The organism is Pseudoalteromonas sp. GW168-MNA-CIBAN-0100, assembly GCF_040309225.1.
In the GTDB taxonomy this organism is placed as follows: domain Bacteria; phylum Pseudomonadota; class Gammaproteobacteria; order Enterobacterales; family Alteromonadaceae; genus Pseudoalteromonas; species Pseudoalteromonas arctica.
In genome coordinates this window covers 1-57671 of sequence record NZ_JBEOOL010000023.1, presented here as the reverse complement: position 1 = coordinate 57671, position 57671 = coordinate 1, and the positions used below count along the sequence as shown (strand labels likewise).

Sequence of the window (57671 nt, the reverse complement as noted above, 5' to 3'; positions counted from 1 at the left end):
AACGCACTGTATAAATGTGTTTTTACAGTGTGGTCGCTAATGTTAAGTTTATCAGCGATTGTATTGTTACTCGCCCCCTGTGCAATTAAATGAATAACAGACTTTTCTCGTTTTGTTAAATGATCGTAATCGTCCTGCTTTAATTCAATGTCGTCGTGTAAGCTATTAAACGACGATGCCACGGCTAAAATATCGTTAAAAGCTTTTGAAATCACTTTACGCGTAAACCAAAGCTCGCCAGTATTAACACGAAGTAACCCTTTAAAAATATCTTCTGGTGGATCAGATTTATAAAAAACACCATTAAAATGGTTAAGCAATAAGTTTTGCTCGCACACATCTTCTTTATCAACATTAAAGATGACAACGCTATAGTGTTTAGCTAAACAAATAAGGTCAGTCGGAATAAGGTCTTGCCATTTGCTTTTAGCACCATCTATTAAAAACAAATCATAATTTGTGCGCTGCTCAGCTTTAGGAATAACTTCGTCCATTTTAATATCACCAAACAAAGCTTGTAATGTTCTTAAAATAGCGGTGTAGTTGTGTGAATGAAAAGATGACTGAAACGTTGTTTTTACAAATACTGAATTTTTATGGGGCATAAATTTCGTCCTTGAAACATTTACACTACATTACCTAAATCAAATACAACTTACAATGAGATTTTGGTATTAAAATAAAGCTACCGCTTCTCACCCTAAAACAGATAAAAACCTTTTAAATCAATACATAACCTACATTACCTTTGTTTTTACAATTACTTTTGTAAGATAAATAACAGATCGGATTAGTAGTTTAGTAATTTATAAAATCGAGTCGTTACGCCATTAGTCCAACCAAAACCCTGCTGTACTTGATATTCACCACCACTGGCTAAAACCGCTGGTGTGCACACATTGTATTTTTCGAGTAAGCACTTATTTACTGCAAAATTTTGCTCAACCATATTTACCCAATTTTGCATTATATGTGTACTCAATTGAGTAATACCGTAGTTATTAAGCCCTTTTACCGCAAGCCATTGGAGTGGAGCCCAACCATTTGGACTATCCCACTGCTGAGGCGTTTGAGTAATAGTTGTAACAATACCACCCTTTTTTAAAAATTCATTGGCTAATATTGTAGCTACCTTGATTGCTTGCTCATTACTGGCTAAATTAACAAATAAAGCAGTAGTTGCCGCTGCACTAAGTATTGGAGATTGAGCCGTTGTACGGCAGTTATAATCAACAAAAAAACCGGTTGGTTCATTCCAAAGGTAAGCATTAATAAGCGCCTTGCGATTGCTGGCAAGTAATTGGTAATGCTCTGCTTGTTCACTATTGCCGAGCAATTGAAAGAATTTGCTTAATTGATTCTCTAAGTTATACATAAGGCAGTTTAAATCTATAGGAACAATATCAGTTGTTTGAATAGAGCTTAGTAAATTAGACTCACCAAGCCAACGAGAACTAAAGTCCCAACCCGACTCACATGCAGCGCGAATATTACGATAAAAATCAGATTTTTTCTCCTTCGCCAACCCTTCCGCTAGCGCTAAATCTTCACGCAATGACTCTGCTCTTGGCTCACTTACATCGTCCCAATAACGATTTAAAACACCACCACAAGGCATTCTTACTACCCGCTTTGAGCCCAATAAATCACTCGAAAGCAACTGCGCGTCTTGCATCCAAAATATATATTCTTTTTCAAGTGCTGCAACACACATAGCAAGCCATTGCGTATTGAGTGATTTGCTATGCGTATGTTCCCATAATAACTCGACCATGAGTGCTAAAACCGGTGGCTGCGAGCGTGATAAATAATAGCGACGGTTACCATTTGGAATACAACCATAATCGTTAATTAAATCGACAAAGTTAAGTAGCATATCTTCAACTACATCACCTTTATCTGCATCGATTAAGCCCAATGCTGTAAAATAACTATCCCAATAGTAAATCTCTTGAAAGCGCCCGCCAGGCACAATATAGCTGTGCTTTAGTGCTAGTAATGAATCTTGCTTCGGGGTATCCGCCTCTCTTCTAAGGCCACTCCATAACGAGTCTATATAATGTTTAACCGATGACGTATCAGCCTCAGTGCCCATTGCTAGCACTGGGGAAGTAATAAAGTGTGCGTTTACAAACTCACTAAGCTGCGTATTAGTTAAAGGCGCTAATTGTTCATAGCTTTTACATGCACTTTGCCAATTAACACGCGCAATTGCATCTGCGAATGTTTTACAGTCGCTAAATACATGCTGCATTTGAACATCTTTAAATAATTGGCTGTCAAAAAAACTCATAACTTTCCTTACTGTTAAGCTGTCGTTGCGTGTTGTGAGATAGCGTCGGTTCGTTTTTTGAAAAAAATCACGCTAATAAAAATCAAACTAATGGGAACCAAAGAAAGGTAAAACGCATGCTGGCCACTAAAGTGCTCAAATACATAACCAGTTATTATTGAGCCTGTTGTTCCACCAAGTGCTGAAAAAACTACAATTAAGCCAGTCATAGCGGCATGACGATGTTTTTCAAGAGCGCTGAGCATAACTGAGTTAAGTACCGGATAAATAGGCGCCATGAAAAAACCAATTAACGGTAAAATAAATGCAGCAAGTGGTGCATCAAATAAGCTAATTACTGTATTTTCAGTAACATTCTCAGTAAGCGGTAGGGTAATAAGTATGAGGCCGGCCATCGCAATTAAACAACTGCTCAATACAACAAACCAGTGAATGTGTTTAAGTACTTGCCCTGCTACTAAGCGCCCAAATGCAAGTGCCGCAGCAAAAATACTGGCCAGCTGAATACTAATAGCTATAGGAAGTTTTAAAACTTCATTATTGAATGTGGGTAGCCAAGTACCTACGCCCTGCTCAATTAATACGTATAAAAAAGCACTAATTATAAATATGAGTACCAACGGTTGATATGTTAGCTTAAGCATGGCGATAAAATCGAACCAACAGGAGCGTTTAGTTTTACTTATAATGGCGGGCTTTATAGGCGCAGCAATTACGCTCGCTATAACGATTAGGGCCAGAGCTGCTAGCAAGTAATAAACGTTGAGCCACGCGGTTGAATCGTTTGGATCTATAAAAGCAGTAAAAATCCAATAGCCACTTAACACACCAACCATGAAAATGCCCTCAATGGTGTTTAACAATGAAGAGTGGCTATTTGCATCATCTGTCACTTGGCCGATAATAGAGTAAACCGACACTTTAACCACAGCAAAGCCACAACCAATGGCGGCAAATAAAATTTTAAACGCATAAAAGTCACTAATTAAAGCCGTACTTACACAAGCAAGGGCAACAACAGTAAGTGCCCCAAGCATAGCCAGTTTATAGCCTAGGCGAGGAATAAACGAAGCCACTACAAATGACATTATCGCAATGGATAAATCTTTAAACCCCTCAAGCACTGAAGCTTCTGTTTTACTTACCCCAAGGGTATTTATTGCCTGCAAAATAACGGTGCCCACGCTATTTAACAAAATAGCGAAAATAAAGTAACTTGCTGCAATTGCCAGTGTGACTTTTGTTTTACTCATAATTGCCCTCGCTTTACAGCGTTATTTAAACGCTATAACGACCTTTATTGTATGCCCATAACGAGTGCATACACAGTGTGTGTTTATATCAGTGAGGTTTGAGTTTAGTTTAGAATAGCCCTCAATGCAATCGTTTGCATTTTAAATTTAACATTAACTCAACATGATTTATAAACTATCTTTTACTTGATTGGCGGGTAATCAGTTCAATATCAATTACTTGTGATTCAACTTTTTCACCAGCTAGTTGCTGCATCAACTTTTGAACTAATAGCGTGGCTGCGTACTGTGTGTTTTGTCGGATAGTTGATAATGAAGGGTGGCTAATGTCGGCCATAGCAATATCATCAAAACCTACTAGAGCGACATCATTAGGAATGCTTACATAACGCTCTTTTAAGGCTTTCATGGCACCTAAGGCAACCATATCACTACATGCAACTATAGCATCAAAATAAAGGCCTTTTTCACGCAGTAATTGGTTAATTGATTGATACGCTGAGCTACTTGTAATATCAATAGATACAACATGTTGCTCTAATTTATGGGATGCTAATGCGGCAGAGTACCCTCTATGACGCTCACTAATTTCACCATGTTCTGGGTCGCCTAAAAATACAATGTTTTTAGCTCCGTGCTCTATTAAATGCGTTGTTGCTTGCAAGCCTCCCAAGTAATTGTCACTTCCTACAATGGGGTAGTTGCTAGGTGTTTTAGGGTCTCCCCATACCACCAGCGGAATACCTGCGTTAGCTGCATTTTCTATATTGGTTTGGTTTTTACCTTGACCTACAACAATAATACCGTCTGCACGGCGGCTATTAATAAAATAATTAGCCCAATCGTCTTGCGCCATGATTGAATTAGATAGTAAAAGCTCTAACCCTTGCTGATTAAGTGCAAGATTAATTTCGCTCACTACTTTAAGTAAAAACGGATCGCTAATCGACTGCTCTGTTTGTTCGTCAAGGTTAATTATAACCGCAACTACATTGGTTTTTTGTGTCCGCAACCGACTTGCAGCCGTATTAAGACTAAAATTATGCTCTTTAGCTAAGCGCTGAAGTTTATCGCGGGTTTCTTGCTTAATTAGCGGATTATCATTAAGCGCACGCGAAACTGTAGAGGTAGACACGCCTGCTAGTTTCGCTAAATCAGTTAATTTAATTTTTTTGTTATTCATGATCTTCCTAAATAGTCGCTTACCACTGATCAATACAATTATCTAACTCGCTGACAATATAGCATTATTATTTTTTGCTGGCGCGAACAACGACCCAAAAAGTGTTTAACATATAAATAAGCTCAATAAATAAACTATATAAATTCATAAATAATTTACAAATAAATATTGCAAACGTTTGCATTTATCTCTAAGGTTTCAATATACACAGCCTATTTACAATGCTTTTTAGTAAAAAGACTGCAGTAATACACTGTTTAATACACTAAAAACGGGATCACACACATGAAAATCAGTAAAGCAAAAAGTACACTAGCGTGTGCCATTACTTTAGCGCTTAGCACTCAATGCGCATTTGCTGCAGAGCAAGCACAAGAAAAACAAAAAGTTGAGCGTATTGTAGTATCAGGAACACCCACAGGTGTTGGAATAAGAAAAATAGATGCTAGCTATGCGGTAACTAATATCGATAGTGAACAAATTATTAAATTGTCTCCAAAAAGCACCGCTGACTTATTTAAAGCAATACCTGGAGTTTGGGTAGAAAGCTCAGGTGGTGAGTCAGGTGCGAATGTATTTGTTCGTGGTTTTCCTGGCGGTGGGGATGCCCCATTTTTAACGCTAAGTATTGAAGGTTCACCAATTTACCCAGCATCAACCTTATCGTTTTTAGAGAACTCATCAATGTTTCGTGTTGATGAAACCATTGAGACAGTAGAAGCCCTGCGTGGTGGACCTAATCCTGTTTTATCTAACGGACAACCAGGATTAACAACCAATTTTAGATTAAAACGTGGTGGCGAAGAAACAGAAGGCTTATTTAAATACACAACTTCTGATTACGACTTACAGCGAGTTGATGCTGTGATGAGTGGTGAAATTACTGACGATTTATACTTTATGGTTGGCGGTTACGTAAAAAGCTCACCGGGTATTCGTGATGCGGGCTTTACTTCTGAAAAGGGGAGCCAATTTACAATCAACATTACTAAAGATTTAGATAACGGTGAGCTTAACTTTTATACCCGCCAAACAGACGATCACGGTGCATGGTACTTACCAACACCCCTTAATGTTGATGGTATTGACGCAGAATATACGCAACTTGGTACGCTAAATCGTCAAGCAACAATATTTACAGGCCCCGATGCACAAGCACTTGATATTGACCTAGGTGATGGCAGAGGGTGGGACGGCCATGTTTCGGGCGGTAGTATTAAGCTAGAGCTAAAAGGTGGTTGGCATTTTTCAGATCGCTTTAACATTACCAAAGGCGATGCAAATACCTACGGTTTAGTACCTAGTGGCTCAGCAACAACGGTTGGAGCAGTTGCTGATAACGGCCAAACTGCATTTGGAGCAGTTACAAACACTGAATACGCAAGCGATACCCCAGTCCAACAACTTGGTCGATGGGTAGTACTTAAAGAAATCAGCTCATTTACTAATGATTTAGCTTTTTCGAAAAAATTTGGCGACCTATCAACAACCTTTGGATATTACACTGCAAGTACTTCAGCAAAAGATTGGTGGAGCTTAGGTAACACTGCATACCATGTACTTGAATCAGGTGGCGAAGCATTGGCTGGGATTGAATGTAATCAAAACACCGATGGTTGTGATTTTAACTACGACATAAGCTCAACAGGTGATGCGCGCACTAACGCGTTTTATGTCACCGGTGAATACAAATTTGCTGATGCGTTTACACTTGATGTTGGCGTACGTCAAGAAAACCACGAAGTAGAATACAGTGTAGATGAGGGCCTTGACGGTATTATTACTAAAACCGTTAGCTATGATGAAAGTAAAACATCGTGGACTACAGGGTTAAACTATTCAATTAATGATGATATGGGTGTGTTTGCCCGTGTTAACCGTGGTTATAAAATGCCTTACTTTGATGACTTTAGAGATAACTTTGATGCTTACGAAGGCGGCGAAAAGCTTATTAAAGAAATAACTCAAGGCGAGCTTGGCTATAAGTTAATTACTGAATCAACCGACTTTTATGCAACCGTATTTGTAAATGAAGTTAAAGGCGACACATTTGTAAGACGACCTGGCGTACCAGCAGAAATTTTAACAAACGAAGCATACGGTATAGAGCTTGATTACAACTTTAATCATGATTCTGGTTTTTCTGTTAATTTAAATACGACATTACAAGATGCTGAAATTACAGAGAGCCCAACAAACGATGGTAACCAGTCGCAGCGCCAACCAAAATGGCAAGTACGTATAACGCCAAGTTACGATTTTGAGCTACAAGGTATGTATGCAACTTTATACGGTACGCTTTCAGCGGTTGATGATCGCTTTGGCAATAACGAAAACACTGTAACACTCGACGGCTACGAAAAAGTTGATTTAGGTTTAATATTAGAACCAATGGAGGGCATCAAGCTTCAAGTAGCAATAGATAACTTAACGGATGAGCAAGGCATTACAGAAGGTGATCCACGTAATGCTGATGCACCAAATGGTCGTTACATTATGCCTCGTACAACGCGCTTTAGTGTAAGTTACGCGTTTTAAATAAAATACAATATAAAGGGAGCATTCGCTCCCTTTCACTTTAATTAACCTAAACAAATGAATTTAAAGGCTACTCAATATTCGCTTTTAATTTATTTAACGCATCAACCGAAAAACCTCGATCATAAAAATATAAAATTTCGCCGCTGCTATTTATAAGTACCACACGAGAGTTATTTGGGCTTTGATTACCTGTAAACTTTTGAACTGTCTCGCCATCTTTATAAATAGTGATTACCCCACCCCATAATTCTTTAGGGATGCCTTTGCGCATACCGCTGTCTATAAATGTGCTAAACATACGTGGTGCCATGCCGGCAATGGTTGGTAGTTCGTATGTAGGGAGCGTTACGCCCGCCATATCTAAACCAATTAACCAACGGTCTATATCAAACTGGCTGTCTTGCTTGTACCCAATGAGCAGTAGTGTTTTATCTGCTTTAAAATCGCTGGGTATAGTCACCATGCTTTGCTCTAAACTTTCGCCGCTAATGCTTGGGAACTGCTTACCTGTTAACTGCTGGTTTGGATACTGTGTTGTACACGCACTAAGTAATAAAAATGCAAAAGCACTTAATGTTAATTTGATCATAATAAACCTAATATTTATAAATTTCATACCGATACGTTTAGTATGGCTGCTGAGATCTAAAAATGCTGATTAGTTATATAATTTTTAAATTTAGACGCAGTCATGGGTTTACCATACTTCCAGCCTTGTCCGTAATGCACACCCGCTGTTTTTAAAATTGCTTCTTGCTCAGTGGTTTCAATCCCTTCTGCTACACAGGTATAATTAAACTTATGCACAAGTTCCATAATATTTGGGATCATAGAGGCTTTTAAGCCCTCAGTTGCTATATCTTGAACAAACGTACGATCAATTTTAAGTTGATGAAAGCTCAAATTTTGTAAGTTTCTTAAATTCGAATAACCCGTACCAAAGTCATCTAATGATAAGTTAAACCCCGATTCAACCAAGGTTCTAAAATGAGCATGCGCGATGCTTGTATCAAGGTATTCGTCTTCAGTTATCTCTAAACAAATAATAAAGCGTGAATTGGTAAGCTCTCTAATTTGGGGCAGCAACGACACGTTACCCAGCTCTACATCACACGGAAATATATTAAGCGACACTTTGAAGCCTTTAGGCAATACCTCTATAGAGGTTAGCTCTTTGATTGTGGTGGCAATCATTGCCTCAGTAAAAGTCCAGGTTAAATTATTTTTTCTAATAACCGGAATAAACTCATCTGGAAATAAAGCACCGTACTTATCTTCAAAACGTGCAAGTACCTCGCAACCAATCAGCTTGCCACTTTGCAAACAAATAATGGGCTGGTAAGTCCAATAAAATGATCCCTTTTTAAGCCCTTTACGAATTCGCTGATTAGTAGAGCGTCGTGCAGCAATTCTCGCATCAACTATTAACGCACTCGATATGCCCGCTAAACAGGTTAAAATTAACGAAATTATTAATAATAAGTGATTATTAGAAAAAAACAGACTCCAAGGCAAGTGCACTACTACACAATATTGACTACTTGTAGAACTGCAAACTGAGTTAGTTTCGTAAGGAAAGAAAACGCTGTTTTTTACCTGCTGGTACAGCCCCTCTTTACCTGCTAAATGATGCAAAGTATTTGGTGTTTTATAAATAACTTCCCAATCTGGCGCAGTAATTCCGATGTTGGTAAAGGGCGTGCTCTGCATAATTAAATTATAGTCCCCTTGTCTGACTATAATTACCTCCATAGGGCGCTCACTAAATAATAATAGATAAAGCTCTGGCTCAAAACGAACCCTCACCTTCTCATCATCTCGAATAAAGTCAGGCTGTTTGTCGTTAATTGGTTTACTTAATAAGCCTGCGCCAGTAGTACAAACTAGCTGGTTATCTTTAAAAAAGCCTATATCAATTACATATTTTGCGTCAAATAAAGCGCGGCGCATCTCAAGAAGAGTTGTATTATCACACTGTTTAAACGCAAGCTTATTTAATGGGGTAAGAATTCGACGCCTCTCTGCAATTGCACCTTCTACATGACCGAGAATATATTCAGCATCATACTTTGTTTGTGCTGTTAACTGCTGCGCTGCAAAATTGAGCAAGATAAAACAGCCAGTTACAAAAACTAACCCTCCGGTTAAAATGGCTATAATAGATTTTTGTTGGTACTTTTTCATAGCATCTCGAAGTTGTTAATTTATATCACTACTTTATTAGATGATTGCATAAGTCGCATTAAATTCAAACAGATAGATTCAAGAATTATTGAATGAATTTTGAACCAATTGAGTAATTTTAGCACTTAGCGTTAAATGCTGATTACTTTCAAAGTGAAGCCCATCACCGGCTGTTACATTAATAAATGTATTAAAATCAATAAAAGTACATTTATTATTAGCCGCAACGCTTTTAAATGCACTAGTGAGCTTTGTTGCTTTTGTATCTGCACCTTCGTAAATACGCGAATACTGCTCAGTGATTCTTATTTTAGGTGGGCTAGCAATAATAATTTTAGGGGGTTTTAAAGTACTACCTTGCTGATAATAAATATGTATTGAGTTAATTAAATCATTTAAGCCACCAGCTATTAAACTAGGTGTTAAATTAAAACGTTTTTTAAGATCGTTTGTACCAAGGGCAATAATAATAAAGGCGAGCTCATGCTTATCCAAGTAAGGCTTTAGATAACTAACACCATTAAGCACGCCATCAAACGGTGGATTATGCACTAACGTGCGGTTAGGCTGCCCTGCCTCTATTACGTTAAAGCCACACCCTAAGTTTTTATTTAATAACGATGTCCAACGGGTATTTTCATCAAAGCGTTTTCCCGTTACAGGGTTTAAAGCCCACGTATTAGAATCACCAAAGCAGAGAATATTTTTTGTCATGTTAATTATTAAAATGGATTGAGTGTATAACCCTGCTGTTGCAGCTGGGCATGTGCTGTCATCGCCGAAAGTGACATTTGCACACCTTCAATTAGTTGTTCTGGTGCTACTTTATGATGCGTAGCCGATTGCCCACATACATAAACCACGGTGTTATTGGCCAACAATTGCTTTATTAAACTTTGATTTTTGTTATCTGCTTTAAAACGTTCTTTATATTCACTATTAGCCAATACATCAACGCTAGCACTACCATGTACCACTAACGCTAATTGAATGTTATCTGGCTTTACACCGTGTGCTACATGCATATTAATAAAACGTGCAAGTGAGTTCATTGAATTGTTCTGCTCACCTTTTTTAGCGCCATCACCAACATCAAAGGCTATTTTGAATACCGTAGAGTCATTAATCTGAACATGCTCCGGTACACTATAAAAGCAACCAAAGTCTTTAATAAGGTTTTCACCCGCTTGCGAAAATGGGCTTATAAGTAAAAGCAATAATAGGTATTTCATAAACAATCCTGTGTTTTAAATAAGTTAACCTATTTATAAAACTAACAGAAGCAAAGAAGAAAGGGCAGCTTATCATGCTGCCGATTGAGTGTTTTTATGATGGTGGTTAATAAACTGCATACCTAAATAGCTAAATGTTCGTTTAAACATCTCTACAAAAATATCAGGCGCTTCAAGCGATGATGCGTTTGATAACAACGAAAAATCTTTATTACGTAAAGCCCGTAACTTCGGCTTCAAGGTTTCGTCATCCATGTAATCTGTGATCCTATCTATAAAAGACTTCATTTGTACCGTAGTGTTATACCAATAAACAGGAGACGCGAACACCCAATGGTCGTACTTTAAAACTGCTTCAAATAGCGCGTAAAAGTCATTATTTTTATAGTTTTTGTCATAACAATACGGCGCAATTTTATAATCATCCAGACAAATTACGCGCACATCATTTTGCTCGGCAAAGCTATTAACATGGGCTGTGGTATTGCCGTTTTTTCGTGCGCTTGAATAAATAATAACAGTATTACGCTCAAGTTTTTGTTGCATTTAGTTAGCTCCTTTTTTAATGTGGTAGAAGCTTAAAACCTCAAGTTATATTGAGGTCAACTGAAGGATTAAAATTATGCCACTAGGACAAAAAAAATTAACCGAAGCTAACCTAACCGTTGGCTATGTAGCAAAAAGAAGTGGTGTAAAAGTATCTACTCTTCACTTTTACGAAACTAAGTTTTTAATTAAGAGCTGGCGAAATAATGGTAATCAGCGACGTTATAAACCTGATGTATTACGCCGTGTAGCTGTAATAAAAGCAGCTCAAGCGATGGGAATTACGCTCGATGAGATTAAAAACACCTTAGCGACCCTACCCGACAACCGCACACCAACAAAACAAGACTGGTCAGCACTTTCAAAACATTGGCAAGCGCAACTTGATGAGCGAATTGCGCATATGCAACGCCTGCGCGACAAAGTAGACGGTTGTATAGGATGTGGTTGCTTATCACTTAAAAGTTGCCCAATTTACAATAAAGATGATCATTTAGGCGAAAATAAAAGCGGCGCTGTGCTTTTAAATACATAGTCTTTGCCTGTATAAAAAGTTCTCCACTTTTGTATAACAAAATAAATACCCCTCTTAGGCGTTGGGTCAACAACGCCTTAAATATAAAGGCTAACTACGCCTCATTATTGAGTTATTAAAGAAGGTTTTTTTAGTCCGTTTATTGGTAATACGTTACTTTGCTAACAAAATAGCCTCAGGTACTACAAAAACTCTCTATTCATTAATATAGAGTCATGAAGTTTCTTGTTTAGTTGGATCGCTAGATGATTTAAAAAACAATTTAAAATTTAGGGGAAGGGCTATACTCGAATGGTTTCTTTAATATATGTAAAAAGTATATTCAATGTGGGTAGGAGCATTGCTAACTGGTTAATTTTTAAGTATTCTTGTGCGCCTAAAAAGGAAGTAAATATTCAAGGAACAAACTGTTGGAACCAACTAATCACACCCCTGAAAACAATACAAAACCACCTGTAGTTACTCAAAAATTTTCGCAAGCCCTTAAAACGGTCGATCACAAAGAACTAAAAAGTACTGGTTTTTGGCTAAATCAATTTTTTATGGTTATTTCTACTATATTCGGCGTGTATTTAGCTGCTCAAAGCGGCTTAGAACAAGCGCTTAAATTTGACTCATTTAGTAAAATGGAAGATAACTACTATTTGCGCACCTCCTTATTTGACGAAGTTGCTGATAATGCAAACAGTATGGAAGAGTATGCTAATTTACTTGCAAAAAGCCCATCAATAAAAGAAATTGAGTATTTTAAACCAACACTCGAAAAGTACATTTGGCAAACGATGCAGTACTCTCCAACTACACTCGAAACCCCAAGTGAATTACTAACGCAAATACGTCGATTTTACTCAAGAGCTAAATTTTTAATAGACGCTGTAGCTAATAAAAGGATTTCCGCTAGACAAGCAGCTGAAGAATTAAAAGAGATTACTAATTTAATTAAAACTCAAACACTCCCTGCATTAAAAAATAGCGCTAAACAATTAAAAATGGAATTACAGCAGAATGATATTTCTGTTGGTTCGTTAAAGGAACTTACAAATGCCAACTAAAAGCTGTCCACATTGTAAAGATCATCCACTAGAAGTAACCAATTATCAGGGTGAAGAAATAGATATTTGCCGTGAATGTGGTGGCTTATGGTTCGAAAAAAATGAAGTGAATCGCATGATTTCCGAGATAAATGACGGCCCAGAAGGTGATAAATTTGAAACTCACTTTGGTGAGCCATTAGGCGTTTCTGAGCTTGACTGCCCTGATTGTAAAAAAAGTTTAGAACGTTTTCACTTACTGGAAGCTTTTCATACCGAAATTGATGTTTGTAGACACTGCGATGGCACCTGGATTGATAAAGACGAACTTGAAAGTGTTGAAAAAAGCCCTGAAATAAAGGTGAGTTTAGGCGAGCTAAATCAAAAAGTGAGTTGGAAAACCTACTTGTTTCAATTTTTAACGCAAATGCCTGTTGAATATAATATTAAGCCACAAAAGACTCCTTGGGTAACTCGCGGTCTTATTGTTTTAAATACATTGATTTTTGCACTTTATTTTTTAAACCCGAGCTCATTCAGCTATGTCATTGATAACTTTGCCATGACACCTGCAGATTTAAGCAAAGGTAATGAGCTATGGACTGTATTAACTTGCGTATTTTTACATGGCTCTATAATGCATTTAGTCGGCAATATGTACTTTTTATACATCGTTGGCGATAACCTAGAAGATGTTTTAGGCCATAAACGCTTTTTGTTATGGTATTTAGCCTGTGGACTACTCGCATCGTTTGCAAGCTACATTGTAAGCCCAATGTCTACAATTCCAGGCGTGGGTGCAAGTGGCGCTATAGCCGGTTTATTTGGCATGTATTTAATGTGGTTCAGACACGCAAGCCTTACTTTTATGTTTATAATTTATCAGAAGAAACTTTCTGCGGTATGGTTCTTCGCTATTTGGTTAGGATTTAACATTTTTGGTGCAGTAACAGGCCCCGATGGCATTGATTATGGTGCGCATATTGGTGGCTTTATAGCTGGATTAATTATTGGTTATATTTTAAAAAGTAAAATATTAGAGCAAAACCCTATTATTCGTCTGCTAAATCAAAAAGAAGCGCAACTTAAACGTTAATTAATTTAATAAAGTCATCAATAATAAATTGGTGACTTTATTAAATCTCACTACATAAACTTATAACTTACAGCGAGTATATACGGTAAAAAAATGTCCTGTGTTTTTAATCGGTATATCGTATGTTATTGGCTCTTCAGTAAGCTCGCACTCTAAATTACTTAAGTTATCAGCAAATAAGCCTTGATGCTCTGTAAAAAGAGTATTTAGAACCCATAAAACTGAATCATCAGTATTTTTATTTTTTATATGAATACTTTGCATTAAAGAGCTATTAAAAAACATGTTTGAAGGCTTTGAACTGCGTATTTTTTTATTATTAAAATAGAAGTAACCATTACTGTCACTTATAGCTTCATCAACATAAGTATCGCCATAAATTAGCTCTCTTGTCACTGTAACGCCTTGTTGAGGCTCACCATTGCTTAATAATCTGCCTTTAATAGACAACGACAACGTAACGTCTTGCTTGTTAAAAAAGCCAAACATATCTGCATATCCTTGCATTGGTATTAATAAAAATAGAATAAGTGTTAACGTCACGCCTGCTGTTCTTGTCTTGATCATAAAAATCCCTCTTGTATTTGTATTTTTAGCCTAACAACAAAAGCCAACTTGTAACATATTTTAAATCGCTATTCTTAGGATTATGCCTATATAGATTTAGCTGATTTACTGGCGATATTAAAAATAACTACAATAATAAAGTCTAAATATTTATACATTGCTATAAGCGAGGTAAGCTGACCTTAAAGTATGGAGATTAAGGTGGGGTCTAACTTATTGCCTTTACATTACACTTTTACGAAACAAAAGGACTTATACATAGTTGAATAAATAGCGTTAATCAACACAGTTATAAACCCGATCCACTACGCCGAATATCTGTAATAAAAGCTGCTCAAGCTATAGGGATTACACTAGACGAAGTTAAAAATACACATGTAGCGGCGGAGCGTTCCCGTTGATAGCTTTTTTATACTGTGGCTGCTTATCACTTAGAAGCTGTCATCTTTATATAAAGATAAAAATTTTGGGGATGAGAAAAATGGAGGAATATTATTAAATAAACGAATTAATATTAACTAGAATGTAATAAAACGTTAAAAATAACTAAAAATTAAAAAATAGGTATATATTTTAATTTATAAATTATAAAAACTCTTAATCACTGCATTAATGATATTAAATAGTTACAAAAAATAAAGCCTTTTAGAAAAAAATACTAAAAGGCTAAAGCAATTATTTTTTACCAATTAGTTCTTTAACAATCGCATTCATTTCTAGTGGCATTTGCGCCAGTATTGAATCATTGTCATTCGCTAAAACTAAATCTTTTTCAATATAAGATACAACTTCTAAATCTTTAACATTAATTACGCCACCAAAAGCTGTAACGCGTCTAACGCCTGGAACTGGAATCCCACCAGTACTATCTACGTGTAAAACAATCACATTTTCAAAAGAAAAGTTTTTATCATTAATAACACCTGAACTCTTAAGTGCTTTAGTTAATTTTTCCATTGAATACTGTAAGTCAGTAGCAATTTTTTCTCCATAGTGATTTATTTTATAATCACCTTTGCTTGCACCGCGGCGAATGCTTTCACCTAAAGTCCAAGAAAGATTTCCCACCACACTATATAACTGCTGAGCTGAAATAACTGAAGTACCATATTGACCGGCAACACCAGCGGTTATAGCCAAGCCAACTTCACTGCTATTACCAGGCACGCCATGCAATGAAACCGGAAAGATTAAAGCAGGGTTGTTAGTAGATAGGTTGATTGGTTGTTCATATTTATCATTAACTTTTAATTCAGTTGACATACAACCAGTCAAAATTAATGTACTTGTAAGTGTAACCGTAGTTAATACTTTTTTTAAAAATGTATTCATTTCCATCCTTTTTAATGTTTATTGTTATTCCCGCGCAGAATTATACAAATTATTTCAAAAAAAACAACATTAAAATAACAATCCAAGACTAATTCAATTGTTGAAAAAAAGGCAATTAATAAAATAAAAGAACATATAAACCCTATTCATAATTTAAAAAAATAATAGTAAAAATTAAATTCATGAGTAGGAAGCGACCTTTACAGAGCTAGGTCTTTATATGCTTAATTCTAAAGTTATACTATTTTGTGCTAGCTTAATTAAACTAGACAGCCACTCTAATTATATAAACTAAACTGCGCCATAAAAGGTACTCAAGGGATCCCACACGTTAATTGCATAAATAAACGTTTCGCTTTGTATTTCCAATTAAGTGTTTTTTTTCGCTCGGGCTCAGGCGTCCACCGTAACCATGGTTTGGTGATTTCGGGTTGTGGCTCGTCGCTGTACCAATCTATTTTGTATGCCTCAGCATAGAGCTCATCATAGATTTCTGTTTGTTGTGCAAAGCTCATGTCACGCCAGTAAACCTCAGGGCGATTGTTGTGCTTATCAAACTCAGCGGTAATTGAATCTAGGTGCCTGTAACCCTCATATTCAGGTATATCAGGTAATGGCTTTGTGTTATCCATAAAGCGAACTAAACGCTCCCAAAACAGTAAACAATAAATCGGGTTTTGTGCTAACTCTGTCACTACAATCGTCATTTTTGTTTGTGGGTAGTTATCTATATCTTTATGGGAGAGTCTTGGAAAAAATGCCCGCGAGCCCGACTGCGAGGTGCTTTCGTTTATTAATGAGCATTGCATATCTCGCCAATCAAAGCAGCAATTACCAAATTCATCGCGCTCGTCACAACCAGGAATATCAAAGGTGTAACCGACTTTACCTGTTTGACGGTCAAAATACGCTAACTTAGGAGGCGCCATCCTATCCCAGAGAGGTTGAAGGTTTAAAAATGTAAGGTTAAAGCCGAGCACTAAATACAGAAACCACCATGAGAAGGGTTCGTCAGAAAAAGGAGCTACTAATAAAAAAAGTGCAACGACTAAGCTACCACAAAACCCCAAAAACATGGGACCAAATATAAGTGCTCTCATGGGGTCATTACCGCATGAATGGACTTGAAAGCGCTGGGGTTGTGCCTTTAGGCCTAACTTATCGATATATAGCCAATCATAAAGAATACATAATCCACCAAATTGCTTTGTAAGACTTTTACTTGTTTTAGCATTAAAATATTTATTAAAAATTGTTTTTTTAGCCAGCGGGCCACCTAAGTACTTATAATTAAGCATATTACTCCTTTAACAAACTCAAACTATGTATAGCTCAAGCTCAAACTTCCTTTAAGTTATAAAATGCCTTTTATAAACGCTTAAGGTATTCCCATAAACAGCTGTAGCGCTAAACGCTTTGCTTTGTATTTCCATGTCAGTTTTTCGATACGCTCAGCCTCACCTTTAAAATGCAGCCAAGGTTTGGTTATTTCTTCGTTAGGCTTTCCCTTCAGCCAATCAAAATCATAAGCTTCATCTTTTAATTTTCGCCAAATTTCTTGTTGTTGCGAAAATGAAAAGTCGAGCCAAAAACCTACAGGTCTATTATTTTGAATATCAAACTCAGCTGTCCGTGGGTCTAAATGCCGGTGTTCTTCATATTCAGGTACATCAGGTAAAGGTTTAGTTAAATCCATGAAACGTACATTACTTTCCCAATACAGGTAACAATATGCTGGTGTTTCTCCATTATCCGCCACCGTACCTAGCATTTTAGTCTTTGGATACTTTTCTAAATCAATATGGCTAATACTCGGGAAGTAACTTAAAACTCCCGGACGCGTAGATGCAATATTAAGTCGACAAACTATTTCATCCCAACTAAAGCAGCAATTACCTAATTCATCACGCTGTTCACAGTCTGGTATATTGAAAGTAAAACCCACTGTCTGCTTTAATCTATCAAAGTATATTATTTTTTTAGATGTAAACCTAAATGTAACTGGTAATACATTCAAGAAAAATAAATTCCAACTAAATGTAAGTAACGGTACCCACCATTGATAAGGTTCGTCCGAGTAGGTAGCAACAACACAAGAAATGACAAATAGCAAACTTAAAGTAAACCCGATTGCCATTGGTCCAAAGAAGAGCGTTTTTATAGGATCGTTGCCACACTTAAAAGACCGATATCTTTGCGGTTGGGTTTCAACTAAATGCATGTCAGTATCTATCCAATTATACAAATAGCACAAGCCTTTAAACTTTTTATATCGTTCTTTGATTTTATGAGGGTAAAAAAAACGATTAAATCGCGTTTTTTTAGGCATGATATCAACGGCTAGGTAGTCATTATTTTGCATTACTTTCCTTATGCAATTGCTAATTCAAGTGAGGCATTTTCAATTGGCTTTTCAAACGCATCAAAATCTACAGGTAAGGTTAAATCTTCGTTGTATATAAGTGTTGATGTTATTTCAACATCAAACACACTAATGTTCGGTGATTCAACTTCAAACTCATAGGTGGCTGTATTTAAGCTCAGGCTATTTTTATCAAATTCAGCTAAATACTCTTTAGTGCCTTCAACCCAAGTCGCTTTTTTATAAACATTCAACGTTGTTGGATGCCGCCATGAGTATTTTACATCTAAAAGCAACTCAGATTTACCCACTATGAACATTGGCAATTCAACTTTCACTGTATAATATGATGTGGATTGAAAGAAGCTAGGTTCATTAATAGTCACTTTAGGCGAAAACAATACGCTTTGGATATATTTAAAATATTGGTTTGGATCTGAGAAAGTATTGTAAATGGCCCCCTCTTCACCAGCAAATACACCTCGCTTATTTTTGGCAAACGGACCAAACTTTGCCCATATTTCCAGCTTACTATCCGTTAACCATACTGATAATAGATAAAAGGCAATTGAACCTATAAATAACGCCCAGCCCCAAGGACCTAACGTGGCAAAGTAAATTGTGTGTATCCCTAATCCTATACTGAAGCCGGCGGCTGCAAACATAGCAACACCTGCATCTGTATCTGTTTTACTTATCAATTGTATTCCGTCGTATAATTGTATTAACCCCATTAAAGAACCCATTGCACCAGAAAAGCTTCTCAAAATACTTAATTCAGCTGCAAACCCTAATAAACGTGTATTGTTAGACCCTGTTATAATTTTTTTTATATTTGTCTGTTTACCAAAGGTTTCCCAAACAGTACCAACTGCTGCTAAAGTTCCCCCTATTAATGCTAAATGCTTAGCTCCTTCATAAAGATCGCCTTTTTTAAACTCTTTTTCATAATCACCATAAGCAACATAACTGCTATAATTAAACTAGACAGCCACTCTAATTGTGTTTTTAAAGTTGATTTGTGCATAAGGCAAAACAGCGATTCACACTAACCGCTGTTTTTTACATCACCATACTTTATGTCTGTTTACTTGGCAGTCATCAGGGTCTAAAAAGATAATTAAACTAGACAGCCACTCTAATTAAACTAGACAGCCACTCTAATTGTTCAAGCTAAACTGTGCCATAAAATCTACTTTTTAGGTTAAAAACTTACCTTTCCTTATCTATTTCTTTTATTTAATTCATTAAATAAAACATTACCGCTGTTAAACCTAAATTACATGCACGAAAATAACTGCATGATGCAGTTGTGATTTATTATTAAATAGTTTGACTGAGCAGTTTAAGTTTATGCGAGTAGTTTTTGGCAGTTACTGATGTTCGCTCGCCGTTTTCTGTTTAAATTTTCACAGTAACCGGCTTGTGAGGATGGTCTCCCAACTGCACCATGAAATACACGTGTAAATTGGGTTGTGAGTTTTAACCAGTTTTCTGGCGATATATTCACTCTTTCTAGTAAAGGCAAATGTGTACTTTCAATATACCCTCGCTTATCTTCTCGTATACAACGTCCTGTTAATTCAACAAGTTCAAGGTACGATTTAAGCTCAAACGGGAGTCCTTTTGGCATGATTTGACGTGACATGCCTGCAAAGCGGAGCAGTTTTTTTGGTTGTTTACCCTCTTTTGCGTATGTTAGTCGCTTTTGAACGCTGGTATGGTCTGACTCTTCTGGAGTGTTAGCCATTTTAGCTCTAATTGGGTTTAAATCGACATACGCCATACAGGCGGCAAGGGATGCTTCATCTAGTAATGCTTGTGACGTAAAACGTCCTTCCCAAAATCTACCTGTACAGTTATCTTCTTTATTTGCTCTGCGAGCAATGCTTTCATTTAATAACCGCATAAACCAACTTATGCTGGATAACCTTTCTCGGTATTGCTGTACTGTTTGATTAAAAAATATGAGTTCTATTTTGCTTAGCTTTTCGCCCTGGATGTATTTTTGTGTAATCAATGTACCTTTATAAAGCTTATGCCAACGAATAACAATGGCTTTGTCATTCAGTCTATTGGCTTTTTTATCATCAACATACAGTACTAAATGTGTATGATTACTCATTACGGCATAAGCACACACATCAATACAAAATACCTTCGCTAATTCAAGTAGCTTATCTTCAACCCAGCCTCGTCGATGTTCGTAAGACTTACCTGTAAAGTGGTCTTCACCACACAGAAAGGCACGTCGAACACACCGTGAAATACAATGATAATATTTCGTATCAACCAAACTTACTTGACGCTTTCTTGCAATAGCCACAAGCCACCTGCCTATTTATTGTACTTGCTAAAATTTAGTCACTAAATTAAAAAAGCGCAAATTTAGGATGGATGTCTAGTTTATTTATGTCTAGTTTATTTATGTCTAGTTTATTTATGATTGTTAAAGAACTACTGTTAGTTAACCGATTTGAAATCCTGGTTCTTCATGGAAAATAGAAAGCTGTTTTTAATATGTTTTCCACAGTTTACAAATCAACCATCAAAAATGAAGTGAATTTTTGCCACAAGGTTTTCCCAAACTTAATTTCACTCTCGGGCTTAATGTTATCTGTGTATTTCCATGGAAATTTAAAAATATCTGGCGGTGTTAGCTTTTTAATAGGTTTTCCCGCCAATAAGTTATCAAGCTGCTCTTCATCATTAAATTCTTTTCTAAGCTCATCATCAGCTTGATTCATTTTCTTTAAAAATGACTTATCAACGCGATACCAAAAGTACTTAGGGCGACCATTGGCTTTATCAAATTCAGCAGTGGTTTTATCAAACTCTCGGTAATATTCAAATTGTGGGATGTCTGCTAATGGCTGAGTAACATCCATAAAGTTTTGTAATAATTCCCAATGTTGAAAACTGCAAGCTATCTCATTGTTGTAAGCAACATCATAACGCTGATCTTCTTTATAATGAAGAAGCGTAAGCCCTCTATGTGGAAATCCACTTTTGGGATTATGTGTAGCTTTGTAATGAGCATTAAATTCTTCAAAGCTTAAATAAGCAAAGCTCTTTGCATCGCTTTTGGGTACTTTAACTACACCTGTTTTACGTTCGAAAATAACTGCTAATTTAAAATTAGATCTAAAATATGGCCATATTACCCAGTTTGAAATTTTTGAAAAACACCAAACAGATAACAACACAGTGTAACTATCAAATGCTTCAGCAATATCTCCAAGCAAAAAACTAGTAATAGGAAAAGCTAGCAAAAGAAACAGTATTGATATGTGGAATATCCCCCAAGCGAAAGTTAAAGTGTCTATGAGACTTACAGGGTTAGAAGCCAAAGGTAATTCCAATCGGCTCTCATTTTGACTAAGAATACTTCGATGCTGGTTTGCTGCACCACTTATATTCAATTTATATTCTAATCTTTGAGAGTTATCAAAGCAGTGCCCAAACACATCACCTCTAGGAAATAACGCTTGCTTACTTTGGTAACGGCAATACATAGAGTCACGCTCATCAGTCGCTATTCCATTCCTGAATTTTGGGTTTTGCTTACCTCTGTAAGCTGTGTCAGCATATTGCTCAAGCATATTCTATTTCCTTTATTATCTATGCCCTATCTGACATTTAATCCGCGCACCACTTTGAAAGAGTTTCCGAATTAACAATAAACCTAGGTCCTCTTACTAAACAAGAAAACTGTGTTACTAAATTTGCATTTAAGACTGATAATTTATGTTTTACGAATGCGCTACTTTCATTTGATCTGGTAAATGCAAAACTAAAATGGGTGTGTTTTTTTTCTGCAGAGAACTAAATACTCTGCTACTTCTTCATTAATACTCTTCAGTAACTCCGGATCAGTATCGGCATAACCCGGCCGTTGAAAGTTATATTCAAGGTGATAGTTATATATATAACTTGAATTAATATCGGTTAGAAATAGCGATTTACTTTCGCCAGGGTAGCCTCGATAAAAGTTGATGTTAAAGTTAATTTTTCTTGTTCCACCTTGAGATGGTAACAGATCACCTATTGGTATTTTAAGGACTGATATATGGGTAACCTCAGACTCAAGTTCAGCAATTGGTTCAATATTCACATATTTGCAAACTCTATATGAATCACCATGTCGCAACGACTCATTTTTTGTAAGAATAAAGCTAACTTCTTTATCTTCAGTGATATCCATTAAATTAATAATTAAAAAATTCAACCCTTCTCTAACAAGATTTTGATTAATACAGATATCAAGCTCTGTATTATTTACTTTTATTAAGCATGGTTTTTTTAAATTTTCTCTAAAAGTATTTTCATTTCCAATATTGACTAAAATAATAATAACAAACAAAAAAACAGTTATAATTAATATCCACATAGCTATACCCCTATCAATAACTGCCGTATTGAAACCAATATATTCCCTATTAAAGCAGATACATCCATTCTTTTATTCCGCTGTTTAGCGGTAAATTGAAGCCAAGGACAAACTAGATCGTATATATCAAGCATTTTTTGGGATAATTTATACTGCTCATCATAAAACCGGTTATTAATCAGCTCTCTTTCAATATCTCTTTGTTGATCGTATGAAAAGTCACACCAAAACCGCTCTGGTCGTTTATTTTTTATATCAAACTCTCTAGTAGATTGATCGTTTTTTCTATAGAGTTCCAAATCTGGCGAGTCGGGTAATGGTAAAGTTAAATCTAAATAACGCTGATACCTTGCCCATTGCTTAATTACATCATCAACGGTGCCATGATATTCACTTAACGCATGAATATGTACCCAAGGTACGTCATTGTATTGATCAATATTTTCATGAATAAGTACTAGGCTTGCTATTTTACCGACTCCTTGAGTTTTTGTTAAAAAACGTACGTTGAGTGAAAATTCACCTACGGGGAATGCAGCATTAGCAAACTCATCTTTAAAAGGAGGCTCATTGTTTGTCTGTTCTGTAAAGTTGATTGTATTATTCAACCTATCTAAATAAACCAAATCCTCATTTTTTGAACTAAGTCTATAATAATAAAATGAACTAAAGTTGCATACGATAGCATTCCAAAACATAAATATTATTAAGCCTAGCCAAGTCGGCATTCCAAAAAACTCATCACTGCCAAATACAACTATAAATAACATTAAAAAAGAAATAATAAACGGGAGAGTATAAAAAAATATATCTAGCCTTTTCCTCGCATTCAAACGCCGTCCAACAACTAGATATTTAGATTTATCTGCTAGGCTTGATTTTTCAAAGCTTTCAGCTCTAGCCCTTTCATTAACAAAGTATCGTCTAACTACATTTATACCAAAACAATCAAACCAGAAACTTTTATCCTTATCAAACTGCTCTGATTTAAAATAAGGTAAAATGCGGTTTTGATACAATCTGGGCGAGATTTTTTCGGCAAATGCAGTATAAAATGTATAGTCCATGAATTCCCTTTTTAGCTTATCCCTATTCTTGTTATTTACTTAATTATTATAAAAAATTAAGACAGTTTTTTAGTTTTTGCCTCTAAATTAGATCTCATTGTTAGTTTTAGCTAAATCAATTCCATATGTTTTACGGTATAGCAATGACAAAAGGGAAAGTAATGTAATTAAAATAAACCACGTTATATTTGAATTTAAAAAAGCGCTTTTAATAAAAGAAGCTGATATGAAACTCAGTGTATTAAAATCTATTTCACCTTTAATATAAAGACTTAAGAAAGGAAACAAAATCATAATAATTAAAGAAAATAAGATTAAAAAACTGACCAAAAAGAATGATAAAAGTTCTTTTTCAGCAGCCATCCCAGTAAACATGCCTGTTTTATCTAATGTATTTAAATAGTTTCGACAATTAAAAAAACGTTCACTTTGACTCTTTTCTTTTTTATCTTTTGTCTTTTTTAAATTTAAAAAATATAACAATGACAAAATCACTCCACCCTCAATCAAGTAATAAAAAAAATAAGGGTAATCACCATTGATAACTATAAAAAAATTAGACGAAACAAAATAAACACATAGGTTAAATTTATCAGCCGTTTTTAATACTAAAAAAAATACTACAGACATTACCAGTGGTAATAAAAAAAACGAATCCCAAGGTACTAAACTCGAACATGCTCCAGCTACTGCGCTGCATATATTATTATCGTATGTAGTACTATTAAAACTTAAAATGGGTCTTGAGTTTAATGAATTATAACTCAACAAAAACTCGACAAAAAAACTCATAAGCATTGCGAGTGATAAATTTTTAAATGCAAAGCGATTCATAAAAATCCTTTTAAAATACCTTAAACAATAAAAGCTCTATTGTTTAAGGTTGGTTTTAATAAAGTAAAGCTACTATTTATGCTCAGCGTTGTTTTTACATCACCAAACTTCATGTCTGTTTACTTGGCAGTCATCCGGGTCTAAATAAGGTTTTAGCTCCTCAGGAAAGGCGTGTTTTTCCGTTATATCTTTATCGATTTTGAAGTAATGCTCTATCGATTGATATAAGTGCGTGCCAAGTGGGATTGACGTATCCATAAAGGTTATGGCTGTGGCATATTGCAGCGAATCCCATTCACGATTAAAACCTCCCACATAAAAAGTAGGCTTGGTGAAGCGATAATGTTTAGGGTATTTTAACGGCACCATGAGTGACACAAATACACGTGAACCACCACGGGCTGAGCCGACATTACGCTCATTTGCACCATAGCAAACAATATCTTCGTAAGGTAAATAAAATGGTTTTCTGAATAAAGTATGAGGGGTTTTTACAAGCCCGGTATGGCGATTGAAGTAAAACTTATCTCGGTGCGATAAAATAGCCCGGTGTTTTAACGTAAACACTCCTAAACCAAAGAGCACCACATAGATTGAAGCCATCACCCAGAAATATTCAAACCCGTCCATGATAAGAGCAAGAATATGGAAACCAAATACGAGTAATGCGAGGCTCGTACAACCAAAGCCAAGAATAGTAAATAAGTTCGACCACCCTCCAAACCATGAAATAGCAAGTTGTTGCCCATCGGTGCGAACCCAGTGACCCTCAAGCGTTGAGCCACGATTAGGCGACTTGAGCTCTGCTGCGTATTCATCAGTAAAACGCTTACTTTTAAAAGTACGGGTTTTAAACCCGCAGCCATTGAGTGCTTCGGCTCTTTTAAATCGCGTTTCATAACTGTCTTTATGTAAGTAGTCTCTTGGCAGTCGCTCTTTGTAGGTTTGTCTATCCCTACGGTACTTAATTTTGTTTTCAGACCTTATACTTATTTCTGCCATTTTCTCTGGGTTATTTTTTCCAAATTCTTCTATGCGCACTACATCTTCTTCGTCTAAAGCCATTTGCTTTATGGTTTTGTCTTTTGCTCTTGTAGGGTCCCGATTTGGGTTTTCAACGCACCACTCTTTAATTGCGTTAATACGGTTTTCTCTTTTTATTTTTTCTCGTTCTTCGTGAGTTAAACCATCTTCCTCTTCAGCAATGAGGCGCTCAGCTAGCTCATTAAATATTCTTTCTTCCTCTGCGTTTTTATCATCTATGTTCATAGTTACTCCTTGACACGATCTACTTCTTATAAATTAATTAGTGCTTGACTTATAACTTGACCAATGCGGTGACTGTACTTGCGGTCATCATTAAAAGACAGTAACCCAGGCTTTTCATCCGCTTTGTAATACTCAATTGGTAAGCCATAGGTACTATTAAAACCTTGAATAGTCGGTTGACCTTTACCATTCGGATATACTGTGGCTTCTAATTTGAGCTCTATTTTATCGCCTGGCTGCAAGCCGAACTCAGTCAAAAATGCATTATAATTTATTTCTGCTTGCCACCCTGTTCGTGAAGGCTGAAGCATCCATATCGCATCGACTAATATGGGGGAACTAAGGGGAATTTGTTTAAATTCTCTATGTTTTGTATAACGTGACATTTTAAGTTGTATTATTTTTGCATATTTTTCAGCTGCTTCAACATTATAACCTCGATAGGGTGCAATTATATTTGCACTTGTTGGATTAACTACTCGCCAATAGAGCTTTGTATCGACGCCTTCTTTTACCGCAGCAACCGGCGTGGATAAACCAATTGAAATAGTTTTAGCTAAGTTGCTTGCAACCAGTTTTGTATAGGGCTTGTAAAGTGCATTATAGACATCGAGTAATGCTAAGTCAGGGCGGTTTAGCCACTGAGCGGCTCTTACACTGGAAGAACCATCATTAATAAAGGCAGCTTTCCCCCATGGGCATGCATGAAGCCATGCCTCAACCTCTGATTCACTAAAATAATAAATAAGCCCTGCCGCAATAAGAACTATCACTAAGCCTACAATACCAAATACAGCTATCAAGGCTGACGCCCCTTTGGTGATAATTGCGATGCCAGATGCGGCAGTCATACTTAAAAAGCCCAGAGCCATAATCGAATTCGCTGTCGCAAGGCCTATATTACCTTTGTTATACTCATTCACTGCATCCCTTACAGCGATATAAGTACTTATACCGCCGGCAACAAATGTAAAAAAGTTTGCAGTGTAGAATAATGCTACTTTTGCAAAAGTAACACCGAGCCTTCCTCTAAGTATTTTTTTACTAAGCTCGCTAACAGGCACTTTATTGTCAGCATATAAAATCAACTGACCGGAGCTTGGCATACCATAACGACGCTCTACCAAATCTTTACCAATATTCACCATAACATCAAGTAAATCTAATGCTGCAGATGCTTTATCCATAGAACTGACGCCATCACCAGTTATAACGGTATAAAAATTAATGGCTTCTAGCCCAGAAACAAACGGCAAAACACCAATGCTAGCTAAGCCAACTTTGCCCGTTTGCTGCTTACCAAATGCTGTTTTCGCGTACTTTTTGAGGGATTTATTATGATCTTTATATCCAGTTAAATCCCAGTTTGTTTTGAGCTGAGCACCTTCAACCGCTTCTAAACCATCTTCAAGCCTCTTCACTACTCCTTCCAATGCAGCTAGCTTATTTTTATCAAGCGCCACCATTTTTTTCATCACTTTCTTCTTGGCGCTGTCTGATTCGTAGTATTGCTTAGTAACCATGGCCTCTAGTTCATTCAAAGAACCATCTAAGCTAGTAATAAGGTCTAATCGAGCAGGTATCGTCACTTTATCGTTAACTTTAAGTTTAACAATGGGCCGCGTTCCGCCATTGCCTGGGTAACTACCTTGGCTCAGTGCTTCATCAATACCTTCGGTTATTTTATTAAATTCTAAAATTCGTTGTTCGGCACGCTTAGAACGGCTGTCAAAATTAAGCGGGACTACTGAGTCAGGTAAGTTTCCTTGATAATAGTCGTTAACATCAATGTCAATCTCAACGAGTAAACCATCAGAAACCATATGCGCGAGATGCATTATTTTTTGATAGGGGTTGTACGACATCGCAACTGACTTAATACGTGCCTCACTATTAAGCATGTCTAAACCCACACTTTTTAGCGTCGATAAATGCGCACGTGTTACACTACTTTTTGTTTTTGCTTGTTTAAGCAGTGTTTTATAGTGCTCTAGTTCTTTGTTTCTTTGTTTAAGCTGCCTGTTTAATTGCTCGGTGATGTCATCGCCATCTATACCTTGGTTACGCGCTTCCTGAATGAGATCATTGCGTGTCTTTTCAGAACTTTCAATTTCACTTTGTTTATTTTTTATCTGTATTTCTAAATTCTTTGTTTGCCGCTCAAGTTTATTACTTTCTCGCTGTAAGCTAGATTGTTTTTGCATACGGGCAGTAAACACATCTTTAATTGTTCCGCCACCTTGAGACATAGAATAAGTGGCAGATGGTACTTCCATAATAATATTAAAAAAGCCCCATACAGCTTGGCTACTCCTACGTAATACCTGCGTTAAATCGCCTTCTATATAACCATCAAGTTGATCATCTTGCTTCTCCAAAGTCTTAAATTCATCAATAGAAAAATCAACATTTTTAGGATCTTCTTCATCTCGAAAACACTTATATTCAGTTAAATTAGGCTTACTACTGGTTTCATCAGGGAATAGTAACTTATGTAGTTTCAATAAATTTGAACGGTCACTGGTATCCTCCGGGTGTGTACCTAACACTTTTAAGATTATATGTTGCCCTAGATCATTACTATCGATTTGCTTAAGCTTTTGCGCGTCTTGGTCATACACTACACTTGAGCGAAGCAAATCTGCCGTTAAATCTTTCAAAGGGGCTAATACGTCACACATAAGTTGATATATATCGAGTCGTCGGTTACCTGAGTGGTATGCATAGTCTCTTGCACATTGATAAAAGCTAGAAGCAGTATCTTCATCCTCTATAAGGTCTTTTACATTGGCTCTTAGCTCATTGATATACTCACCAAGCACAAGCACTTTTTCTGTTGCTAGAAACTTTCTGAATGCTGTTTTATCAAATTTATTTTCTACCCACTTTTTATAATCTGAAGCAATCTTTTGTTCTTGCTCAGAGACACTGTCTTCACCATATGTTGCTAATTTGTCAGACACAGATTGCGGAAAAGCAAAAAAGGTTTGTTGAACAAACGATGCTAATTCAAGCTCACCTCGCTGCTCTTTTGAGAGCTCATCAACACTCGAAACCGTTTGTCCATTTGCTACTTGCTCTATCGGTAGTGAACTAATCACTGAGCGAGTAAGCGTGATATCTGCAGCGGCTTGTCTTACTTTTCCTATTGCGTCAGGTATAACGGGGCAATAGACTCCAGCTTTATTTACAACATCGAGTGCAACATGCTGAGGTAACTGATTACTATTATAGCCTTGCTCAAAATCACCAAGCTTATCTAACGTAAACAATCTGTTGTTTCGAAGCTCTATTGCATCAGCATTATTCTCACCTGGCTTAACAGGCTCTCCATAGTTTAACCTTGGGTCTTCAGGATTAAACCCTCCAAATAATTGAATTTGTTTCCACGACCACTGCACTTCAGAAAAAGCAATTTGTACTTGGCAGTTACTTCCATTAAGTTTGTTCGGTACTATAATCGTTTTAAGTGTTTCACCAGTCGCCTCACGAAAACCTTTATTTGTTTTCCAAGTAAGAGAGCCTTTCTGCCAAGCAAGGTTAATATCATTGAAACGCGTAACGCTTTCTTTGGTCGTTACCTTAAGCTCACGCCATAAATGACCGTCAACAAAAATGTATAAAAAGCCATCTCTTAAGTTCGTTGTATGATCGTCAATTTCATCTGCAGGGTGGGCATATCTAATTGGGAATATATGAACTAACTCAATATCAGCTGTATTATCACTCTCCTCTTTAGCATCTACCTGATATAACGGGATTTTATAGTAGCCTTTACTGCTTCTATTTACAGATTCATCTCTAACCATTAATGATACATTTTTTACACCATCTGATTGGCGTTCAAAAACAAGCTCTCTATGCGCATTTTTTTCATCAATTTTATCTGCTACATTTAGATCACTCATACAATTGACACTCCATCTTCATCTAACTTTTCTGATCCTGATATTTTTATGACTATTTTTTTACCGACTTGCTGGTCAGCCAAACTATCCCTCATTTCTACACTCAACCCCCTTGGTGATGCGCCACCTGATTGCGCTAGCGGCATAGGCGGGGTGTTTTTTGAGTTTGAAATCATTAAGTCACCTTGGCGAACAGCGGGTTTCCCTTCAATGAGTACATTAAATGAGCCTATTATAAATTCAGCTTTACCATCGTTAGTGCCACTCATTAGGCCTCTTTTATCTCCGGGTTTATCGCCTTTACTTTTTGAAAAGTTACTTTTTATGTTGGCAGCACCGTTACCGTTTATTTTGACTGACCCCGCCACACTGGCTACATCACTTGCTGCGGCCATATTTGGATAAGGGATTGGGATGACACTTGGGCCTACCGTAGTTAAACATATATCAATAGTGCTTAGCTTGCCGCCGCTACTTTGGTGCACTGCGGTGCGGCCATTAATTAATACATTTTGCCCTGATACTGTGGCTACTTGCGCTGCTTGCGATTGCGTATCTTTGGTTAATTGCTCTTGACTCCCAGCTTCCCACCCTAAGTGGCTCGACACTAAATCTAAAAATGCTTGGGCATTAGTAATAGGTTTATTAACATCCATATTGGTTTGAGACTCATTCCACGGCAAGATAGGTTCGTTTTTTTCATCATCCCATTGAGGTGGTGGAATTATATAGTCTGGAATAAATACATTAACCATTTCGCCAAGTGTTTTATCGCGGTATTTGGGGCGGCCTATTTCAGCTAAAAATGCCGCATCTCCACTGGCTCGGTCTTCAAAAATAGCGACATTGCTGGCTTTACCTAATGCGCCGTTACTTCGAGCACTATTATTAAGCCCTAATAGTGTTGGGTTGTTGTGTCGCCATGTTAACGATCCACCTGAGCGCACATCGGCGGTTAGCGCGTCGATGTCGTACTGAACACTGCCTGTTTGTTTACCTGCGGCTGCATTAATGTATGTCATGAATTTTCACTCCTTGAAATTTTTATTAATTGCTCGTTAGGTGAATTAAATAATAAAAATACATGCTGTAACCCTTCATTTAGTGGGTTATTTAAATAGCTATTTGCAAGCACAAACCCCGCTGGATCGTTTGCAACGCCTTGATGGCCAATAGTATTATTTAAGTTGGCGAGCTCTATTAATTCGTCTTCTGGGCTATACAATGCTTGTGTATTAGCAAACCATTTTTTTTGCCATGCTAACGACTCCTTTCCTGCAAATAGGTAAGTATCATTAACACAAGCCTCGGCTTGGTTGAGCTGTTCGTTTAATTCGCCATTATAAAGGTGTGCACTAAGGGTGCCTTGTAAATGGGTAAGTAATACACATCCACCTTCACCATTAATAATGCCTGGCGGGCCGTTTAACACTTGCACCACGTTATTTTTTGCTTGATGGCTTACGTATTGGTAGCTAACGCAAGAGTCGAGTGCAATTATAAGTGTATCGGGCGCTATGCTTTTTAAATCAAGCGTTGTAGTTTGTATAAAATCAGGGACTTGCTGCGAAATCACCTCAGCTAAAAGCTCACTGAGTGTATCGTCACTTATTACTGGGTTGTTTAACTCGTCCTGTGGTAATACAAACACTATTTGACTTATACGGGATGTTTTTCTAAGGGTTGTAATATCAATATTTTCGAGCAGCTGGCTTAATAACAATAAGCACTTGGTTTGCCTATCAAGCTGAGCAAGCTCTTCTATTTCTACCATTATGTAGGGGGCATCTAAGCTTATATCGCAACGTATTAATGCTTTACTCGGTTTAGAAAACAACATTTGGTTTGCAACAGCGGTATACAAGCTACTTGGTGTACACCCTGTAGCATTTATATGGCAAAGTACATCAAACTTCATTGTTAGTTTCCTTTTTTGCCACAACTAACTGGCTATTTGCGCCTACGTGTATTGCGTCAATATAGCCGCGCCATAACAAAGAAAAACTTTGCGCGTCAGAATCAATAACCAACGTGTCGCAGCGCAAGTTAATTGTATGTCTGTTTAATGTGTTAACTAGCTGAACAATAGGCTCTTCAAATGGAAGTTCAACTCGTTGGTGCTGCCCATATTCTTGTAACGGGTATAACCCTGAAAGTGAAAACGCCCACCCTTGTGTAAACTCTTTTTTTACTCGCTGATCTAAAGGTGCCATATTGTTAAAATGTTCATCAAGCACTGTTTTAAACGGATAATTGCCTGCCATAAGTGCTTTTTTATCAATGTCGGGCATAAGTTCGATACGCGGTGACCAATGTGATGGTATAGCTGAAAAACTTGCAACTGAGGTAGTATGACTCGGTTTACGAAGTAGTTGATTTGCGTATTCAATGCAAGGTAATTGCTGCCCTTTTGCTTGTTTGTTTTTAAGCTTAAATCCTCTCCCTATCGGATTTTCAAGCAGATAATTAGACTCATCGTTAAGATCTTTTCCACCAAAAGCATTGCTGTAATTAATGGGTGTAGGCTCAATAATATTCGGATCAGTTGCAACAGGCCCAAGTAAAGAGCGCTTCCAAAAGCGTGCGCCAGTTACACGTAAACGTTTTTTAAATAGTGGCTGCGCTTTATCATGAAGGCCAAGCTCTACTTCAATTACTCGCGCTTGTTTGGCTTTAGGCGGGTAAGCTGTAAAGTCGCCATACACTTCAAATCCATGCTTAAAGGCGACTTGTTCGTTTACTTCTCTAAGTGGTGTATATGCGGGGTCGCCATCGTAATCATCGGCTACAACAATATCGGGTCCGGGCTCGTTTGGTGTTACATTGCCTTTTTCGTCAAATTCAAAGTTTTGTTTTACAAGGACAACTTTAGCCAGCGTACGGTCACTCAACCAACCATCAAAAAAACTAGCCTGCCAAGGAGAAAAATTATTCAGCACTTGGACTCTCCGCTATCACACTTTGCCATTGTTTGGCGCTCAGTAATACATGGTACAAACCACAGGCCTTTTGCAGAGGATAATGTGGTGCTACAACACGTTGCACAACTTCACCTGCAAGTATTTTTAATTTTTGTTTTGCATTACTGCACACAAAGCTAATGCCGTTTAATAATTGATCCCCTGGGACAAGTGCAAACGCTTGCCTTGCATGCTCTGCATCGTCAAGGTTTATGCCGCTGTGTACGTTTTTTTCGTTATTTGATTCTACTACAGTTACTTTGTTTGCTTGGGCAAGCGCTCTGTTAGTAATAATTAGCCATGCTGCGTAAGCTGGTTTTTGAGTTACCCCATGCGCCATTAAATTAATAAATAAAGGCAATGCACGCTTATATACAAAGTGGCTTAGTACATGTTGGCAAAGCCCGGGGTTAGCTTTACAAAAAAGTAGGCAAGGTTCATCCCAGCGCGGATCGTTAGTAAGCCCTGCTAGGGCAAGTAATTTTGCTTTTTTGTCGACATCATTTGTTTTGGCAAATACTTTAAATAGTATGTCTGATAAGTTACTTGTTTTATTACAATAGGCATTCACGAGTGCTGCATAAGCAATATCAAAGTTAGCATGTAGCATGGCACTATTTAGCTCTGTTTCACTCAAGTGCTGTGAAAAAAGTAAAGTAATCGCGTTACTATCAAGCTCTTCTTTTTCGTTGAGTACACTATTGCGCAGTGCTTTATTATCATCTAACTGCCAATAATCAAGTAAGTGCTGTAATACACTGTAATAACTTAAATGTTTGTCCGACTTTAAAGCTAAAAAAGTTTCGGCGCTGTTAAGTTCACTTTTTAAATTAAGACTTTGTAGCAATAGCGCGTAGATACTGTAGTGCTCAGGGCTCTCTATCGCAAGGGTAATAAATTCATCAAGCGTTAAATGGCTTACTTGTGTTAAATTTTTACCTGCAAAGTAATCTGTGGGTGCATCACTTTTTAAATCGCTGAGTGTGTATAAATGATTTAGTAATTGGCTTTCAATTACATTTAGTCGAGCAAGCGGGTAAACACCTTGCGCTTGCAGCTTTTGTTTGTGTTTTAATAAAGTATTTAAGCGCTGCTGATGCTGCTTAACCTTAGCGACTTGAGCAAACATAGTATTAATTAAGCCTAATTGGCCAGCCAGCCAAGGTAAGATCTTGCTCGCTATTGGCTGTTATATCTCGCCCTTCGAGCACTATGGTCCCGTCGGCAAATACTTCTATAGTCCCTTTAGCAGTTTGAAGGCTAATACTTTTCTGCGCCTCAATCGTTATGTGGCCTTGGCTATTTTTAATGAGTGCAGCGGGCGCTTGATCTTCATTTGCAAGTAGCCCTGTTACTATAAAGCCTTGTGCAGTGTGGGTAAGTAGTACTGTGTCGCCCACTTGGCATGGTGTTATGTGCGCCGCTTGTGCTACAACACTCTGTTCGTCGTTATTTACTGTAACGCCTTTAACTCGGCCAAATTCATCGACTTTACTTACAGGTGCAAGTTGCTGATCGTGATTAAATATACTTTTAACTTTAGCGTTCATTAAATTACTCCTTTAACTTAGTTATTACTAATTGCACTGCCTTTAATTGCTATATTAGTGGCACTTAACGTTATATTAGTGGCGTCAATTGTAAGGTTACCCGCAGCATCAATTTCTATACTTGCGCCACCTTGACTTAACTGAATTGACCCCTGTCCATTTGCTTTTATAGTAATATTTTTACCACTGTTTAATTCTAAATCACCTTGTGGCGCTTGTAACTCAAGGTTGCCGTCTACCGAGTAAACGCTAATGTCTTGCTGTGCTTGCATTTTAAACTCATCACTTGCTGTGAGCTCTAAGTTACCGTCAGTCGCTTGAATACGACTATTTGCGGCTGAATTTAAGGTTAAATCCGCAGCCGAGCTAACGGTAATATCTCCTTCGCGGGTTTGAATTTGCAAGTTATTCTCTACTCGCGTTGTAAAGTTATTAGCAACTGTAAAGTTTGCGTCGTTCTCGGCAACAAACTGAAGGTTTTCTTTCGCTGAAATTTTAACATCACCATCAACAGACTTTAACATTGCCTGGTGCGCACCATTTGTTGCATCGAGTATTAATTGGTTTTTATTGTTTTTATTGGCAAGGCTTATCTTCTCTTCGCCTTTTTTGTCATCCATTACAAAGCTGTGCCCAGCTTTAGTTACTAATTTGTTTTCAGTTGGGTTTTCGCTTGTAACAGGATTTGGTGCATTTTCATTATAAAGCGCGCCTAAAATTATAGGCCTATCTAAATCACCATTTTCACCACAAACGAGCACTTCTGTACCTTGAGTTAGTGGAAAATGCATACCGTGCCCGCTGCCACCGTAAGGTTGCATTAAACGTGTAGGACGGCTTTCTTGGCCTTCTCCATCTTGATTAAACGGTAGTTTTACTACGTAGTTACCTTTGTCATCAATTTCTTGCTCAATTAATGCATTAAACGTTGCAAACACACGTCTCGCTGGGCGCAATGGAGCTTTATAAGGCTGGTTAACACTAATTAAATAAGCTTGGTTTTTATACGTTAAGCCCTTTACATTAGAGCCGTATTCAACCGAAGCACTTTGGCTACCTTTGTGCTCTACACGCGTCACTAAATACTGACCATCATGCTCTGGATGGTCATAAATATTTAAACGCATACCAGGGCGAAGCGCCCTGCAGTCTGTGTCTATTATTATTTGCTCACGTTGGCAATCAAACGCTTGCTGTCTGATAGTTGCTAAGTCTTGCCCTTCGTTTGATTGCCCGTAATTATCACCGTAATGACTATCTTCACCAAAACCAATAACTGACGCACTGTTATTTTTTGAAACTTGCAAATTACCCGGAGCTTGGTAGTTGTAATCATCTAAGTGTGTACTTTGCGGAAATAATTGGGCCTGCCTGCTTATAGCAAAAATTGACTCACTCGTTCTTACTTGCCCAGATGGCGGTACATAGCTTAGGTTTATTTCATCAAACTCTTGCGCTATACCATTAGAATCATTGCAAATATACAATGTACATTCACCACTAGTTTGCTCTACAAAGCTGTACACAAAACCGTGCTTACGCATTAAGCGTGTTACAAATTCGTAATCAGTTTCGTTGTATTGCACGGTCATATCGAGCATGGTTGAGCTTGCTTGTACATTTAACTTTTGCGCAGGGAAACCTGCTTTTTCAAACACACTCGAAATAATTTTACCTGCATCCATAGCAGTAAATACACGGTTAGAATGCTGATGCTTAAGTAATGTTAAATGAGAACTCATGATCAAAGTATAGTGATACCCCTGATGACTTTGACCATGCGCTATAAAACCACTAATTAACCCTGAAATAGTACGATCTAACATTGACCACACTAGTGATAACGATACATCTTTGCCTATTAGCATTTCAGATGTTAGATGCTCAGGGCTCAATACTTGGATTTTAAATTCATAGTCTTCACATAAACGATCGTCCCTAGACTCAAAGTCAGTTACATAGACCATCCCGTCAGGCATGCCCTGTATAGCAACACTAAAGTGACTCTTATTGGCCTTGAGCTCGTTAAATATGTCCATGAATCCCATTTTTACATCCTTTTATTTAAGCGTTATCTGCAAATGTCGCCGTAATTTCGTCTTGTTCGTCAACGGCCAGCGTTAAAATATCAGGCATGTCTTCTTCTGCCATAAACTCTAAAATTGATTTAGCGATACCAGGAAGTATTTGCTGCTCTATAACCGCGTTCACCATACGTGCACCACTATCTGAAAGCGTACACTGAGTAGTCAGCTTTTCTAAAACACTGGCATCTACTCGTAGCTGCATTTTGTGGTTTTCGTGCAAACGTGTGGCAATGGCTTCAAGTTTCAAGCTGACGATAGACTGTAGAGCTTCAGAATCAAGCGCTAAGTAAGGTATAACTTGCATACGGGCAAGTAAAGCAGGCGCAAAAAAAGCAAGTAACTGCGGCTTAATTAAATCAGTCAGTGCACCGATTGATGGTACTTTCCAAGGCGTTCCGTCTTCATTAATAGGTGCTTGCGTTGGATTTAGCGCTTCGTTAATAGCTGCTTCTTGATCGCTTTGCTGTACCTGTTCTTCCTCGTCATCTTGAGGGCTTAGGTCTATAACTGTAGGCGGTGTACATGCATCGATTAACTCTGCTGAGCCTAAATTAGATGTCATGATAATTACAGTATTTTTAAAGTCTATTTCACGTCCTTCACCGTCACGCATGGTGCCGCGCTCAAACACTTGGTAAAACATGTTCATTACATCTTTGTGCGCTTTTTCAACTTCATCAAGTAAAATTACTGAATATGGACGCTGTCTTACCGCTTCGGTTAACACACCACCTTCACCATAGCCAACGTACCCTGGTGGTGAACCTTTAAGTTGCGATACGGTGTGCGACTCTTGGTATTCACTCATGTTAATAGTGGTTAAAAATTTATCACCACCAAATAATTGTTTAGCTAAGCAGCGAGCGGTTTCTGTTTTACCCACGCCCGATGGACCAGCTAGTAAAAATACGCCTAGCGGGCCTTCATCGTTGCTTACGCCGGCTTTACTCACTCTTAGTGTTTGCGCTATTTTAGCGAGTCCAGCCTGCTGCCCTATAACTTCTTGGCTAATTGTGGCTTCAAGATTAATTAAATTACTAATCTGATCTTTTACCATTGCCCCTACAGGCACACCGGTCCACTGTGAAATAATTTGCGCAACAGCATCGGCGTCTACTTCACTAAATAAGCCGTTGTCTTGTGTATTTTGCTCTTTTAGTGATTGGCGAAGTGTCAGCAATGATTCGCTATCAAGCTCTTGATCAGTTGCCTGCTTTATCTCGTTAATTTGACTCAAAGTCGAAATTTGAGATTCACGCGAGTGAGTAAGTTGCGCCAATTTATTTTGTGCAATAACCAGCTCTTCAACTAAATGGGTAAGCTTATCTTTATCAACAACTAAACCTTGCCCTAGCTCTACATTGAGGCTATTGATTCTGGTTTCTAAATAATTAATGTGCTCGCGCTCAGACTCAATGGCAGCGGGGTCTGTAGCAAACGACATACGTACTCTTGCCGCTGCGGTGTCTAATACATCAATAGCTTTATCTGGTAATTGGCGGCCTGTTATATAGCGCGACGATAAAACGACAGCAGCTTCTATAGCGTCATCCGTAATTTGAATATTATGATGCTCTTGATATTTATCTTTTAAGCCTGCAAGCATTAATTGAGCCGCTTGCTCTGTTGGCTCATCCACTTTAATAAGCTGAAAACGGCGCTCTAGAGCGGCATCACGTTCAAAATACTTTTTATACTCGCTCCATGTTGTTGCCGCAACGGTTCTTAATTCTCCGCGTGCTAATGCTGGCTTTAATAAATTTGCCGCATCACTCATGCCCGCATCGCCACCGGCACCAATTAAAGTGTGCGCTTCATCGATAAACATAATTATTGGCGTTGTTGAATTTTTAACTTCGTCTATTACTGTTTTTAAGCGGCGCTCAAACTCACCTTTAACGCCGGCACCTGCTTGCAATAACCCCATATCAAGCACCAATAAGCGTACGCCTTGCAGGTCACTTGGTACTTGGCCATCAATTATACGCTGGGCAAAACCTTCAACGACTGCTGTTTTACCTACACCTGGGTCACCCACTAAAATAGGGTTATTTTTTCTTCGACGGCATAACACATCGACCATCATACGAATTTCGTCATTACGACCGAGAACCGGGTCAATTTTACCCTGTTTTGCTTTTTCAGTTAAATCTTCACAGTACTCATCAAGCGCAGCTGTACCGTGCGATGAATCTGTTTGATTTGCAGACTTTGATTTAGCTACTGGGTTTAAACGCTCTGAAGATTGCTGACAAATTTTATCTAAATTTTCAGCTAAAAAGCGTGAATCTATTTTATCCAGTAAAGCAGGTAGTTGAAGTACAGGGCTGTAAGGTAATAACTCTGTTAATGAATCAATAAGCGCAGCACCTGTTATAAAATCACTTTTATGCTGAACATTAGCACTTAACCATGCACGCTCTAGCCATTCGTATAAACGACGAGAAAATGTAGGCTTACTTTGATTACCGGCAGGCTGTCTATTTAAAAAGTCTAATAGCTCATGCCATACTTTGTCTTGATTAATATTAAAGAAATGAAAAATGTGCTCAAGGTCACCATTACTTCCTTCTTCCATTAACTTAATAAGTAAATGCTCAGGAAGCACTTCAAAATGACTACGACTACTCGCAAATCCAGCTGCTGATTCAAGTGCTGTTGCGGTGTGGCCATTTAATTTATCTATGAGTTGTTTTATGCCTTTAGCATCCATTTTTTTATCCTTAATTCCTTAGTGTTTATACTGTTGATGGCTGTAGCTATGTGTTGTTGTATTTGCAGCTGCGGCCCCTAAATATGAATTATGTCCAAGTACTAGCGGTTGCTGACCTAAAGCTTGTTCGGCAACAGCCTCATTAGCTACTTTTATTTGGCAAACCCACTCTACATTACTTGGTAAATGCGCAGTCAGAAGTGCAGCCATTTTTATACCTTCTTCGCTTCTTGGCGTTAAACTCATGGCTGTATCACTATTAACTGGACCTATATCTATTGTTAAAATACTTCCGCTAACTAATACCTTCGTACCAAGTACTGCAGAGCTGCCTAAAACCATTTGGTTTTCTTCGCCGATTGAACTTGGTGTATCTATTTTTTGCCAATTTGCTCGTGTGTCGTCAACTTTTAGCGTGTCTATATTTAAACTATGTTTAAGAAGCTGCGCTAAGCCAGCAGCGCTAGTTTGCTTTAAACTTGCAATACCACACTGAATTTTTTGATCAGTTTTTCCCAGTAAAATAGATTCAACTAACCCATCAAATTGGCTCGCGCCTCTGCCTGCTATATTAATTTGCGACTTTTTCCAGGCCTGAAAAAGTTGGCAATAAAGTACATGATTAAATATATCTAAAAACTGACGAACGCGGTCACCGCTTTGCTCATCACTTGCTGCTTGCTCTAATACATAGTGTGGCATGGGTGCATCCACACCATACAAACCTAAAAAAGAGGTCGATAAGCTTAATCTTCCTCTGCCATCATTCTCTAATACACATTCGCGTACATCAGTAGCCGGAAAACCAAGCTCTTTAAAAGGTTTAAAAACAACTCTGTTACTAATCCCTTGCTCTAGCTCTTGAGGTGCGGCCCAATGTTTTTCTATTAAGCTCATCGCTTTAAATAAGTTAAACCGCCAAGGCTGCTCAATAAGTAGTTCTATTGGCGCGGGTAACTTAGACCAAACTGGGTGCGCATGATTTTTATCAGCGTAACTCATAGCTGATAACTCTTACCCGGTTCAATATCCCAACTCCACGATTTATAACTAGGAATTGCATTAACACGCGTTTGTACGCTTTCATTTATAGGGGCATACATTAAAAAGAATTCGTGTAATACATTACAAAAATGATATAAATCAGCATCACCAACAAATTTACTTTCATCAATATCAATAAGTACATCAACACCTTTGATAAATATTCCGCGTTTAATTTGGCTGATCGGCGTTGCTGTTATTTTTAAAATGCTTTCAATTCGTAATCGATTCTCAGCTTTATTAGACCAATCAAATAACACTAGTAATCTTTTTAGTTCTGTAACTTGCGTAATTTGTGAAAACTTTACATTTAATAAGCTAATAAGCTGCCAGTGTTTTGGCTGACTTGGACATGCTAAATAATTAGTTGGCCGTATAACATTTTTAACCTCAACGATGCTCGGCATGTCTTTTCCGCCTTCGTTCAAGTCTCCCTCTTGCAAAAGCTGACGAGGCCAACCGGCATTAAAAGAGGTTAAATCAACTGATAGAGTTTCTTTTTCATCTTCTAAATTAAAAGGAAGCTGTAAATAATGAGTCGGGGCTGCTGCACCTACGTCTTTTGTGAGCACAGTAAATAGCTTTTTTTCGTCTTCAAATACGCTTTGATAACGAGGAGTGTAATCATACGATTGCCCGGTTATAGAGTTTCGACCTGCAACTGCATCTACCGTATAACTAAAAACGTGGTCAAAACGTGCCTGATCTGCACTTATCATATAATCAGTTCTGTTTGGCTCTATTTTAATTGGCTCTGCAGCTTGGCTAAATAAATTAACTGCTGGCACGCAATTGATTAAAATGTTCTCTTTACTTAACTGATGACCCGGCGGTAATTTATTATCACCCCTAAATACGATTTCAAAACGGTCAATATGTTCAGGAAACTCTTCGTCTTTTAAACCATCAAATGTTAAAAAATAAAACCTATCTTTTGCATTAAAATAATCAAGTAATAGTGCATATCCAGGATGGCTTTTAGCTGCACTAGGCAGTAAAGCGCCATCTATATCTAAATAAGTAGCGCTGCAACCTTTTGCTTTTAACTTTTTGTTGAACTCAAAATGGTTAGCACCAAAATCAAGTTCTGCTTGTTTATTAGGTGTTTTTAATAATTGAAATAAAGCACTGCATAATGGTGTATCGCCACGTAAATAAAAGTTTAGTTTAGATAAATCAAAATTACTTCGTTCACCTTGGCATACAAACTTAAGCCCTATTCGTAGCTCTGCACCTAAGTGCGACTCTTGGTATCGAACATGCTCAACATCTAATGGGACAACGTCTAAACCGTGAGTTGTGCTAAAAATTATTTTTTTATTATCGGCCTTTGCTTTAGGCGGATTAAGCTGTAAACCTTTTAAAATAGTGTGTGTTTTTTGCATAGCCAATTTAGGCTTAAATTGCACCACAGTACTAGAAGGATAATAACTTAGGAGTATTGGACACAGTTGACGCAGTACTTGCTCTGAAACTTCAGGTACTGACTCATCTAAACGCTTTTGAGTATGGGCAGTTAAATACGCTACGCCTTCTAATAAGCGCTCAATATGAGGGTCTCTATCTTTTAATGCATCAATGTTAAGCATTCCTGCATGCTCAGGATAAAACTGAGCAAACTGCTTACCAGCTTGGGTTAACAAGCGCATTTGTGCATCAAAATATTGCTGCATTCATCAATCCTTTAAATAACATTAGTTAGTGTTTTTTGCATGTTGTATAACGTCTGCTTTACCGCCAGATTCAAAACGGGTATTTAACTTGATACTTTGCCCGCTCGTTAAAAAAGCTTGAATATCTAGCCTTATTACACAATTATCTTCTTTAATTTCAACAGGTGTTACATTTGCATATCGTACGCGTGGTTCGTACTTTTCTATCAATTTTTTAACCTCAAACGCTAACGTGTGTTGTGAGTATGGTAACCCCTCGTAAATATCTTCTACATCGGGCAAACCATAGTCAGACAAGTGCTTCAGCACTCCTCTTCTTGCATTTAAAAGCTCATTTAAATGCTTGCACACACTGACTTGCTCATCAGTTTGAAAACCATGATGACCATTGCGTGTAACTGGTTGAGTTAAAAAATCGAATAACGCCATATTTAGATCTCAATAAAAGGATATGCTTGCGCATATCCTTCAAAATTACTGACTAATTAACGACCTTCAGTCCAAGAGTCAGAGAACTCGATGTTGCCATCTAAGTAAGTCCAAGTAATGCGTTTGTAACGTAGACAAACTGTTTCAAGGTGCGGGTAACGCTCCTTGTCTAAGTCTTTAACGTTATGCATTGTTGGTGAGATCGAAGTGATCTTTACATCTTCCAACTTGTGGCAGAAATATTCACGCTCAGTCCCTGTGTCATCAATACGGTACCATTTAAGCTCTAATTGCTTAAGTGTTTGACCGTTTGAACACGCTTTGTACAAGTACGGCGTAGCCGCATCAACAGCTTTTGTAATTACAAAAGGTTCATGCTTACGAGTACCTGTAAGTTCACCTGTATCGTTATCCGTAGGAATACGAAGTTCATGATCAAAGTGTAGGATCTCAATTGAACCTTCACGCTCTGCAACAGTTACAGAACCTTTGATGTCATTACCTTGGTCATCCTTTAACCACATGTACGCTGGAATTGCCATTTCATTATTCTCCTTTTAGAATGAAGTGTTTCCTGTTAGTTGGCATTGGCATAAATAGTAATATTTATGCCCCCCAAAAAGCCCTCTGCTTCATGCCACTGGGGAATATGTCCCAAGTTGGATGCAACCAACTTGGGGCAATTTTTACAAAGACGGATTATCTAACTCTAGTATTAACGACATCGCGTCAAATGGAGTTTGCAAAACAGCTAACTTTTCGAAGTGTTGCTGTACACTTTTAGGTAATTGCTTAAACTTATACTCTGCGTCTAATTCAGATACCCAAGTATTTGAAACAAAGCTATCAATATCACCAATATCCTTACTTGATGTAACTGTTTTGTAAAAGTAACCTGCTTTTAAATAATTTTCGTACTGAACTTTCATGCAAGTACTCAGCGCAGAATAATGCATATAATCAATAGCTGTCTTTGTCATCTCTAAGCTAATACCATCATTTTGTAACTCAGTACTGCTTACTTTATTCGCATTTGAAAAACATTTATCCATCTGCTTTTCAAATGCGACTGTTGCTAGCTGTAGCTTTTTCTTCGCAAAAAAAACTTTATTATCACTGGCCACTGCGTTTGCAATGCAAACCAAAAACAAGCTGAACATACACAATATTCTAATCATTTTTACAACCATTTATCATTGCCTTCCAAAATTCTCGCTCTTTATAAGAACTACTATTTCTATAAGCACTATATGAAATTTTTTGTAGCTCATATCTTTTAATTTTTGACACTGAGGATAACGACTCAGCCATCAAAGCAAAATCTGTATTAGATATGTTAAATTGTGCGACCAAGGCCCCATTACCTACAAAAATTGCAGCTAGACTACCGAAGCTTAGTGCTTTTGTAAGTTGATCTGTATGTCTAGTAAGTTCTCTAGCTTTATCTAAATACTCTAGATTTTTTTTAGAAAACTCCAATCCACTTAAATTTGGGCACTTCATTTTTAAACTCCTTTTAATGTCCCAAGTTGGATGCAACCAACTTGGGGCAATTTTTTAGACTATAAGTCTTAATCCTTTATGTACACCTGCCAACTACTCACCAAATTGACGCATTTGATAGTACTTAAATCCGTTTCATTGGCGGCGTAGCAGTTCATTTTTCGCCAGGCATTTGCCCTACTAGCGCTAAACGAACATCAATCCCTTCAACTTGGAAATGAGGAACAATGTACGTACTTACTCTGTAGTAACCAGGGTTACCTGGAATTTCTGCTACAGTTACTTTTGCATCTTTTAGTGGATGCGTAGCAATAAGAGATTCATCAGGGTTGTTCATTTTAGTTACTAATGCGCCAAGCCAATCATTAAGCTGCTGCTCTAATTCATGGCGAGGTTTACTTGAACCAATATTTTCACGCTGTAAAACTTTTAAGTAATGCGCAATACGCGATACTAAGAAAATATATGGTAAGCGTGAGTTAATTCTTGCATTAGCTGTTGCTTCATTTGTTTCTAATACCTGTGGCTTCTGCGCACTATTAGCTGAAAAGAAACATGCAAAATCTGAATTTTTATAATAACTAAGTGGAATAAACCCTTGGTTAGCAAACTCAAGTTCTTTAGTTTCAGAAATAAGTACTTCAGTTGGAATTTTAGTTTCTGATCCTTTACCAGCTTCAAATGAATGCAGCGGAAGATTTTCAACTTTACCACCTGATTGCGGCCCACGAATATTTACAGCCCAACCATTATCATGGAAACTACGGATAATGTTTGCAGCAAATGCAAATGTTGCATTACCCCACAAATAACGTTCATGATGCTGCGCACTTACATCTTCTTGGTAATTAAAGTTACGAAGAGGATTTGTCTCACCATAAGGTAGACGTAGTAAAAAGCGCGGGAATGCTAAACCAATGTAGCGAGAGTCTTCTGATTCACGGAAGTTTTTCCAACGAAGAAACTCAGCGCGCTCCATGTAAGAACCCAAATCTTGGATTTTAGATACTTCTTCCAATGAGTCTTTAAGAAAAAACTTAGGACCAACACTGCCCATAAACGGACAATGCGCTGCCGCAGATACACGAGATATCTCTTGCAGTAACGATACATCGGGCGCAGAACAATCAAACTCAAAGTTCGAAACCATTGTTGATACTGGCTCACCACCTGGCGTATCGTAATCTGAAGTATATACATGTTTATATAATGCAGATTGAGTTGTATCAGGCGCTTCTTCAAAATCATCTCTTAGAGTTTCTTTATCTACATCAAGCATTTCAATTTTAATGTTGGCATTGTTAGGCGTACGGTTAATTAAGTAACGTAACGAGCGCCATGCTGATTCCATTTTTTGAAAATTTGGGTGATGTAAAATTTGATCTAACTGCTGAGAAATAATAATGTCTACTTTTGCGATGTAATCATCTAAAAGTAATTTATCAATTCGAGTTACTTCTTGGCCACTACTGCTAGCCATATCTAAAAATACATTTATAGCTGCAGTTAAGCGCTCATTTGCACGAGTTTCGGCTAGGTTGCTTGCATCTCTAAATGAATCAAGTTTGATTTCATCTGCAACTGGAGAAATATCAACCATTCCACATATATTTTCATAAGTGGATAAAGGAGCTTGCTCCGTGGTATGCGCGGCAACATTTAATTGTTCTTGCATTGACATGGTAATCTCCTTATTCAGTTATTGGTTGTTTTTCATCTTCAGACGCTAGCGGCGCAATTTCATCCAGTTTAGCTTTTAACTCATCTAGCTCTGGCTGATTTTGTAAAACACGCTCTAATTCTTTACGCAGTGATGAGTTATCTAATAAATTAGATTTAAGGTCGCGAAGTAAATTACGCATAGCCATCATTTTATTAAGCTCTGGCACTTGAGAAGCAACTGATTCTGGGTCAAACGATTTAAAAGAATCAAACTCAAGGTTTACGTTAATTTCGCCGTCACCTTTAATTTTGTTCGCTACCTGAAAGTTCGCTTTAGGCGCCATATCTTTAAGCACTTGCTCAATATTATTTTTATTAATTGTTACGCGCTCACGCTCAGATAGTTCTTGGCTATTTTGACCATTTGAGTAGTCACCAATTACTAGCATCTTTAATGGCAATTCACTTTTTTGTGAAGCGCCATCTGTATCAAGCTCTAACGAAATATTGATCCGAGCTCTGGGGATCTCTTTTTGAAATGTATCACTCATGTTTTTTCCTTTGCAGTTTGGTTATCTACCGACTCAATTCCAATTAAACCTCGACATATTAGTCAAGCCCTTGTAACTAAACCCACGCTAATGCTTGTGCAGGGTTAGTTACCATCATTTGCTGACTAATATGTTTAGCAGCTAAACTCATTTCATCTTCTGGCGTTTGTGACAAACTTGCATAACACTGCTTGGAAAATCGCCATACTTCCATGCAAAAACATTGTTGCCATTGCGCTAAGTCATGCGCTTTTATTTGTTTTAGTAACACGTTTAATAATGCTAAAGCATGTTCGTAATGCTCAGCTTTCATTAATAATTTTGCCTTTAATAATTGCGCTTGAGCTTTATCAAAATCGTTTAAAATATTTATTTGATCGACTTTAATTAATGCAGTCGATAACTGCCCTTTTTCGACGTCTTGTATTAACTCGCTATACTGCTCATCAAACGCACTACTTTGAGAGCTAACAGACTCTGTTTTTGCAGAATGTGATAACTCTTTTAAAAACTCTTTATTTACAGATGAACACAACGGACTTCCATCGTCATACTGTAGGGAAACTAAAGCAGGAAACTGCTCATTTAAATTAACTAATTGTTGCTCAAGCCAATGAACAAGCGGCAATTTATTTAATTTTTTTAATGCATTTAAACTAAGCACTTGGAGATTTAAATTAAATTGCATAGCCCCTTCCATAAACAACCCTTCGGCTAAATTTAAAGCTTGTTCAGGTTGCTCACTTGCCAATGCATTTTCAATTGGAGCAAATGCTGCAGCTCTAGGAGCGGGTAAACGCGTTTTTCCATTTTCGTTAGCCGGTAATGCCAATCTTGTCCAACGTGCAGCTCGCGATAACTTTATTACTCGTTCAATGTTATTTTGTTCTTTATCAAAGTTAAGTAGCTGCCTAACCGCACTTAAATACGCTGTATCTGAGGCAATATCAGCATTACCAATACTAACCTGGCTAGCAACTGCGGCTGGTGCCGAATTATTAGTTTCTGATTTTGGAGCCGTTACAGCTGAATTCTCAGCTAATTTTTGCTCTGTGCTAATCGCTTTTTCTTCTTGCACTGGTTCAGCTACAGGCACTGGGTTTCGTTTTTCTTGTTCTTTAGCCCACTCATTCAAAGTCGATAGAGGGCCAGATTCGTTGTCTAATAACGCAACACACTGCTCATTGTATTGAGTCAAGGCAGCTATAAGTTCAGGCCATTGTTCAGCGTTTGTATTATGCCCTTGGGCTACACCCTTTAAACGTTCTTGCTGTTGTAAAAACCATGTATTAACTGCAGCGCGCATTCTGGCTTTTAGTGGGTGTACCTCATCCGTATAAGTAGTCAACAAACGATTAAATAACAATAATGTATGCGTTAAACCTGTAACCCCAAACTCACTTGTTGCAGCTAGTGCTAAGTAACTTACTATGCGTAAATCTTTACTTTGAGTGTTGAGTAAATCTGATGCTTGTATAAACATCACTTTAAAGTCAACTTCCCCCACTCCTGATGAAGATGCTTTTAATGCTTTAAATGTTTCTTCATATTTTAAATCTTCTCCACACTTGTTCCCCGGCAGAGGAGCACTTAATGCTTCAAGCCATTCAATCCAGGTGGTATGTGTATGTGGTGCTTTATTACTCATGATTTACACCAACGACGAAGTGCATCGTAAACACTCACGTTATCCATATCAGCAAAATTAAGTGTTTGTGAAGACGGCTGTTTTTCTACTTTTAAATTACATAGATCAACAATATCGTTTGTTTTTTTATCGTATTCCCACACACTATTAAAGTATGACGCTGGAATAGGCCTACAAAAAATAGTTAAACTAGGCGCTTGATTCTCATCACCTAACTGATAAAAAAACCAAGGCTGCCAATTATGATCTGCCACCATAGATGCAACTAAGTGCAACCAAAACCCGGCAACTAAGGCACTTTCATGACTAAAACTAGGCATTGGTAGGCGAATACCAAACTGACTTCTTAAACACCCTCTATTAGCGATAGATTTAAGCACAGCTGATAGCTCTTCAATTAAAATTGCTCTTTTAGCAATATCGTTCAAGCCTAAATGCTGCCAAAAAACGCTCATCGGAATAGTTCTAAGTTTATCAAGCTCTAGAGTTAAGTTTGGTTGCTGTTTAAGTGCATCAGCTACACGGTTATAATCTTGTGCTTTTTGCTCCATTTCATTAATACTGGCAGCTTGTTTAATATTTTCATTTACACCTAAAAGGTGCTCTATTACTTGGCTTGCAAATAAAAATAGAAAAGCAGGATGTCGCTTATATGTATCAAGCCCACTATGTACAAAAGAGCTAAATGGGTAAAACCGACCACTGCTATCTTTACTTGGCTGCAAAACGCCAAGTAAACCACCATCATCAGCATTACCCGATATAAAAAACAACGACTTAGTTCCATTCAAGTGGCTTGTATCCGTTGTTTTTCTACCACGGTTTAAATGCGCAAAACCTTCTTGTAACCAATGATCAAATCCAACCGATTCTCTAGATGAAATATTAAGCTTTACAAAGTCTGGTCTTATTGGTGTTTTACCCATAAAACCAAAGCTGTGTTGCTTAACCAATGTCGGTGTTTTCTTTTTAGTAAATAAATTAAACATTGCTAGCGGCCTATTGCATTGTTCGCGACTGCGATTGAGCCAAGCTAGGGCTTTGTGAAAACAAAGAGCTTGGTAATGCAAACGATGTAAGCATGTATTTTGAAAATATACCGCTGTTGCGTCCTGATTTAAGAGAAAACTGGACTGTTAACACCTCATCAGATTTATCTTTTAATTCCCATGTTGCTAAAAATTCTGTGCCTTTAATCCACTTAACACTGGCTGAGTTAAGCACTTTTAGTAGTGCCCAAGGTCCGTCTTGCTCGATAGAAATACGACGCCCTTTATTATCTAAACCATACAGAACCGCTTTCTCTGCAGCCCCTCGACCAGGCCACGAAAAATTACGCCATTCTTCAGGCTCATTGCGGTAGCGATAACCTTGCTCACTAAAGCCTAAGTATGTTTCACGAATACCTCGGTGTGGAACAGGCATCATCTGAAAAGTAAAACCAGCACTGTCGGCACCACTAGAAAACAACGAACGAGTTACTTTATTTGCTTTAGTTAAACCATCAAGTAATTGCGCGCTAAAACCAATACCTACACCATTCCATTGTTTTTCTTCCCACACACCGCGGCGTACTTTCATAAATGGTTTGAGCTGGGTGTTAATAAAGCTCCATAAAATTCCTGATTCAGAATTTAAAAATTCAGAAACATCTGCTATCGCAGCATCAGGGCCAGTTAAGTTAAATGGATATTTACCAGCTAAACTGCTGTTATACATAGTATAAACCTGGTTTTCCCATTCTTGGTTAAGCTGAGTACGTGCTTTTGCCATGATAGTCGCTATACCACCATGAAGCGGAGCCTTAAATAGCTTATCTAGCGTTTCTTTGGTTTGAGGGTCTAGTGCTCGAGTTTGGCTCTCAATAATAATCCACGAAGACTGTAATGCATTACTTTGGCTATTACCTGAAAGTAAGTCCTGCGCAAATATCATTGCTTGAGCATCATCTTCATTACTCGCTGCCATTGCTTTAATGTCTGAATGGATGCTACTTAATGAACTGATGTATTGTCTTAAGTAATCAGAAGAATTCTTATCTTCATTAGGCTGTGCAAAACGTCTTAAGTCAGCAAATCGACTTTCAAGCTCTGGCGCTCTAACCGTACTCATTTGAGTAATTGTTGGCGTGTTTAAAGCTAATTTATTTGCAACATCTGCAGCCGTCTTACCTATTGAAGCTTGGCTTTTTGAAGGAGCGTCAGCGAGCGTAATATTATCGTTAATCAGTTTCATTAAATCGTTAAAGGGGCCATCCATCGATGAAAGGCGTGCAAAATCAATACTTGCATCGTTTAGATCTCTAAATGCAGGCACTTTTATGCTATCTATAAAAGCAAACCAAGTATTGCCGTAGTCTTTAAAGTAATATGCTCGCATAGCCTTTGCCAAAGTTTCAGCTTGTGCTTCGTCAACAACATTTTGACCATTTTCATCGCTAGAACCCATAACCCAGTCACCTGAGAACACCAAACGTGAAATACGTTTAATCTCTGGGAATACATATTCCTGCCAACCTAAGTTTGTATAAACATACGGGATTTTATACTTACTTTTAAATACATCACGATTTTTAGAAATCATAAAATCGTTTAATAACAATGGCTTTTTACGTTCAGCAAAGCTTGTAATTACTTGTTGATATAACGGGAAAGCCTCTGGCTGGGTATTTAAATTGTCTCTCGCTAGCGCTATCGATGTTTCGTTAGCCTGCCAAAATGCAATTTTACCTGGCTGCTCTATATCGTTACCCATATTTTGTAGGTACATATCAACTAAGCTACTTAGTTGTGTATAAATGGGTGCTTGCTCTTGTGCATTTATGTCTATATGAAAATGCTCAGCTATAAAATTAAGTAATTGCTCTTTAGCAAACTCCGTTGAAATATGCTCAGGGTTCGTACTCATCATTAAATGCATTTTTAGTGCATCGTAATACTGCTGACGAATCGTTGCTTTCGCTTCACCTTCATTGTCAAACCATTGTGTTTCGTACTGTTTTATTTGCGCAAGTAAATGCTCTTCACCTGGGTAAGTAATAAGCTGATTCATCTGATTAAATAGCACATTTGCAACACTACTTAAGGTTTCATCACCTTCATAAATACCAAATATAAAGTACCACGGTAATGAATCTTCGTAAGTTTTAAGCTGACCATAGTGCTCAAACAGCGCTAGCGTAGCAGCAAGCTTCTGCTCATCTTTTGCCTTACTTACGTTAGCTTCAACAACTGCTTTTACGCGTGACTCACCTTGATTAAGTAATAATTGATTACTTGTGTACGACGTAATAAGGAGTGCTGTGATTGCTGCAATAGATGCCAAACCTGAAGTGACTGTTAAACCTTTTAACCAGCGTCCTACTAACCGTTTTTTTCTATTTCCTCGCGTTAAATCTTGTAGTTTAAAAATAACATCATTAAATACGCGGTTAATAAAATAACTTTGAGTAATGCTTTCTTGTTTTTGGTCAACAACAACCGCACCAAATTGATCTCGTACACCATTAGTAATACGCTCAATAGGCGTGCCTTCTTGCGTGCCCGATGTAAAATAAACACCAGCAAACCAAGGAACTTCTTGATATGGATTAGACTTAAACAGTAAGTTAACAAACTCAGTTAACTTAGTTGAAGCTGATTGAAATTGATTAGGAAAATCAAGTATTAGCTGTTTACGATGCTCGTTGCGCTCTCGTGCAACTTTGCTTAAACGTTGCTCGCACAGTCGCTCATATAGCTCCTGCATACGAACTTCAAACATTTCTGCAGGATCATTTTTTTGATCTTCACTAATATCGAGTAAGTACGCACCAAATACTTGCTCACGCTCTTTTTCAGATAAGTCACTAAAAAAAGGTTCAAAACCACTGATTAAGTCAGTTTTGGTAAAAGTGATATATACAGGAAAAATAACGCCAAGCTGGGTAATTAGCTCTTCTATACGCTCACGCACTAATTTTACATGTTGACGAATTTCTTCACTGTCGGAAGTTAAAACATCTGCAACACTAATGGCCACCATTACACCATTTATAGGCAGTTTTGGTCTATATTTTTTAAGGAGCGCTAAAAATGACAACCACTCTTTATTTTCTGACTGCTCAGTTGTGTAACGCCCAGCGGTGTCAATTAAAATAGCTTGATCTGAGAACCACCAGTCACAATTGCGCGTTCCACCAAAACCTTGGATATGCAATTCACTCGAATTAGAGTAAGGAAAATGTAAGCCCGAATTTGCAAATAAAGTACTTTTCCCTGTAGCCGAAGGGCCAATAATCATATACCAAGGCAAAGCGTATAAAGCAGTATTACCACGATAACCCGCACCTAAATGAGATGCTTTTAAAGATCCCAATGCTTCTTGCATCTTTTCTTTAATTTCGCTTAATTCAGCACTCGAACCGGCATTATGACTTGCTAATTCAGAAGCTAACTTATCGCCTGAGCGCTTAGTCCATAACCAACGAATAAAAATAAATAAAACAAAAACAGCGGTTACAGCACCCATCGCAATTAATTTTTTATCGGTAGTATCTAAACCCACCATGCGACCGGCAAACCACACAATACTCAAAACGGCTATAAAGCCAATAAGTTGACCCGTTGCACGCGATGATACCAAGCCCAATAAAAAATGAACTAAACCGCTTTTATTAACTCTTCCCTGCATTGTGTTACCTATCGTGTTTCGTTGGTTTTATTGAGCTGAGTCAGCACTTCAATTTGGTTGTCTATTACCTGAGTACTCTGCGTTGCTTGCTTATTAATTACATAATGAAATCCAGCAAATAATGAGGCAATAGAACCCAAGCAAATAGCCAAAATCACCCAGTAAGGAATATTACGCCCCACCTTCATCGCAAACCCTTCTGCAGGTATACCGTTATCAGATAATTGAGAACTCGGTGTTCCTTTTATATCTTCAATTTGAGCTCTAACATCAACAATTAACGCTTTTAATTGCTCAATGCCTTTAACTTTGTAAATGCCTTCAAAGCCAAGCTGCAGACAAATATAATAAACCTCTAATGCAGCTAGCTTTTGCTCTCCGCCGGTACGCAACTTACCTAAACGTTCAAAAAATTCTTCACCAGCTCGGTTGTTACCAAAAAATTCAAGCTGTAGCGGTCGAGACATCCAATCCATTCTAAAATGAGCACCTGAACTCATAACAAATTCATCACACATAGCCGTAAGAGCAAACTTAACTTCTTGCATTAAACTTGTTGTTACCTGTTGCGAGTAACAATTACGCTCATAGTCATCAAAACTAGTAAGTAAATTTTCTCTAAACTCTTCAAGCTCTAAGTTAGTAGATTGCTTTAGTTTTAATGGTGTTAGCGCATTAATTACAGGCGAAATACACGCGACTAAATCTTGTTCTTTTTGTGCTTCTTGCATAATTTCAACTCAACGTTAATTACGTGCTACGGTAACAATTTCAATTTGTGCACTTTGCAATCCAAATGGTACAAATAGGCTTAATGATTGCTCTTCAATAATTTGCTGCCAAATGAAACCATGCGACTCAAGCCTGAAGTATTCATAACCACTTTTTATGGCCAGCTTATTTGGAGGTCGCTGACAATGTGTTAGTTGCACACCCGCTAAAGCAGATGAAATCATGATATCGAGCTTTTCGCTTGCTCCAACTTTTACTTGATCACTAAATGTTTCAATCCATTTGGTGTCTTCAGATTCAAAATACACAGCTAAATAAAAGTCGTTGTTAGTAAACGTTGCAGAATCAATAGTGGCAACTTGATAAATAGCGTTAGAGGTTTTTTCAAGTTTTAAGCCCACCATTTTCTTAGGTACAACCCCTTCAAGTAAACGAGTTAATAGGCCATCAAGCTGACCAAATACATTGCTTAAATTTTTATGCTGGTATGGTGGTACTTGGTTAACTAAGTCACTGTGCTCAAACATTGAAACTGAACTAATTAAATCAACAAGCTCACAATACAAACGTTCAGGATGGACCAATGACAAATTTTTAAGATGATCTAAACGCTTGGCGGATGGAGCCATTGCATTAAGTAACAAAAATGTATTCATTTCATTCGGCCCAAAGTCAGTAACTGAGCCATAATTTTTACGTCTGCTAAGCAGCACATTAACTTTTGCATTAACTAAATTAGCCGTTCTATTTAACAGCTCAGTTAAATAAGCAGATGCACTTATATTCAATAAAGGAGGCACAAACTGTTTATTTAAAACAAATGATCCATCTTCCGAGCGACTTATTTTTAAACATGCAATGGTGTCAAAATAAGTTTTTACATCTGAGTCAGACAGTAATATAAATTTAGGCTTTGCAACTAATACCTCACGACTACGCGACGCATCATGATTATCTTCTAAATCAATATAATCCGCTTCATATGCACTTAATTGCCCGCTGGCCGCATAACCTTCAATATTGCTAACTGTTTTATTAGCAGCAATAGCAATATAAATAACACTCTCTTGATGGTTAGTATCGAGCTCAAGCTTTAAATCATCTTGATGCTGTCGATCAAAATCAAGCAAGCGACCATTTTCTAAAAGTAATTTAAAACTGGTCACTTTTAATATACCGCGAGCAAGTGCTGATTCATCAATAGCAAAATGCTGTAAACCGAACGCCAATGGCGATATTAGCGCTTGACGTACAACCTGATTTTGATCGTGATAATCGTCAAATAGTTGAAAGTGTTGCTGGGCAAGCAAAACACCTTCAGCCCAAACGGGCTTTGCGGGAGCTTTTAAATTCATTACTCAGCCTTATCCACGCCAGGTAATTGAACTTCATTATTGGTAACCAAAACATCTAATGATGTAGACAACTTAACAGGGCCATCTGCAAGCGGATAATACGCTTTCCAGTTATCGCCACTGCGATCTCTAAATAAAGCAACAATAGCTACAAACTTTGCATTTTCAGCTTGTTCAAACTTAATTTTAGATTGTTCAGAAGGGTGAATTGTTCGCTCTTCTAATGTAATTAAACTATTAGCTAAAACTGACTTATCTGACTTCCATAACTCTTCAAATGTGGCTGTTTTAAATGTTTGTATATCAGACAGTTGATATACCTTTAAAACCACTGGTAACGCTTCATCAAATTGGTTTAAATTTAAATTATCTGTTGCCTTAACATCTAAACTTACGTTAGTACTCATACAACCAGTTAATATTATAGAAAGTGATAAACCTATAATTGCATTTAAAATAAAGCGCATTTTTTACCTCAATAAATATTTTTATTTAAAATTAAAATTAGTTTTGCAAAGAGTAGCTTCATAAACTGGGCAAATAACTTTATTGAATCTTACATTCGCACAATCAGACCATTTATTAGTTTTAAAAAAGCCTAAAAGAGTCTTAGTCCTGCTTTTCTCTTGAGAATCAACTAACAAAGACTGCGTAACAACATCATCTATAGACGTAATTAACTTAGTATTTATTAATGAAAGCTCTTTTATATAAACAGATACATCACCGTTAATTAAAGTAACTTTTCCATTGCTTTTAGGGGGATTATTTAAAAAAAAGAAAAAGTGTTCTATAGAATTTTCAGAAAAAACGCGATGGGCAGGAATACCTACCTGGTCTAGTAGCGAAGAAACGCTGGCAGTAAGTGACCAAGCTAAGGAGTACAAGCTATTTATTTGATTTATAAACTCTTTTTTATTCACAACATGCTCCTTGTCATCAGTTAAACTAAAAAACTCTTAGTCTAAGGCTAGTAATAAATCCATTTATTTGGCGCATAATACAAACACCTAACCGCTATTGTCAACCTATATAAGGTTTAAAATATTAGAATATTAATGCGATTTACGAATTAGAATAAACACTCTAAAAAACAGTTATAAATGAATAATACGCAATAAAACAAAACAATCCCTATTTATGAAACAATCAAAAAAAATAATTCAATTTATTTTTAGAGTTACAATTATCCAGTTGATCATTAACACACAAAAAGGTATGTTTACGCCACTAATTTTACCGAGCAGGGATTGCAACGTTTTGACTAAATCTAATTTTTTTTTGAAGGTTAATGACAAAGACTTTAATGTTACTTACCTGCATGGCTACGAAAAAATTAATAAAGGCTTTAGTTATTCACTCACCGTTGAATCTTCAGTGAAAATTAATACAGGTATACTACTTGCTAATGCCAGTGTGATTTTTGTTAATAAAAACAAAAGATATAGAGAACAATGCGGCCTGATTACATCTGTAACCAATATGGGTGTATTCAACAATCTACATCGCTTTAAAATAAACATTCAAGATCGATTATCCACCTTAAAAGACACCTCAAACAGTAAAGTCTTTATTACCGTAAACGTACAAGATGTATTAAATTACTTAGCACAAAAAGCAGGTTATTCATCAGGACAAATCGTTTTTAGGACAAGCTCCGCCTTACCGCATTTAAAGCAATGTGTGCAAGCAATGGAAAGTGACTGGGCCTTTTTTAATCGCTTGATGTCTCAGCATGGTCTTTTTTACTGGATTGAAAGTGAATCAAACACCGAAACACTTGTTATAAGTGACAGCAACCTCAACAGCCCCTATTTAAGTACGGGTGTATTAGAAGTTAAAGCAAACGCGGGGATGAACGCCCAGTACTGGGGTAACTTTGTCGGCTTTATGCACAGTGAAGTAACACAAACCTTATATAATAATGCAGCGCAAAGTAATGCCCATGGACAATTTCAAAAAGTAGCCAGTAACAGTCAATCTTTTTTCGAGCCTGCTGCCAACTCAAGCGCAGAAGCATCAGCACAAACACAAAGCTTTAGTAATGCATTAGCCACACACAATAAACTGGTTACGCTTACGGGTAATGTATCTGATGTATTTGCAGGCTGCTCAATTTCGCTTGACGATAATATGGGGTTTGCCAGTGGTGATTTGCTATGCATTGCAATAGAGCACACCCTTAATCAAGCAAATGACGAAAGCAGTCATGAAGGTGAAGCGCACTATCACTGCGTAGCGCAATTTATAGAGCGAGGCACACCTTACAAAGCAATGCCGGAGCCTCATACACCTAAGCCTATGGTATTTCCAGCAACCGTAGAATCTCTCACAAGTAATGCATTTGTAGATGAACACGGCCAATACCGTATTCGTACCGAGTTTGATAAAACAGCTCGCCCAGTAATTCAATCAAGCCCTGCACTAAAAAAACTAGCGCTATATGCTTGTGAAAATCAACCTCAAGCAACAGGCTGGCACTTTCCACTCGTTGGTGGTTCTGAGGTACTTATTGGGTGTATTAATAACGACCCAAATAATACATTTATAATGGGTTTTGCACTAAACGCCGACCAGCCAAGCGTAGTTACAGCCGCTAACCCAACGCATAATCGCTTATTAAGCGCAGCGCAAAATGAACTCATGTTTGATGACGATAAAGATGTACCCAAAGTCATCTTACAAACACTCGCCAGTGAGCACTATATTGAATTAAATGCTATAAAATCAGGCCGCCAATTTATTCAATGGATAAGCCAACTCGGTACTATTAATCTACACGCAGGGCGCGACCTATGCCTTGAAACCGAACAAAACAATGTTCAGTTTGTTATTAAAAACAATCAATTTATTGATGTTAAAAATACCGTGTCGCAAACCACAACTAACAGCCATGTAAATTATCAAAGTGGTGGCAGCCAAGCGTTCAGTGGTAAAAATGCAACCCTTACGAGCGAGAATGAAATATCACTCCTCACCGGGCGTGCACTAAAAGTAAATGCCCAAAGCGACATACACCTAAAAACCAATAACAGCGACTTAAAGCTTAATGTGCCTACTGGTTCTACGTTTTTACAAACAAACAATAATATAAACATTACGGGCTCAGGTAATGGCGATTTAATTATTCACAACGCGGGCGGCGAGATAAAACTCGACAGTCAAGGCAATGTTGATATTACCGCCACTAACGTACTCACACTTGATGGGACATTTATAACCTTTGATGGGCAGGTTAATTACGACATAACCAGCCCACAAACAGCGCGGGCACCAAGCAATGCAAGCCCTGTTAACATTAGCCAAGTGACTGCGTTTGATTTGGGTGACAATACGTTATCCGCAAGTACACTCGCTCAGCTTGAACTTGAATACCTTTATGATGATGGTTCGCCCGTTGATGGTATTGACTATATTGTTATCGATAATGAGGGCGTTGAACATACCGGCTCACTGGCAAACGGTGTAGC

Annotated in this window: 48 protein-coding genes (1 of these 48 running past the window's edge); 5 read left to right on the top strand and 43 right to left on the bottom strand. The window is 37.5% G+C overall.

The features are described 5' to 3' along the window. The 4 genes from AAEY62_RS14505 to AAEY62_RS14490 all read right to left on the bottom strand — a co-directional run. Window positions 1-605 carry the 5' portion of a response regulator transcription factor gene (locus tag AAEY62_RS14505; protein WP_007584415.1) on the bottom strand. Its footprint begins 85 nt before the window's first position, so 605 of the gene's 690 nt are visible here — the first part of the coding sequence; its start codon is at window positions 603-605; its stop codon lies off the left edge, out of view. Between the two features lie 185 nt (window positions 606-790). Then, complete coding sequence (locus AAEY62_RS14500; RefSeq protein WP_024591992.1) at window positions 791-2293, bottom strand: trehalase family glycosidase; 1503 nt, start codon at window positions 2291-2293, stop codon at window positions 791-793. A 14-nt stretch (window positions 2294-2307) separates the two neighbouring features. Next, window positions 2308-3546 (bottom strand): MFS transporter, encoded by a 1239-nt coding sequence (locus AAEY62_RS14495; protein WP_024591993.1) that lies wholly within the window; start codon window positions 3544-3546, stop codon window positions 2308-2310. Between the two features lie 175 nt (window positions 3547-3721). Further along, window positions 3722-4729, bottom strand: coding sequence for a LacI family DNA-binding transcriptional regulator (locus AAEY62_RS14490; protein ID WP_007378432.1), 1008 nt, complete (start codon window positions 4727-4729; stop codon window positions 3722-3724). A 285-nt stretch (window positions 4730-5014) separates the two neighbouring features. Here AAEY62_RS14490 and AAEY62_RS14485 point away from each other — a divergent pair, with 285 nt between their 5' ends. Beyond that, on the top strand, window positions 5015-7267 hold the full coding sequence (locus AAEY62_RS14485) for a TonB-dependent receptor (RefSeq protein ID WP_024591994.1): 2253 nt from the start codon (window positions 5015-5017) through the stop codon (window positions 7265-7267). A 70-nt stretch (window positions 7268-7337) separates the two neighbouring features. On the opposite strand, the gene AAEY62_RS14480 is transcribed toward AAEY62_RS14485, so the two are convergent. The 5 genes from AAEY62_RS14480 to AAEY62_RS14460 all read right to left on the bottom strand — a co-directional run bounded on the left by AAEY62_RS14480 (window position 7338) and on the right by AAEY62_RS14460 (window position 11232). Further along, entirely contained in the window at window positions 7338-7859 is a 522-nt protein-coding gene (locus AAEY62_RS14480; protein ID WP_350635198.1) for a hypothetical protein, read from the bottom strand. A 56-nt stretch (window positions 7860-7915) separates the two neighbouring features. Next, window positions 7916-9454, bottom strand: a complete 1539-nt coding sequence (locus AAEY62_RS14475) for an EAL domain-containing protein (protein WP_350635196.1) — start codon at window positions 9452-9454, stop codon at window positions 7916-7918. 78 nt (window positions 9455-9532) lie between these two features. Next, the gene (locus AAEY62_RS14470; protein ID WP_350635194.1) at window positions 9533-10168 is read right to left on the bottom strand and encodes an SGNH/GDSL hydrolase family protein; all 636 of its coding nucleotides are present in this window, start codon (window positions 10166-10168) and stop codon (window positions 9533-9535) included. Window positions 10169-10176: 8 nt separating this feature from the next. Then, on the bottom strand, window positions 10177-10686 hold the full coding sequence (locus AAEY62_RS14465; RefSeq protein WP_350635192.1) for a DsrE family protein: 510 nt from the start codon (window positions 10684-10686) through the stop codon (window positions 10177-10179). 72 nt (window positions 10687-10758) lie between these two features. Beyond that, entirely contained in the window at window positions 10759-11232 is a 474-nt protein-coding gene (locus AAEY62_RS14460) for a flavodoxin family protein (RefSeq protein WP_197237205.1), read from the bottom strand. Between the two features lie 76 nt (window positions 11233-11308). Here AAEY62_RS14460 and soxR point away from each other — a divergent pair, with 76 nt between their 5' ends. The 3 genes from soxR to AAEY62_RS14445 all read left to right on the top strand — a co-directional run bounded on the left by soxR (window position 11309) and on the right by AAEY62_RS14445 (window position 13894). Continuing rightward, on the top strand, window positions 11309-11767 hold the full coding sequence (soxR, locus tag AAEY62_RS14455) for a redox-sensitive transcriptional activator SoxR (protein ID WP_024607319.1): 459 nt from the start codon (window positions 11309-11311) through the stop codon (window positions 11765-11767). 410 nt (window positions 11768-12177) lie between these two features. After that, window positions 12178-12819, top strand: a complete 642-nt coding sequence (locus AAEY62_RS14450) for a hypothetical protein (protein WP_007584429.1) — start codon at window positions 12178-12180, stop codon at window positions 12817-12819. Then, on the top strand, window positions 12809-13894 hold the full coding sequence (locus AAEY62_RS14445; RefSeq protein WP_007584430.1) for a rhomboid family intramembrane serine protease: 1086 nt from the start codon (window positions 12809-12811) through the stop codon (window positions 13892-13894). Before AAEY62_RS14450 ends, AAEY62_RS14445 begins: the two co-directional genes overlap by 11 nt. A gap of 60 nt (window positions 13895-13954) precedes the next feature. On the opposite strand, the gene AAEY62_RS14440 is transcribed toward AAEY62_RS14445, so the two are convergent. The 34 genes from AAEY62_RS14440 to AAEY62_RS14270 form a co-directional block, all read right to left on the bottom strand. Then, window positions 13955-14461 carry a DUF6795 domain-containing protein gene (locus AAEY62_RS14440; RefSeq protein WP_024592003.1) on the bottom strand — a complete coding sequence of 169 codons (507 nt, stop codon included), beginning with the start codon at window positions 14459-14461 and terminating at the stop codon, window positions 13955-13957. 675 nt (window positions 14462-15136) lie between these two features. Next, window positions 15137-15793 (bottom strand): hypothetical protein, encoded by a 657-nt coding sequence (locus AAEY62_RS14430; protein ID WP_165721747.1) that lies wholly within the window; start codon window positions 15791-15793, stop codon window positions 15137-15139. A gap of 314 nt (window positions 15794-16107) precedes the next feature. Further along, window positions 16108-17091 carry a hypothetical protein gene (locus AAEY62_RS14425; protein ID WP_350635189.1) on the bottom strand — a complete coding sequence of 328 codons (984 nt, stop codon included), beginning with the start codon at window positions 17089-17091 and terminating at the stop codon, window positions 16108-16110. A gap of 80 nt (window positions 17092-17171) precedes the next feature. Further along, window positions 17172-18155, bottom strand: a complete 984-nt coding sequence (locus tag AAEY62_RS14420; RefSeq protein WP_350635187.1) for a hypothetical protein — start codon at window positions 18153-18155, stop codon at window positions 17172-17174. An 8-nt stretch (window positions 18156-18163) separates the two neighbouring features. Further along, window positions 18164-18889 (bottom strand): hypothetical protein, encoded by a 726-nt coding sequence (locus tag AAEY62_RS14415; protein WP_350635185.1) that lies wholly within the window; start codon window positions 18887-18889, stop codon window positions 18164-18166. Window positions 18890-19506: 617 nt separating this feature from the next. After that, entirely contained in the window at window positions 19507-20481 is a 975-nt protein-coding gene (locus AAEY62_RS14410) for a transposase (protein ID WP_350635183.1), read from the bottom strand. A gap of 208 nt (window positions 20482-20689) precedes the next feature. Beyond that, window positions 20690-21757 (bottom strand): hypothetical protein, encoded by a 1068-nt coding sequence (locus AAEY62_RS14405; RefSeq protein ID WP_024592005.1) that lies wholly within the window; start codon window positions 21755-21757, stop codon window positions 20690-20692. A gap of 191 nt (window positions 21758-21948) precedes the next feature. Then, window positions 21949-22545, bottom strand: coding sequence for a hypothetical protein (locus AAEY62_RS14400; RefSeq protein ID WP_024592006.1), 597 nt, complete (start codon window positions 22543-22545; stop codon window positions 21949-21951). Window positions 22546-22547: 2 nt separating this feature from the next. Beyond that, window positions 22548-23612, bottom strand: a complete 1065-nt coding sequence (locus tag AAEY62_RS14395) for a hypothetical protein (RefSeq protein WP_024592007.1) — start codon at window positions 23610-23612, stop codon at window positions 22548-22550. Between the two features lie 87 nt (window positions 23613-23699). Next, on the bottom strand, window positions 23700-24446 hold the full coding sequence (locus tag AAEY62_RS14390; protein ID WP_024592008.1) for a hypothetical protein: 747 nt from the start codon (window positions 24444-24446) through the stop codon (window positions 23700-23702). Between the two features lie 99 nt (window positions 24447-24545). Beyond that, a complete protein-coding gene (locus tag AAEY62_RS14385; RefSeq protein WP_024592009.1) occupies window positions 24546-25715 on the bottom strand; it encodes a hypothetical protein in 1170 nt (389 codons plus the stop codon). Between the two features lie 26 nt (window positions 25716-25741). Next, entirely contained in the window at window positions 25742-29623 is a 3882-nt protein-coding gene (locus AAEY62_RS14380; protein WP_024592010.1) for a toxin VasX, read from the bottom strand. Further along, window positions 29620-30645 (bottom strand): DUF4150 domain-containing protein, encoded by a 1026-nt coding sequence (locus tag AAEY62_RS14375; RefSeq protein WP_197237220.1) that lies wholly within the window; start codon window positions 30643-30645, stop codon window positions 29620-29622. The genes AAEY62_RS14380 and AAEY62_RS14375 overlap by 4 nt, the downstream gene beginning before the upstream one ends. Next, complete coding sequence (locus tag AAEY62_RS14370; RefSeq protein WP_024592012.1) at window positions 30642-31541, bottom strand: hypothetical protein; 900 nt, start codon at window positions 31539-31541, stop codon at window positions 30642-30644. Before AAEY62_RS14370 ends, AAEY62_RS14375 begins: the two co-directional genes overlap by 4 nt. Continuing rightward, window positions 31531-32562: a DUF2169 family type VI secretion system accessory protein gene (locus AAEY62_RS14365; protein WP_169061371.1), complete on the bottom strand. Its 1032-nt coding sequence runs from the start codon at window positions 32560-32562 to the stop codon at window positions 31531-31533. The genes AAEY62_RS14370 and AAEY62_RS14365 overlap by 11 nt, the downstream gene beginning before the upstream one ends. Beyond that, complete coding sequence (locus AAEY62_RS14360; protein WP_024592014.1) at window positions 32552-33712, bottom strand: hypothetical protein; 1161 nt, start codon at window positions 33710-33712, stop codon at window positions 32552-32554. The genes AAEY62_RS14365 and AAEY62_RS14360 overlap by 11 nt, the downstream gene beginning before the upstream one ends. Before the next feature lie 4 nt (window positions 33713-33716). Then, a complete protein-coding gene (locus AAEY62_RS14355; protein ID WP_024592015.1) occupies window positions 33717-34133 on the bottom strand; it encodes a hypothetical protein in 417 nt (138 codons plus the stop codon). A 17-nt stretch (window positions 34134-34150) separates the two neighbouring features. Continuing rightward, window positions 34151-36172 carry a type VI secretion system Vgr family protein gene (locus AAEY62_RS14350; protein WP_024592016.1) on the bottom strand — a complete coding sequence of 674 codons (2022 nt, stop codon included), beginning with the start codon at window positions 36170-36172 and terminating at the stop codon, window positions 34151-34153. A 25-nt stretch (window positions 36173-36197) separates the two neighbouring features. Beyond that, window positions 36198-38933, bottom strand: a complete 2736-nt coding sequence (gene tssH, locus AAEY62_RS14345; RefSeq protein WP_007584473.1) for a type VI secretion system ATPase TssH — start codon at window positions 38931-38933, stop codon at window positions 36198-36200. Between the two features lie 18 nt (window positions 38934-38951). Then, window positions 38952-39935 (bottom strand): type VI secretion system baseplate subunit TssG, encoded by a 984-nt coding sequence (tssG, locus tag AAEY62_RS14340; protein ID WP_007584475.1) that lies wholly within the window; start codon window positions 39933-39935, stop codon window positions 38952-38954. Continuing rightward, entirely contained in the window at window positions 39932-41650 is a 1719-nt protein-coding gene (gene tssF, locus AAEY62_RS14335) for a type VI secretion system baseplate subunit TssF (protein ID WP_024592018.1), read from the bottom strand. The genes tssG and tssF overlap by 4 nt, the downstream gene beginning before the upstream one ends. Before the next feature lie 21 nt (window positions 41651-41671). Next, window positions 41672-42079, bottom strand: a complete 408-nt coding sequence (tssE, locus tag AAEY62_RS14330) for a type VI secretion system baseplate subunit TssE (protein ID WP_007584478.1) — start codon at window positions 42077-42079, stop codon at window positions 41672-41674. A gap of 56 nt (window positions 42080-42135) precedes the next feature. Next, entirely contained in the window at window positions 42136-42621 is a 486-nt protein-coding gene (locus AAEY62_RS14325; RefSeq protein ID WP_007584479.1) for an Hcp family type VI secretion system effector, read from the bottom strand. A gap of 144 nt (window positions 42622-42765) precedes the next feature. Beyond that, window positions 42766-43269, bottom strand: a complete 504-nt coding sequence (locus AAEY62_RS14320; protein ID WP_024592019.1) for a hypothetical protein — start codon at window positions 43267-43269, stop codon at window positions 42766-42768. Next, complete coding sequence (locus AAEY62_RS14315; protein ID WP_024592020.1) at window positions 43250-43582, bottom strand: hypothetical protein; 333 nt, start codon at window positions 43580-43582, stop codon at window positions 43250-43252. The genes AAEY62_RS14320 and AAEY62_RS14315 overlap by 20 nt, the downstream gene beginning before the upstream one ends. A gap of 154 nt (window positions 43583-43736) precedes the next feature. Further along, window positions 43737-45263, bottom strand: a complete 1527-nt coding sequence (gene tssC / locus AAEY62_RS14310) for a type VI secretion system contractile sheath large subunit (protein WP_007584480.1) — start codon at window positions 45261-45263, stop codon at window positions 43737-43739. 10 nt (window positions 45264-45273) lie between these two features. Continuing rightward, window positions 45274-45795 (bottom strand): type VI secretion system contractile sheath small subunit, encoded by a 522-nt coding sequence (gene tssB, locus AAEY62_RS14305; protein WP_007584482.1) that lies wholly within the window; start codon window positions 45793-45795, stop codon window positions 45274-45276. A gap of 76 nt (window positions 45796-45871) precedes the next feature. Further along, window positions 45872-47443 (bottom strand): TssA family type VI secretion system protein, encoded by a 1572-nt coding sequence (locus tag AAEY62_RS14300; RefSeq protein WP_101163512.1) that lies wholly within the window; start codon window positions 47441-47443, stop codon window positions 45872-45874. Further along, window positions 47440-48432: a type VI secretion system-associated protein TagF gene (tagF, locus tag AAEY62_RS14295; RefSeq protein ID WP_007584486.1), complete on the bottom strand. Its 993-nt coding sequence runs from the start codon at window positions 48430-48432 to the stop codon at window positions 47440-47442. The genes AAEY62_RS14300 and tagF overlap by 4 nt, the downstream gene beginning before the upstream one ends. A 10-nt stretch (window positions 48433-48442) precedes the next feature. Beyond that, window positions 48443-52114, bottom strand: a complete 3672-nt coding sequence (gene tssM, locus AAEY62_RS14290; RefSeq protein ID WP_024592022.1) for a type VI secretion system membrane subunit TssM — start codon at window positions 52112-52114, stop codon at window positions 48443-48445. 8 nt (window positions 52115-52122) lie between these two features. Continuing rightward, window positions 52123-52845 carry a type IVB secretion system protein IcmH/DotU gene (gene icmH / locus AAEY62_RS14285; protein ID WP_007584493.1) on the bottom strand — a complete coding sequence of 241 codons (723 nt, stop codon included), beginning with the start codon at window positions 52843-52845 and terminating at the stop codon, window positions 52123-52125. Window positions 52846-52860: 15 nt separating this feature from the next. After that, a complete protein-coding gene (gene tssK / locus AAEY62_RS14280) occupies window positions 52861-54201 on the bottom strand; it encodes a type VI secretion system baseplate subunit TssK (protein ID WP_169044738.1) in 1341 nt (446 codons plus the stop codon). Next, on the bottom strand, window positions 54201-54668 hold the full coding sequence (gene tssJ, locus AAEY62_RS14275; RefSeq protein ID WP_007584502.1) for a type VI secretion system lipoprotein TssJ: 468 nt from the start codon (window positions 54666-54668) through the stop codon (window positions 54201-54203). The genes tssK and tssJ overlap by 1 nt, the downstream gene beginning before the upstream one ends. A gap of 21 nt (window positions 54669-54689) precedes the next feature. Further along, window positions 54690-55124 carry a hypothetical protein gene (locus AAEY62_RS14270; RefSeq protein ID WP_007584504.1) on the bottom strand — a complete coding sequence of 145 codons (435 nt, stop codon included), beginning with the start codon at window positions 55122-55124 and terminating at the stop codon, window positions 54690-54692. Window positions 55125-55461: 337 nt separating this feature from the next. Here AAEY62_RS14270 and AAEY62_RS14265 point away from each other — a divergent pair. Further along, window positions 55462-57671: type VI secretion system Vgr family protein (locus tag AAEY62_RS14265; protein ID WP_350635180.1), on the top strand; the 2210-nt coding region annotated here is incomplete at its 3' end.

Excerpts from the sequence above, each read along its gene's own strand:
- AAEY62_RS14430 (WP_165721747.1), bottom strand. The coding sequence starts at position 15,793 with ATGAATACATTTTTAAAAAAAGTATTAACTACGGTTACACTTACAAGT.
- AAEY62_RS14325 (WP_007584479.1), bottom strand. The coding sequence starts at position 42,621 with ATGGCAATTCCAGCGTACATGTGGTTAAAGGATGACCAAGGTAATGAC.
- AAEY62_RS14315 (WP_024592020.1), bottom strand. The coding sequence starts at position 43,582 with ATGAAGTGCCCAAATTTAAGTGGATTGGAGTTTTCTAAAAAAAATCTA.
- AAEY62_RS14495 (WP_024591993.1), bottom strand. The coding sequence starts at position 3,546 with ATGAGTAAAACAAAAGTCACACTGGCAATTGCAGCAAGTTACTTTATT.
- AAEY62_RS14460 (WP_197237205.1), bottom strand. The coding sequence starts at position 11,232 with ATGCAACAAAAACTTGAGCGTAATACTGTTATTATTTATTCAAGCGCA.
- tssC (WP_007584480.1), bottom strand. The coding sequence starts at position 45,263 with ATGTCAATGCAAGAACAATTAAATGTTGCCGCGCATACCACGGAGCAA.
- AAEY62_RS14480 (WP_350635198.1), bottom strand. The coding sequence starts at position 7,859 with ATGATCAAATTAACATTAAGTGCTTTTGCATTTTTATTACTTAGTGCG.
- AAEY62_RS14490 (WP_007378432.1), bottom strand. The coding sequence starts at position 4,729 with ATGAATAACAAAAAAATTAAATTAACTGATTTAGCGAAACTAGCAGGC.
- AAEY62_RS14350 (WP_024592016.1), bottom strand. The coding sequence starts at position 36,172 with ATGGACATATTTAACGAGCTCAAGGCCAATAAGAGTCACTTTAGTGTT.
- tssJ (WP_007584502.1), bottom strand. The coding sequence starts at position 54,668 with ATGCGCTTTATTTTAAATGCAATTATAGGTTTATCACTTTCTATAATA.
- icmH (WP_007584493.1), bottom strand. The coding sequence starts at position 52,845 with ATGCAAGAAGCACAAAAAGAACAAGATTTAGTCGCGTGTATTTCGCCT.
- AAEY62_RS14395 (WP_024592007.1), bottom strand. The coding sequence starts at position 23,612 with ATGGACTATACATTTTATACTGCATTTGCCGAAAAAATCTCGCCCAGA.
- AAEY62_RS14355 (WP_024592015.1), bottom strand. The coding sequence starts at position 34,133 with ATGAACGCTAAAGTTAAAAGTATATTTAATCACGATCAGCAACTTGCA.
- AAEY62_RS14380 (WP_024592010.1), bottom strand. The coding sequence starts at position 29,623 with ATGAGTGATCTAAATGTAGCAGATAAAATTGATGAAAAAAATGCGCAT.
- AAEY62_RS14425 (WP_350635189.1), bottom strand. The coding sequence starts at position 17,091 with ATGCTTAATTATAAGTACTTAGGTGGCCCGCTGGCTAAAAAAACAATT.
- AAEY62_RS14405 (WP_024592005.1), bottom strand. The coding sequence starts at position 21,757 with ATGCTTGAGCAATATGCTGACACAGCTTACAGAGGTAAGCAAAACCCA.
- AAEY62_RS14420 (WP_350635187.1), bottom strand. The coding sequence starts at position 18,155 with ATGCAAAATAATGACTACCTAGCCGTTGATATCATGCCTAAAAAAACG.
- AAEY62_RS14440 (WP_024592003.1), bottom strand. The coding sequence starts at position 14,461 with ATGATCAAGACAAGAACAGCAGGCGTGACGTTAACACTTATTCTATTT.
- tssF (WP_024592018.1), bottom strand. The coding sequence starts at position 41,650 with ATGCAGCAATATTTTGATGCACAAATGCGCTTGTTAACCCAAGCTGGT.
- AAEY62_RS14385 (WP_024592009.1), bottom strand. The coding sequence starts at position 25,715 with ATGAACATAGATGATAAAAACGCAGAGGAAGAAAGAATATTTAATGAG.
- AAEY62_RS14485 (WP_024591994.1), top strand. The coding sequence starts at position 5,015 with ATGAAAATCAGTAAAGCAAAAAGTACACTAGCGTGTGCCATTACTTTA.
- tssG (WP_007584475.1), bottom strand. The coding sequence starts at position 39,935 with ATGAGTTACGCTGATAAAAATCATGCGCACCCAGTTTGGTCTAAGTTA.
- tagF (WP_007584486.1), bottom strand. The coding sequence starts at position 48,432 with ATGTTTAATTTATTTACTAAAAAGAAAACACCGACATTGGTTAAGCAA.
- soxR (WP_024607319.1), top strand. The coding sequence starts at position 11,309 with ATGCCACTAGGACAAAAAAAATTAACCGAAGCTAACCTAACCGTTGGC.
- tssH (WP_007584473.1), bottom strand. The coding sequence starts at position 38,933 with ATGGATGCTAAAGGCATAAAACAACTCATAGATAAATTAAATGGCCAC.
- tssM (WP_024592022.1), bottom strand. The coding sequence starts at position 52,114 with ATGCAGGGAAGAGTTAATAAAAGCGGTTTAGTTCATTTTTTATTGGGC.
- AAEY62_RS14360 (WP_024592014.1), bottom strand. The coding sequence starts at position 33,712 with ATGTTTGCTCAAGTCGCTAAGGTTAAGCAGCATCAGCAGCGCTTAAAT.
- AAEY62_RS14415 (WP_350635185.1), bottom strand. The coding sequence starts at position 18,889 with ATGGGGTTAATACAATTATACGACGGAATACAATTGATAAGTAAAACA.
- AAEY62_RS14465 (WP_350635192.1), bottom strand. The coding sequence starts at position 10,686 with ATGAAATACCTATTATTGCTTTTACTTATAAGCCCATTTTCGCAAGCG.
- AAEY62_RS14320 (WP_024592019.1), bottom strand. The coding sequence starts at position 43,269 with ATGGTTGTAAAAATGATTAGAATATTGTGTATGTTCAGCTTGTTTTTG.
- AAEY62_RS14375 (WP_197237220.1), bottom strand. The coding sequence starts at position 30,645 with ATGACATACATTAATGCAGCCGCAGGTAAACAAACAGGCAGTGTTCAG.
- tssE (WP_007584478.1), bottom strand. The coding sequence starts at position 42,079 with ATGGCGTTATTCGATTTTTTAACTCAACCAGTTACACGCAATGGTCAT.
- AAEY62_RS14500 (WP_024591992.1), bottom strand. The coding sequence starts at position 2,293 with ATGAGTTTTTTTGACAGCCAATTATTTAAAGATGTTCAAATGCAGCAT.
- AAEY62_RS14370 (WP_024592012.1), bottom strand. The coding sequence starts at position 31,541 with ATGAAGTTTGATGTACTTTGCCATATAAATGCTACAGGGTGTACACCA.
- tssK (WP_169044738.1), bottom strand. The coding sequence starts at position 54,201 with ATGAATTTAAAAGCTCCCGCAAAGCCCGTTTGGGCTGAAGGTGTTTTG.
- AAEY62_RS14475 (WP_350635196.1), bottom strand. The coding sequence starts at position 9,454 with ATGAAAAAGTACCAACAAAAATCTATTATAGCCATTTTAACCGGAGGG.
- AAEY62_RS14400 (WP_024592006.1), bottom strand. The coding sequence starts at position 22,545 with ATGTGGATATTAATTATAACTGTTTTTTTGTTTGTTATTATTATTTTA.
- AAEY62_RS14300 (WP_101163512.1), bottom strand. The coding sequence starts at position 47,443 with ATGAGTAATAAAGCACCACATACACATACCACCTGGATTGAATGGCTT.
- tssB (WP_007584482.1), bottom strand. The coding sequence starts at position 45,795 with ATGAGTGATACATTTCAAAAAGAGATCCCCAGAGCTCGGATCAATATT.
- AAEY62_RS14445 (WP_007584430.1), top strand. The coding sequence starts at position 12,809 with ATGCCAACTAAAAGCTGTCCACATTGTAAAGATCATCCACTAGAAGTA.
- AAEY62_RS14470 (WP_350635194.1), bottom strand. The coding sequence starts at position 10,168 with ATGACAAAAAATATTCTCTGCTTTGGTGATTCTAATACGTGGGCTTTA.
- AAEY62_RS14390 (WP_024592008.1), bottom strand. The coding sequence starts at position 24,446 with ATGAATCGCTTTGCATTTAAAAATTTATCACTCGCAATGCTTATGAGT.